We start from the raw sequence: 57671 nt of genomic DNA, 5'->3' as shown, positions 1-57671 counted from the left end.
ATCCTGATGTGCTGGATCGAGAAAAGGCTGCGCGCGATTTTGCCCGGCTCGATTGAGCTTATCCTCAACCCACTGCTGACCACGCTCATTACCGGTAGCGTCGCGGTAGTGGCTCTCCAGCCGTTAGGCGGGTGGATCTCCGAAGCTATTGCCCACGGTGCGTCGCTGGCGATTGACCGTGGCGGCCTGTTAGTGGGGGCGGTGCTGTCAGGTACTTTCCTGCCGCTGGTACTGACCGGCCTGCATCAGGGGCTGGTACCGATCCACGTCGAGCTGGTGCAGGCGCACGGCTATAACCCGCTGCTGCCTATTCTGTCGATGGCGGGGGTAGGGCAGGTCGGCGCGGCGATTGCCGTACTGATGAAAACCCGCAATGCACGTCTGAAAAAAGTGATTAAAGGCGCTCTTCCGGTCGGACTGCTCGGTATTGGCGAACCGCTGATTTTTGGCGTCACGCTGCCGCTGGGTAAACCGTTTCTTGCTGCATGTCTGGGCGGTGCGGTAGGCGGGGCGCTGATCAGCTACTGGAAAGTCGCCACCGTGATCACCTTTGGACTCTCCGGTTTACCGCTGGCGTTAACCATCGTCACCGGAAAAGTCATGCTCTATCTGTTAGGCTATTTAGTAGCAGTGATCGCCGGGTTCCTGTTTACCTGGCTGTTAGGCTTCAACGACCCAGAGGAGTAAGGTTTGGCAAAGCACGCGCGTCGCATTGTCTTTTTTGACCTGGATGGAACGCTGCATCAGCAGGATATGTTTGGCACGTTTATGCGTTACCTGCTGCGGCGTCAGCCTTTGAATGCGCTGCTCGTATTACCGCTCTTACCGGTGATCGGTATCGCGCTGCTGGTGAAAGGTCGTGCAGCGCGATGGCCGATGAGCCTGCTGCTCTGGGGATGCACGTTTGGCCACAGCGAAGCGCGGCTCAAACAGCTTGAGCAGGATTTTGCCCACTGGTTTCGCGGTCATGTCGCCGCGTTTCCTGTCGTACAGGCGCGCCTCACCAGTTACCTCGATGCCAACGATGCCGACATCTGGCTGATTACAGGCTCCCCGCAGACGCTGGTGGAGCAGGTTTACTTTGATACCCCCTGGCTTCCCCGCGTCAACCTTATCGCCACGCAAATAGCGCGGGGTTACGGCGGCTGGGTGCTGACCATGCGCTGTCTGGGGCATGAAAAAGTGGTCCAGCTGGAGAAACGCATCGGTACGCCGCTGCGCCTGTACAGCGGCTACAGCGACAGCAAACAGGACAACCCGCTGCTCTATTTCTGCCAGCATCGCTGGCGCGTCACTCCCGCGGGAGAACTTCAGCAACTCGAATAGTCTTATCCATAAGGGGTGTGTATAATGCCGCCCGCTTTTCGAGTGGAGTATCAACCGTTGCCAAACCCTGAATACAGTCATGAATACTGGATGCGCCACGCGCTTACGCTCGCGCAGCGTGCCTGGGACGAAGGCGAAGTGCCCGTGGGCGCCGTGCTGGTTCACAACAATCAGGTGATTGGAGAAGGGTGGAACCGCCCGATTGGACGCCACGATCCGACCGCCCATGCCGAAATCATGGCGCTTCGCCAGGGCGGTCTGGTGCTGCAAAACTATCGTCTGCTTGATACCACTCTATATGTCACGCTTGAGCCGTGCGTAATGTGTTCCGGTGCGATGGTGCACAGCCGGATCGGTACCCTGGTCTTTGGCGCGCGGGATGAAAAAACCGGTGCGGCCGGTTCACTGATGGACGTGCTGGGTCATCCTGGAATGAACCACCAGGTGAAGACTATCGGTGGGGTACTTGCACCAGCGTGTTCGGCGCTATTAAGCGATTTCTTTCGAATGCGCCGTCAGCAGAAAAAGCAACAAAAGGCAGAATTGAAGCGCTCGGACGATTAAGCTCGTCCGGTGCCACGACCGGGTAACTTTCTGCCAGCTGTTTTGCCTCTGTTGCCTCTTTCTCTTTCTCCAGCAGATATCCGACCAGGCTAATCTGATATTTACGGATATTTTCCACGTAGGCGTACGCTTCATGGCCGCGCGCGTAGCCGTATGTCAGCTTGTTATACCAGGGCTTCTGGCTCAGCAGCGGCAGGCGCTGTTTTACGTCTGACCAGCTGTCGGGGTTACCTTTGGTTTTCGCCGTCAACGTGCGTGCATCCAGCATATGCGCGTAGCCCATATTGTAAGCCGCCAGCGCAAACCAGATCCGCTCTTCTTCCGGCACCGTTTCCGGTACTTTAGCCATCATATCCTGCAGGTAGCGCGCGCCGCCGCTGATGCTCTGCTCGGCATCGGTACGGTCATTCACGCCCAGGCTCAGCGCGGTATTTTTGGTTAACATCATCAAACCACGTACGCCAGTCGGAGACGTGGCCTGGGTATCCCAGTGGGATTCCTGATACGAAATAGCCGCCAGCAGTTTCCAGTCAATTTCCTGGGCGTATTTTTCGAACAGCGGCTGCAGGTCCGGCAGGACGCTGTCTACCGCGCGCAGGAAACTGCGGGTGTCAACGTAGTCAAAGTCATCACCATGGCCGAGGTACTTCTCTTCGAGACGCGCAAGGGTACCGTCTTCATTGATGGTGTTGAAGAAATCGAGCATCGCGGCAGAGAGGGTCTGGTCGTTGTCGAGCTGGGTAAACCAGGTGACCGGCTGTTCGTCCGTGACGTCCAGCGCCACGGCGATTTCAGGATGCACGCGCTGGAAAAGGCTGATCGCGACCGAATCGGCGATGGTGTACGGCACTTTCTGATCTTTAACCTGCTCCAGCAGCTCCGTCGTGCCGAGTTTCGCCTCCACCGTCCAGCTCAGGTCCGGGTATTTCTTCTCCTTGAGTTCGCGCAGATCGTCAATCACCACATGGCCTGGGGCAATCGTCAGCTGTCGATCGTTAATCGACGCCAGCGAGCGCGGACGCTGGCTCCCGACACGATAGACAAGCTGTTGCGAAACGGAGTAGTAGGTCGGGCCCGGCTGATAGTTCTTGCTGCGCTCGCTGTTATACACCAGCCCGGCGGCGAGGATGTCGGCATCGTCGTTGTCGAGGTCATCAAACAGCTGGTTGATATTCTGACGGACGGTGATTTTAAGCTTCACGCCAAGATAATCGGCGAACTGTTGCGCCAGTTCATAATCCAGACCAATGATTTTGCCGTTGATGTCGCTGTAAATCAGCGGAGAGTTGAGGGTACTGACGCGGAGTTCCCCCCGCTCCTGAATGGCGGCGATACGGTTTTCGGCTTTACCGAACCAGGGGATGGAAGGCCAGAGGGCCACTGCCAGCAGCAACGTCACAATGCCGATGAGCAGATAATTAATCTTTAATTTTTTCAATTAGTTAATTCTCTGCGACGCCGGTTGCCTCAGTCTGCTGTAGCCATGTTAACAATAAGGTTTGCCATTGAATGAGCGGCATTTTGCGTAAACTTGCGCCACTTGGCAACCAATTAGAGAGACAGGTCACAACTATTGTTAAAAGGCGACGTCGATTTTATTTCGACGCAAACGGTTTCGTCGGCGCTCAGGATTCTCTATAATGACGCCCGTTTTCCCCCCTTGCGCACACTGTAAGCGCCCCGGCGCTTCGAAGACGAGAGACTTATGATGGAAATTCTGCGTGGTTCGCCTGCACTGTCTGCCTTCCGTATTAACAAACTGCTGGCACGTTTTCAGGCGGCCGACCTTCCGGTAAGCAATATTTACGCTGAGTATGTCCATTTTGCTGACCTGAATGCCCCCCTGAATGCAGAGGAGCGCGTACAGCTGGAACGCCTGCTCAAGTATGGCCCAAGCCTGAGCAGCCATACGCCAACCGGCAAACTGATCCTTGCGACGCCTCGTCCGGGCACCATCTCCCCCTGGTCTTCCAAAGCCACCGACATCGCCCACAACTGTGGTCTGAGCCAGATTAACCGTCTGGAACGCGGCGTGGCGTACTATGTGGAAGCGTCAACCCTGAGCGACGCACAGTGGCAGGCGGTTGCGGCTGAACTGCACGATCGCATGATGGAGAGCGTGTTTGCCTCTCTCGATGACGCGCAGAAGCTCTTCTCCCACCATCAGCCTGCGCCGGTACAGAGCGTTGACCTGCTGGGGCAGGGCCGTCAGGCGCTGATTGACGCCAACCTGCGTCTCGGCCTGGCACTGGCAGAAGATGAAATCGACTACCTGCAGGATGCGTTTGTTAAGCTCAACCGCAACCCGAACGACATCGAACTCTACATGTTCGCGCAGGCGAACTCTGAGCACTGCCGCCATAAGATTTTCAATGCCGACTGGATCATCGACGGCGAACAGCAGCCGAAGTCGCTGTTCAAAATGATTAAAAACACCATGGAGAAAACTCCTGACCATGTGCTGTCTGCCTACAAAGACAACGCCGCGGTAATGGAAGGTTCTGAGGTGGGCCGCTTCTTCGCCGATCGCGAAGCAGGGCGCTATGACTTCCATCAGGAGCCTGCGCATATCCTGATGAAAGTGGAAACCCATAACCACCCGACGGCGATCTCCCCGTGGCCGGGTGCGGCGACCGGTTCCGGCGGTGAAATTCGTGATGAAGGGGCGACCGGTCGCGGTGCTAAACCAAAAGCGGGTCTGGTCGGTTTCTCCGTTTCCAACCTCCGTATTCCGGGCTTCGAGCAGCCGTGGGAAGAAGATTTCGGCAAGCCGGAGCGCATCGTTACCGCGCTGGATATCATGACCGACGGCCCTCTGGGCGGTGCGGCGTTTAACAACGAATTTGGTCGCCCGGCCCTGAACGGTTACTTCCGTACCTATGAAGAGAAAGTGGAGAGCCACAACGGCGAAGAGCTGCGTGGCTACCATAAACCGATCATGCTGGCGGGCGGGATCGGCAACATTCGTGCCGATCACGTGCAGAAAGGCGAGATCGTCGTTGGCGCGAAGCTGATCGTACTCGGTGGCCCGGCGATGAACATCGGCCTGGGTGGCGGTGCGGCGTCTTCGATGACCTCCGGTCAGTCTGACGCGGATCTCGACTTTGCCTCCGTTCAGCGCGACAACCCTGAAATGGAGCGCCGCTGTCAGGAAGTGATCGACCGCTGCTGGCAGCTGGGCGACGCGAACCCGATCCTCTTTATTCATGACGTTGGCGCGGGCGGTCTCTCTAACGCCATGCCGGAGCTGGTCAGCGACGGCGGTCGCGGCGGTCGTTTCAACCTGCGCGATATCCTGAGCGACGAACCGGGGATGAGCCCGCTGGAAATCTGGTGTAACGAATCTCAGGAACGTTATGTTCTGGCGGTTGCCGCAGATCAGCTGCCACTGTTTGACGAGCTGTGCCGCCGCGAGCGTGCGCCGTATGCCGTCATCGGTGAAGCAACCGAAGAGAAGCACCTGACACTGAGCGACACCCATTTCGACAACCAGCCAATCGATCTGCCGTTGGATGTGCTGCTCGGTAAAACACCGAAGATGACCCGCGACGTGCAGACGCGTAAAGCGGCAGGCAAAGCGCTGGATCGTCAGGGCATCACCGTGGCGGAAGCGGTTAATCGCGTCCTGCACCTGCCGGCTGTCGCTGAGAAAACCTTCCTGGTGACCATCGGTGACCGTACCGTGACCGGTATGGTCTCACGCGATCAGATGGTGGGGCCGTGGCAGATCCCGGTGGCGAACTGCGCCGTGACCACCGCGAGCCTCGACAGCTACTACGGTGAAGCGATGGCGCTGGGCGAACGTACGCCGGTAGCGCTGCTGGACTTCGCCGCCTCTGCCCGTCTGGCCGTTGGTGAAGCCCTGACTAACATTGCCGCGACCCAGATTGGCGATATCAAACGTATTAAACTGTCCGCAAACTGGATGGCCGCAGCCGGTCACCCGGGTGAAGACGCGGGCCTGTATGAAGCCGTAAAAGCGGTGGGTGAAGAGCTCTGTCCTGCGCTGGGGCTGACCATTCCGGTGGGTAAAGACTCCATGTCGATGAAGACCCGCTGGCAGGAAGGCAACGAGCAGCGCGAGATCACCTCTCCGCTGTCGCTCATCATCTCCGCGTTTGCGCGCGTGGAAGACGTGCGTCATACCGTGACGCCACAGCTCCAGACCGAAGACAACGCCCTGCTGCTGATTGACCTGGGTAAAGGGCATAACGCGCTGGGTGCCACCGCGCTGGCGCAGGTTTACCGTCAGCTGGGCGATAAACCTGCCGACGTGCGCGACGTGGCGCAGTTGAAAGGTTTCTATGATGCCATCCAGGCGCTGGTGGCACAGCGCAAGCTGCTGGCCTACCACGACCGTTCCGACGGCGGCCTGCTGGTCACCCTGGCCGAAATGGCCTTCACCGGTCACTGTGGCGTTGAAGCGAACATCGCAACGCTGGGCGAAGATCATCTGGCGGCGCTGTTCAACGAAGAGCTGGGTGCTGTGATTCAGGTGCGTGCGGCAGATCGCGACGCCGTCGAAGCCCTCCTTGCGCAGCATGGCCTGGCAGAGTGCGTGCACTATCTCGGTAAAGCCGTTCAGGGCGACCGCTTCGTCATTGAAGCAGACGGTCACGCCGTGTTCAGCGAGAGCCGCACCACGCTGCGTATGTGGTGGGCGGAAACCACCTGGCAGATGCAGCGCCTGCGTGATAACCCGGAATGTGCCGATCAGGAGCATAACGCGAAGGCCAACGATCAGGATCCAGGCCTGAACGTGAAGCTCTCCTTCGAAATCAACGAAGACATCGCTGCGCCGTACATTGCGACGGGGGCGCGTCCAAAAGTGGCCGTGCTGCGCGAACAGGGCGTTAACTCCCACGTTGAGATGGCCGCTGCCTTCCACCGTGCGGGCTTTGATGCTATCGACGTTCATATGAGCGACCTGCTGGCGGGCCGCACCGGCCTGGCAGATTTCCAGGCGCTGGTGGCGTGTGGCGGCTTCTCTTACGGCGACGTGCTGGGCGCGGGTGAGGGCTGGGCGAAGTCTATTCTCTTCAACAGCCGCGTGCGTGACGAGTTCGAAACCTTCTTCCACCGTCCGCAAACCCTGGCCCTGGGCGTGTGTAATGGCTGCCAGATGATGTCTAACCTGCGTGAGCTGATCCCGGGAAGTGAAGCCTGGCCGCGCTTTGTGCGTAACCAGTCTGACCGCTTCGAAGCGCGCTTCAGCCTGGTTGAAGTGACCCAGAGCCCGTCTCTGCTGCTGCAGGGGATGGTCGGTTCGCAGATGCCAATCGCCGTTTCCCACGGTGAAGGTCAGGTCGAAGTGCGTGATGCCGCGCATCTGGCCCAGCTTGAAAGCAAAGGCCTGGTGGCGCTGCGCTTTGTCGATAACTTCGGCAAGGTCACGGAAACCTACCCGGCTAACCCGAACGGTTCCGTCAACGGCATTACGGCGGTGACCAGCGAGAGCGGCCGTGCAACCATCATGATGCCGCACCCGGAGCGCGTGTTCCGTACCGTGAGCAACTCCTGGCACCCGGAAAACTGGGGCGAGGACAGCCCGTGGATGCGTATCTTCCGCAATGCGCGTAAACAGCTGGGTTAAGTTTTAGCGCACTCCCTGCAGGCCCGGTAAGCGTGAGCGCTACCGGGCTTTTTTATGCGTGTCGCAAAATTGCGACAAAGAAGGTTTGCGACTGTCTCTAAATGGAGACATGTAACTTGTTGATTTATATATAACAGGAAAGGTTCCTGTTAGGGTGTTGCTTAATGGCGACACTTAGCCTGGAAATTATTCAACCGATAACGAACGGGCTGGTCGGATAAAATTCATATATTTCAACGACTTAATTTTTTGTTTTGCATTCTGGCACGGGTGTTGCATAATATTAACCAGTGGCTCATTCACCTTCTTATGTCAGCCCCTTCGGGACGTGCTACATAAACTTCGAATGACGCACAAAAAGGTGCCTGCCGTCCAACTACTGATCATAGCGATGCTTTATCAGGCCAGGGCGAAACGTCGAGTTAGGCACCGCCTCATTCCATGACAAAGCCGGGTTTTTACCCGGCTTTGTTGTATCTGAAGGGCAGACTCAGTTACGCTCTGCGTAAACCCCCATTAAGAGAGTAATGCGTTGAAACGCTGGCCCGTTTTTCCCCGCTCACTGCGACAGCTCGTCATGATGGCCTTCCTGCTGATCCTGCTGCCGCTGCTAATCCTGGCCTGGCAGGCCTGGCAAAGTCTGAACGCGCTGAGTGCGCAGGCGGCATTGACCAACCGTACGACGCTTATCGACGCCCGACGCAGTGAGGCGATGACCAACGCCGCGCTGGAGATGGAGCGAAGCTACCGCCAGTATTGCGTACTTGACGATCGGACCCTGGAAAAGGTTTATCAGAGCCAGCGTAAACGCTACAGCGAAATGCTGGACGCGCACGCGGGGGTACTGCCTGACGACAAGCTGTATCAGGCGTTACGTCAGGATTTGAACGATCTTGCGCAGCTGCAGTGCCACAATAGCGGGCCGGATGCCTCCGCCGCCGCACGTCTTGAAGCCTTTGCCACCGCCAACACCGAGATGGTGCAGTCAACGCGCACGGTCATTTTCTCTCGCGGCCAGCAACTCCAGCAGGAGATTGCCGAGCGCGGCCAGTTTTTTGGCTGGCAGGCGCTGGTGCTATTCCTGGTAAGTCTTGGGCTGGTACTACTCTTTACCCGCATGATCATCGGCCCGGTAAAGGGCATCCAGCGCATGATCAACCGCCTCGGGGAGGGGAAATCGCTTGGGGATACGGTTGCCTTTAAAGGCCCGCGAGAGCTACGCTCCGTGGGCCAGCGCATTATCTGGCTTTCCGAGCGCCTGGCGTGGCTTGAATCACAGCGTCATCAGTTCCTGCGCCATATCTCTCATGAGCTTAAAACGCCGCTCGCCAGCATGCGTGAAGGGACAGAGCTGCTGGCGGACGAAGTGGCTGGGCCCCTCACTTCTGAACAGAAAGAAATTGTCGAGATCCTGGATAACAGCAGCCGCAATCTGCAAAAGCTGATTGAGCAGTTGCTGGATTACAACCGCAAGCTGGCGGATGGGGCGGTTGTACTGGAAGATGTGGAGATTGAGCCGCTGGTGGATATGGTGATCTCCGCCCATAGCTTGCCAGCAAGAGCTAAAATGATGCATACCGACGTAGAACTTAATGCGCCGGCGTGCCTGGCTGAACCCATGCTGCTGATGAGCGTTCTGGATAATCTTTACTCCAATGCGGTGCACTATGGTACTGAATCCGGTAACATTTATATCCGAAGCTATACGAATGGTTCACGGGTGTTTATTGACGTCGCAAATACCGGCACCCCGATCCCTGATGACGAAAAAACCATGATCTTCGAACCCTTTTTCCAGGGAAGTCATCAGCGGAAAGGCGCGGTGAAAGGCAGCGGTCTGGGCTTAAGCATCGCCCGGGACTGTATACGACGCATGCAGGGTGAGCTAAACATTGCCACTGACGCACGTTCCGATGTTTGCTTCCGTATCGAACTGCCCCTGAGCCGGAAAAATCAATAAAATGAATCTATGTCTGGTGAGTATGTCACACGTCTTTTTCCGCGCCATACGCGCGGTGTTTTCCCGCAACACGTTTCGCCTGGGCTTGCCCTGTTTAGTGCTGGCAGGCTGTGTTTCTCATGTGCCGCAAAGTGCGATTAGCGGTAAACAAGAAGATAAATGGCCAGATAACCAGCTGGCAGATTTTCTCTCAACCCGCTGCGACGATATCTGGAACCTGTCAGGCCACGACGTCGAAAGCAACCCGCTGTTCTGGCTGCGTGGTATAGATTGCGCCCAGCGTCTTGCGCCGGTCGAGGCCCGCTCGAAAGCGGCGATGCTGGATGACGACACCTGGCAGGACGCTTTCAAGCGCGGCATTTTACTGGCTGATGCCAAAATCACCCCCGTTGAACGCCGCGCCAACGTGACCCGACTGGACACCCTGGTGGTCAACCTGCCGGGACAGGTGCGCCCGGTATACCAGCTCTGGCGTGATGGACAGACATTACAACTTCAGCTCTCTGAAGAGCGCTCCCGCTACAGTAAGTTGCAGCAGTCCACCGACAGCGAGCTTGATACGTTGCGTCAGCAGCAGCAACATCTGCGTACGCAACTGGATACCACGACCCGTAAGCTGGAAAACCTGACCGATATCGAAAGACAGCTCTCGTCGCGTAAATATCAGCCGGGAAGTTCATCCGCTGTACCGGACAGCGATACGCCGAAACAAGAGGATGTGAAGCATGACGAGCCGTAAACCTGCCCATCTCTTACTGGTGGATGACGATCCCGGGCTGTTAAAGCTGCTGGGGATGCGTCTGGTGAGTGAAGGCTACAGCGTGGTGACCGCGGAAAGCGGGGTCGAGGGGCTAAAAATTCTCGGCCGCGAGAAAATTGATCTGGTGATAAGCGACCTGCGGATGGATGAAATGGACGGCATGCAGCTGTTCGCGGAGATCCAGAAGCAGCAACCGGGTATGCCCGTGATTATCCTGACGGCGCACGGCTCGATCCCGGATGCGGTTGCGGCGACCCAGCAGGGGGTATTCAGCTTCCTGACCAAGCCGGTGGACAAAGACGCGCTTTATAAGGCGATCGACAGCGCGCTGGAGCATGCCGCTCCGGCGGGGGATGAAGCGTGGCGGGAGTCTATCGTCACCCGCAGCCCGATTATGCTGCGTTTGCTCGAGCAGGCCCGGATGGTCGCACAGTCAGACGTCAGCGTGCTGATTAACGGTCAGAGCGGAACCGGGAAAGAGATCCTGGCGCAGGCAATCCATAACGCCAGCCCGCGCAGCAAAAATGCCTTTATTGCGATCAACTGTGGCGCGCTCCCGGAACAGCTGCTGGAATCTGAACTGTTTGGCCATGCCCGCGGCGCATTCACCGGCGCGGTCAGCAGCCGGGAAGGACTGTTTCAGGCAGCGGAGGGCGGCACACTTTTCCTCGACGAGATTGGTGACATGCCCGCACCGCTGCAGGTCAAACTGCTGCGCGTGTTGCAGGAGCGGAAAGTTCGCCCGCTGGGCAGCAACCGCGACATCGACATTAATGTGCGTATTATTTCCGCCACGCACCGGGATTTGCCGAAGGTAATGGCCCGCAACGAGTTTCGTGAAGATCTCTACTACCGTCTGAACGTGGTCAATCTGAAGATACCCGCACTGGCCGAGCGAGCGGAAGACATTCCGTTGCTGGCGAATCATCTTTTGCGTCAGGCGGCCGATCGTCACAAACCCTTCGTGCGCGCGTTTTCCACCGATGCGATGAAGCGGCTGATGGCCGCAAGCTGGCCGGGTAACGTGCGTCAGTTGGTCAACGTGATTGAGCAGTGCGTGGCGCTGACCTCGTCACCGGTGATCAGCGACGCGCTGGTGGAGCAGGCACTGGAAGGGGAAAACACGGCGCTGCCGACCTTTGCCGAAGCGCGGAATCAGTTCGAGTTGAACTATCTGCGCAAGCTATTGCAGATCACCAAAGGCAACGTGACCCACGCGGCGCGCATGGCCGGACGCAACCGCACTGAGTTTTATAAGCTGCTGTCACGCCATGAGCTGGAAGCAAACGATTTTAAAGAGTAATGCCGTATGGTACTGTGAGCAACCGATTACGAAGCAGCTTACAGGCAAGAGTTTAAGGACCCACCATGAAAAAGATTGATGCGATTATTAAACCTTTCAAACTGGATGATGTACGTGAAGCGCTGGCGGAAGTCGGCATCACCGGGATGACCGTGACGGAAGTGAAAGGTTTTGGTCGTCAGAAAGGCCACACCGAGCTTTACCGTGGCGCAGAGTACATGGTGGACTTTCTGCCGAAAGTGAAAATTGAAATCGTGGTGAGCGACGATATCGTGGACACCTGTGTGGATACCATTATCCGTACGGCGCAGACCGGCAAAATTGGCGACGGTAAAATCTTCGTCTTTGACGTGGCGCGCGTGATCCGTATCCGTACCGGCGAAGAAGACGACGCGGCGATTTAAAACGTTGCCAGGCCGGGTATCATCCGACGGAAAAAAAAGCCCCTCTAATGAGGGGCTTTTTGCATTACAGCACCTTGTGCGGCCCGAAACATTCGTAATGAATGTTGTCTTTATTTATCCCCAGCTCGATCAGCTGCTTCGCGGCATACTGCATAAACGCCACCGGCCCGCAGACGTAGAACTGCATATCCGGCGCGCTGAATGCCCCTTCCATCTGACGTAAATTCATCAGACCTTCGCTGTCAAAGCGAGCGGCCGCGCGGTCGGCTTCCGTTGGCTGGCGATACCAGGTGTGGGCGGTAAAGTGGGGCAGGCTCGCTGCCAGGGTTTTCACTTCATCAGCAAACGCATGCACGTCACCGTTCTCGGCGGCATGGAACCAGTTTACCTGGGCAGCGTGTTTTGACGCCGCCAGCGTATCCAGCATCGCCAGCATTGGCGTTTGTCCCACCCCAGCGGAGATCAGCGTGACCGGGGTAGTCGTCTCAACGGTCATAAAGAAGTCGCCCGCCGGCGCGGCCAGGTGGACCACGTCACCCACGTTAGCGTCGTTGTGCAGCCAGCTGGATACCTGTCCGCCGTCCTCGCGCTTCACCGCAATGCGATAGCTTTTGCCGTTGGGCTTGCGGGTGAGGGAATACTGGCGGATCTCCTGGTGCGGGAAACCTTCAGGCTTAAGCCATACGCCCAGATACTGCCCTGGCTGATAATCCGCCACCGGCTGACCGTCTACCGGTTCAAATTCGAAGCTGGTGATTAAAGCGCTGCGCGGCGTTTTCTCAACGATGCGGAACGCGCGGGTGCCTTCCCAGCCGCCTTTCTTACTCGCGTTTTCGTTGTAAATCTGTGCTTCACGGTTGATAAACACATTGGCCAGCACGCCGTAGGCTTTGCCCCATGCGTCCAGAACCTCCTGACCCGGGCTGAACATCTCGTCCAGCGTTGCCAGCAGGTGAGCGCCAACAATGTTGTACTGCTCGGGTTGGATCTGGAAGCTGGTATGTTTCTGCGCAATTTTTTCCACCGCAGGCAGCAGCGCCGCCAGGTTTTCAATGTTGCTGGCGTAGGCCGCAATGGCATTGAACAGGGCTTCGCGCTGATCGCCGTTACGCTGGTTGCTCATGTTGAAAATCTCTTTGAGCTCCGGGTTGTGCGTGAACATGCGATCGTAGAAATGGGCGGTCAGTTTGGGGCCGGTTTCGACCAGCAGGGGAATGGTGGCTTTAACGGTAGCGATGGTTTGAGCGTCGAGCATGAGCGTGTCCTTCTGATGTTACTTTAATGATGTATTTTAAATGCATCTTATAAAAAATACCCCTGCGTTGTAAATGGTTCTTTGCAAGATGAAAAATATGCATCACAAACCTGAAAAGAAATCCGCTGGAAATCGCGAGATCTTTATTCCTCAAACCCTTGCGTGGCGGGTAGGAAAACGTTTGCGTAAAATCGTTTGTCAAGACCTGTTATCACAGAACTAATCAGTTATACTGTTGCCCGTCGTCCAACAGGACTGCCTTTTCAGGCCAAAATTTACTTGTTAGCTGAGTCAGGAGATGCGGATGTTAAAGCGTGAAATGAACATTGCCGATTATGATGCCGAACTGTGGCAGGCTATGGAGCAGGAAAAAGTACGTCAGGAAGAGCACATCGAACTGATCGCCTCCGAAAACTACACCAGCCCGCGCGTGATGCAGGCGCAGGGTTCTCAGCTGACCAACAAATACGCTGAAGGTTACCCGGGCAAGCGCTACTACGGCGGTTGCGAGTACGTTGATATCGTAGAGCAACTGGCTATCGACCGCGCGAAAGCACTTTTTGGCGCTGACTACGCAAACGTTCAGCCGCACTCTGGCTCTCAGGCTAACTTCGCGGTCTACACCGCGCTGCTGCAGCCGGGCGACACCGTTCTGGGTATGAACCTGGCGCAGGGCGGCCACCTGACTCACGGCTCCCCGGTTAACTTCTCCGGCAAACTGTACAACATCATCCCTTACGGTATTGATGAGTCCGGTAAAATTGACTACGAAGACATGGCTAAGCAGGCCAAAGAGCACAAGCCGAAGATGATCATCGGTGGTTTCTCTGCTTATTCCGGTATCGTTGACTGGGCAAAAATGCGTGAAATCGCAGACAGCATCGGTGCTTATCTGTTCGTCGACATGGCGCACGTTGCGGGTCTGATTGCTGCGGGCGTTTACCCGAACCCGGTTCCACACGCTCATGTTGTGACCACCACCACCCACAAAACCCTGGCAGGTCCACGTGGTGGCCTGATCCTGGCGAAAGGCGGTGATGAAGAGCTGTACAAAAAACTGAACTCCGCTGTGTTCCCAAGCGCGCAGGGCGGCCCGCTGATGCACGTTATCGCGGCAAAAGCGGTCGCGCTGAAAGAAGCGATGGAGCCTGAGTTCAAGGTTTACCAGCAGCAGGTGGCGAAGAACGCCAAAGCGATGGTGGAAGTGTTCCTGAACCGTGGCTACAAAGTGGTATCCGGCGGTACTGAAAACCACCTGTTCCTGCTGGATCTGGTTGATAAAAACCTGACCGGTAAAGAAGCTGACGCTGCCCTGGGCCGCGCCAACATTACCGTGAACAAAAACAGCGTGCCAAACGATCCGAAGAGCCCGTTTGTGACCTCCGGTATCCGTATCGGTTCTCCGGCTGTGACTCGCCGCGGCTTCAAAGAAGCGGAAGTGAAAGAGCTGGCTGGCTGGATGTGTGACGTTCTGGACAACATCAATGACGAAGCGGTTATCGAGCGCGTCAAAGGTAAAGTGCTGGATATCTGCGCACGCTTCCCGGTATACGCATAATTCCTCTGCTTCGCAGAAATAAAAAAGGCCGCGCTTGCGGCCTTTTTTTATGGCTTAACGCCGATCGAGGGAGATGGCGCCCGGACCCACAATCGCCAGCAATATAAAGGCTCCCGCAATACTGACGTTCTTGTAGAAATTAATCATATTCGGTACGACCGCATCACCGGTCATATCCCAGTAATGGTGGCCAATAATCGCCGTGCCCAGCGTATAGAACACAAACAGCACGGCGAGAGGACGGGTGAAAAAGCCCAGCACAATCAGGATCGCGGCAGGCACTTCCATGACCACCGCAATAATGGCCGCCAGCATGGGCATCGGCGTGCCCAGCGAGGTCATGTATTGTACGGTCCCGCTAAACCCCGTCAGTTTTGGGTAACCAAAGATAATAAACAGTACGACAAGCGCGATGCGCCCAATCAGCAGCAGCAGATGACGTGACTGACCGAAATCGAGATAGCGAAGTGAGTTCATGGCAGAAATACCTCTGCAAGTGGAGTAATTTAAACGTAATACACATTTTCATTCCCTGCCATAAGCCAGACGACTGCACAAAATGTTATTTTTTCGTTAATTTATAGCAGGCTATCGACTTGCTTAATTTTTATATTCTCGCCAGACTATGGCCTCGATTTCGGGAGGGATTCATGGTCTTGCATTCCACGCGCTGGCTGGCGCTCAGCTATTTCACCTATTTCTTTAGCTACGGTATTTTTCTGCCTTTCTGGAGCGTCTGGCTCAAGGGGATCGGCCTGACCCCCGAAACCATTGGTGTCCTGCTGGGGGCCGGGCTGGTAGCGCGTTTTCTCGGTAGCCTGCTGATCGCCCCGCGCGTCAGCGATCCCTCCTTACTGATCAAGGCTGTGCGTATTCTGGCTCTGCTGACCCTGGTCTTTGTGGCCTGCTTCTGGATCAACCACCAGTTTGCCTGGCTGATGGTGGTGATGGTTGGCTTTAACCTGTTCTTCTCGCCGCTGGTGCCCCTGACGGACGCGCTGGCGAACACCTGGCAAAAGCAGATCACCATGGACTACGGTCGCGTACGCCTGTGGGGCTCCATTGCGTTTGTGATTGGCTCGGCGCTGGTGGGTAAACTGGTCAGCCTTTACGACTACCGTGCCATTCTTGCTCTGTTGAGCATCGGTATTGCCTCGATGCTGCTGGGCATGCTGCTGCGACCATCGGTAATGCCTCAGGGAGAAAGCCGCCATCAGGAGAGCGCAGGCTGGCCCGCGTGGCGGAGTCTGGTTGCACAAAGCTGGCGTTTTCTGGCGTGCGTCTGTCTGCTTCAGGGGGCTCACGCGGCGTACTATGGGTTCAGTGCCATCTACTGGCAAGGCGCAGGATATTCGGCCTCTGCCGTGGGCTATCTGTGGTCGCTGGGGGTGGTGGCCGAAGTTGTGATTTTCGCCCTGAGCAAAAAGCTGTTCCGCCGCTTTGGCGCCCGTGACCTGCTGCTGCTTTCCGCCGTGTGCGGCGTGGCGCGCTGGGGCATTATGGGCTGGACGACCGATCTGCCGTGGCTGATTGTGGCGCAAATTCTTCACTGCGGCACGTTTACCGTCTGTCATCTGGCGGCGATGCGCTATATCGCGGCGCGCGAAGGCGGGGACGTTATTCGTCTGCAGGCGGTGTATTCAGCGGTCGCAATGGGAGGCAGTATCGCGATCATGACGGTCTTTGCGGGGTTCCTCTATCAGCACCTGGGGCACGGTGTCTTCTGGGTCATGGCGCTGGTGGCCTTACCTGCTATGGTTATTCGCCCTAAAGTGACCCCTCGCGTAACGCTATGATTCCAGCATGGCGCGAATATGCTCTTGCTGCTGCGCGTTCAGTGTCTCAACGGCATGAATGAGCGGCGGTGAGAACAGCGGCAGGGCAGTCGGGTAGGGGGTGATAACCAGCGCAGCTTCGCGCGGCGCCCCCTCTTTCTGAAACGCCTGCAGCGTCAGGTAGCGAATGTTGAGCGGCAGCAGCGTCAGCTCGCGAAGCTGCTGTTCAATCCGATCCTCACTGGCTTTATCGTCACCCGTCAGCAGGATCACCTGCTTTTCGTGCAGATCGGTCTCCTGCATCAGCCAGGCACCGAAAATCACCGCAACAAGGCTCATCTCTTCATCGGAAAAACGCAGCCCAAACTCCGCTTCCAGCTCAAACAGCGCTTCTTTGGTGGTGCGTAACAGGCGAGGGTAGAGACGGTGGATCTCCTCCGGCAGGCTATTGTCGATGCCGATCTCAAACAGCGAACGGTCCAGCGCCTGTGCAAGATGGATATAGAGCTGATCGGTCAGGCCTTGCTCATCGCTGAAGTTCATCCCGGTCTGCGAGCGGAAACGGGCCACCATGCGCACGATGGCCCGGCGCAAACGTTGATCCTGCTGGTGTTTATCGAGCACCGGATCGGGCGTGCGGAGCATCATAAACAACAGCGCCAGAAACAGCTGTTCATCCCCGTGAGCCCCCTGTGGGACGCGCCGTTTCCAGTGCCGCACGATCTCCTGCGCCGTGAAATACTCCCCTCTCGACTGGGTCCAGCTGCGCTGAGAATGAGAAAACTGGGGCGTGTTTCCCAGCTGATGCTGAATAAGGCAGTATTGCAGATAGAGCTGTAAAAACTGCACGTCGCGGCATTCAAACTGGCGCTGGAGCTTGCGCGAACAGAAGTTGATCAGCGCCCGCAGGTTCGCGTCGTCGTAAAGCGGCCGTGCAATGCCGTGCTGTTTAAGCGCGGTTTTTAATGCAGGGGTAAACTGGTGCGAGACAAACTGCGGGCAAAGCCGCAGCGCCCGGCGCAACCAGTGCAGCAGGCATAAACGCTGATTAAGGGCTGTGCCTTCAAGCCGGTAACTGCCGTCCTGGTGCGTGACGATATCCAGCCGGTGATAGCGCTGGATTTCATCGCGCGTCTCGGCTATATCTTGCCGTGCCATCGCGTCGTCCACGCCGTTGGCAGCGATTATGCTCTGTGCGGTGACGGCAGCATCGGGCAGGTAAAGCATCAAAAGCACCTGGCAGCGGCGCTGCGAACTGGAAAGCACAGATGGAATTTCAAGCGTCGTCATCATCTGTCGGGTATCCAGTGTGAATGTTTGATAAGAATAGCTAAAGGATGGGCGCTGAAAAGCGCGCCGGCAGGCCTTTCACTCAGGATTGCTGGGGAACATCACAGAATTTTTGACGTGAGGAATTGATGCAAACAGTTAAACAATGCGCGATGACGTTATTTTTGGCGGCGATCGGCTTCACTGCCAGCGCACACCCTCACAGTTTTATTGGCCTTAAAACCGAGCTGGTCACCGACGGCACGCAGCTGAGCGGCCTGAAAATGCGCTGGACGATGGATGAGATCACCTCGGCTGACCTGCTCTATGATGCGGGTAACGCAAAACCCGGCGATGCGATCTGGAAAAAGCTGGCAGCAGAAGTGATGGCCAACGTGCTCGGCCAGCACTACTTCACCGAGTTCTGGCATAACGGGCAAAAGGTCAAATTTCTGAACCGTCCCACGGAATACGGTATGACGCGTGACGGGCATCAGGCGGTACTGACGTTTGTGCTTCCGCTGGCGCATCCCCAGCTGCTGGCCGGGCAAAAATATACCTTTTCGACCTTTGATCCCACCTACTACGTCGACATGAGTTACGCCAAAGAGAGCGACGTACAGCTGCCTGCCGCGCTGCAAAAAAACTGCAAACTCTCTGTTCACACCCCGAACCCCAGCGAAGAGACGCGTAACTTTGCGATTTCGCTCGACAAAGAAGATGCCCCGCCTGAGGACATGGCGCTGGGCAAACAGTTCGCGCAGGAGGTGACCTTACAATGTCAGTGATTGCTTCTCCTCTTCGAAAACCACGCCGCTGGCTACATCTTTGGCCGCTGGCCCTCTTTTTGCTGTTCGCGGTGTGCGGCGCGCTGTGGCTATGGCAGGCCTGGCCGCAGGTAATGATGAAAAGCATTGTCTGGCAGCGTGAGGTTAACCAGCAGATGAGCGGGTTACTGAAAGCGGTGGCAGAAAATCCAACGAAAGCGGGCGGATCCCTGCTGGCGTTCAGTTTTCTCTATGGCGTTCTGCACGCGCTGGGGCCGGGGCATGGCAAAATCGTCATCACCACCTGGCTTGCCACCCATCCGTCGAAGATTAAATCGAGCATCGGTCTGACGCTGGCCTCTTCGCTGCTGCAGGGAGGCGTGGCTATCGGGCTGGTGGTGGTGGTTCTTTCGCTGTTGCAGCTTCCCGCGCGCCAGCTGCACATGAGTAGTTTCTGGCTGGAGAAGGGGAGCTATGCGCTGGTGGGCGTGCTGGGGCTGATCCTCTGCTGGCGGGCGCTAAAAAAACTGCGCGCGCTGCTGAAAAAGCCGACGTACAAATCCTTTACACCGCATCATGTTCATGATGCCCACTGCGGCTGCGGTCATCAGCATCTGCCCACGCAGGAACAGTTGCAGAGCGGCGACGACTGGCGCGCGCGGTTGATGATTGTGCTCTCGATGGGCATGCGCCCGTGTTCGGGAGCCATCATGGTGTTGCTGTTCAGTAAAGTGATTGGCGTGTTCGGCTGGGGCATGTTGTCTGCGCTGGCCATGGCGGCCGGGACGTCATTGACGATTTCGTCGCTGGCTCTGCTGGTTCACAGCTTTCGTCAGCTGGCGTTAAAACTCAGCGGCAGTAAAACGCCGGTGCTGTGGCGACAGATAGGGTGGACAACGCTTGCGCTGGCGGGAGGCGTGATTCTGCTGGTGGCGGCGGTGACGATGTGGATGAGCGCCGTGCCGGTAGGAAGGGGATTGCGGCCTTTTTAAAAGGAGGCGGCCTGATGCCCTCTCCCTGTGGGAGAGGGCATTTTCGGCATTAACGCTTCAGCGCATCGCTCAGCTCATCACGCATGTTTGCCAGCATGGCTTTAACAACGCGTGGGTTACCTGCAACGATGTTGCCGGTAGACATATAGTTATGGCCGCCGGTGAAATCACACACGATCGCGCCAGCTTCACGTGCGATCAGCTCGCCCGCTGCAAAATCCCATGGCTTCAGTGAGAGTTCGAAGTAACCGTCAACGCGGCCGGTTGCCACATAGGCCAGATCCAGCGCGGCAGAACCGGTGCGACGGAAGTCCGCGCATTCGGTGAACAGTTTGCCGAGGATATTCATATAGGTTGTCGCGTGCTGTTTCGCCTTGAACGGGAAACCGGTCGCCAGGATGGTGCCATCCAGATCGCGGGCATTGCTGCAGCGCAGACGGTAGCCGTTCAGCTGTGCGCCCTGACCGCGGGTCGCGGTGAACAGTTCGTTACGCATTGGATCGTAAACAACGGCGACTTCAGTACGGCCTTTAATGCGTACGGCGATAGACACAGAGAAGTGTGGCAGGCGTTTAACGAAGTTGGTGGTGCCATCCAGTGGATCGATAACCCATTGAACATCCTGATCGGTACCTTCATGTTCACCGCTTTCTTCGGTGATGATGGTGTGCTGTGGGTAAGATTTGCGGATCGTTTCGATAATAATCGCTTCTGCGGCTTTATCGACGTTAGTCACGAAATCATTGCTGCCTTTCTGGCTGGTTTCTACGGAGTCTGGCGTTTCGTAGTGTTTGGCAATTACATTACCCGCCTTGCGCGCTGCGCGCACGGCGATGGTCAGCATCGGATGCATCGGTCTCTCTCACTGGATGTTAAAGAACAGGAAAATCGGCGCAGAGTATAGCAGCGGGATCGGATTATGTCTCCCGTTTATGATAATATGCCCGAATATTCTTCAGACACTGAATTCAGACATTAAAAATTATGCTGCAAAACATTCGAATCGTGCTGGTCGAAACATCGCACACCGGCAACATGGGCTCTGTTGCCCGCGCTATGAAAACCATGGGCTTAACCAATCTCTGGCTGGTTAACCCGCTGGTGAAACCTGACTCGCAGGCGATTGCTCTGGCGGCCGGTGCCAGCGATGTGATCGGCAATGCACAGATCGTGGAGACGCTGGATGAAGCCCTGGCCGGTTGCAGCCTGGTGGTGGGGACGAGCGCGCGTTCACGTACGCTGCCGTGGCCCATGCTCGATCCGCGCGAATGCGGCCTGAAAAGTGTCTCGGAAGCGGAACAGGCGCCGGTTGCGCTGGTGTTTGGCCGCGAGCGCGTTGGCCTGACCAACGACGAACTGCAGAAATGCCACTATCACGTCGCCATTGCGGCGAACCCGGAATACAGCTCGCTGAACCTGGCGATGGCGGTGCAGGTTATCGCTTACGAAGTGCGTATGGCCTGGCTGGCGACGCAGGAGAACGCGGCAGAACCAAAGGAAGAGACGGCCTATCCGCTGGTGGACGATCTGGAGCGCTTCTATGGGCATCTGGAGCAGACCCTGCTCTCTACCGGATTTATCCGTGAAGGCCACCCGGGTCAGGTGATGAACAAGCTGCGTCGTCTGTTTACCCGCGCCCGTCCGGAAAGCCAGGAGCTGAACATCCTGCGCGGCATTCTGGCGTCGATTGAGCAGAAGAATAAAGAGTAGTGCCGATTTCCCCCTCTCCCCGTGGGAGAGGGCTGGGGTGAGGGCATCAGGCCGCACCGATATTATGAAGGCACAGAAGGTTAAATACCTGACTAAAACAGTCAAGTAAATAGTTGACCATTTTAGTCAGGAATGTCAGACTTGGCCCTGCTATGCAATACCCCATTTTACTATAAAAAACCCCGGGCAGGGGCGAGTTTGAGGTTAAGTAAGACATGAGACTGACATCTAAAGGGCGTTATGCCGTAACCGCGATGCTGGACGTTGCGCTCAACTCCGAAGCGGGCCCGGTTCCGTTGGCTGATATTTCTGAACGACAAGGGATCTCCCTCTCTTATCTTGAACAGCTGTTCTCCAGACTGCGTAAAAATGGACTGGTTTCCAGCGTTCGTGGTCCGGGCGGCGGTTATCTGCTCGGTAAAGACGCGGGCAGTATTGCAGTCGGCGAAGTGATTAGCGCCGTAGACGAATCCGTTGACGCGACCCGTTGCCAGGGTAAAGGCGGCTGCCAGGGCGGCGATAAGTGCCTGACCCACGCGCTGTGGCGCGATCTGAGCGACCGTCTGACCGGCTTCCTGAACAACATCACCCTCGGTGAACTGGTGAATAACCAGGAAGTTCTGGACGTATCCGGTCGTCAGCATAGCCATGATTCCCAACGCAGCACTCGCGCGCAGGACGCTATCGACGTCAAATTACGCGCGTAATAAAACGATAAGTATTTCAGAATCAGGCCGGGGCAAAAACATGCCCCGTGTACTCGGTCGTACATCCAGCCGGTTGCCTGATTCCTTGCATTGAAGCGATGTACGGAGTTTATAGAGCAATGAAATTACCGATTTATCTCGACTACTCCGCAACCACGCCGGTGGACCCGCGTGTTGCCGAGAAAATGATGCAGTGTCTGACCCTGGACGGAAACTTTGGTAACCCAGCTTCCCGTTCACACCGTTTTGGCTGGCATGCTGAAGAGGCGGTTGATATCGCCCGTAATCAGATTGCTGACCTGGTGGGTGCCGACCCGCGTGAGATTGTTTTCACCTCCGGTGCGACCGAATCCGACAACCTGGCGATCAAAGGTGCAGCCAACTTTTATCAGAAAAAAGGCAAGCACATCATCACCAGCAAAACCGAACACAAAGCCGTGCTGGACACCTGCCGTCAGCTCGAGCGAGAAGGGTTTGAAGTTACTTACCTGGCGCCACAGAGCAACGGCATTATTGACCTGAAAGAGCTCGAAGCGGCCATGCGTGATGACACCATTCTGGTTTCCATCATGCACGTCAACAACGAAATCGGCGTGGTACAGGACATCGCAACCATCGGTGAAATGTGCCGCGCGCGCGGTATCATCTACCACGTTGACGCGACCCAGAGCGTGGGCAAACTGCCTATCGACCTGAGCCAGCTGAAAGTGGACCTGATGTCCTTCTCCGGCCACAAAATCTATGGCCCGAAAGGCATTGGCGCACTGTACGTTCGTCGTAAGCCACGTATCCGCATCGAAGCACAGATGCACGGCGGCGGTCACGAGCGCGGCATGCGTTCCGGTACCCTGCCTGTTCACCAGATCGTGGGCATGGGCGAAGCGTACCGCATTGCGAAAGAAGAGATGGAAACCGAGATGGCACGCCTGCGTACGCTGCGTAACCGTCTGTGGGACGGCGTGAAAGATATGGAAGAAGTGTATCTGAACGGCGATCTCGAGCAGGGCGCACCGAACATCCTCAACGTGAGCTTTAACTACGTTGAAGGCGAATCGCTGATCATGGCCCTGAAAGACCTGGCGGTTTCGTCCGGTTCTGCCTGTACGTCTGCAAGCCTGGAGCCATCCTACGTGCTGCGCGCGCTGGGTATGACTGACGAGCTGGCCCACAGCTCTATCCGTTTCTCTTTAGGTCGTTTCACTACCGAAGAAGAGATTGACTACACCATCAAGCTGGTTCGCAATTCCATCGGCCGTCTGCGCGACCTTTCTCCACTGTGGGAAATGTTTAAGCAGGGCGTGGATCTGAACAGCATTGAATGGTCACATCACTAATCGGTACATAAGGAGAATTCAATCATGGCATACAGCGAAAAAGTCATCGATCATTACGAAAACCCGCGCAACGTTGGCTCTTTTGACAACAGCGATGAATCTGTCGGCAGCGGCATGGTCGGTGCACCCGCGTGTGGCGACGTGATGAAGTTGCAGATTAAAGTCAACAATGAAGGTATCATTGAAGACGCGCGCTTCAAGACCTACGGCTGCGGTTCTGCTATTGCGTCCAGCTCCCTGGTGACCGAATGGGTGAAGGGCAAGTCTCTGGACGAAGCACAGGCAATCAAGAACACGGACATTGCTGAAGAGCTCGAACTGCCGCCGGTGAAAATTCACTGTTCCATTCTGGCAGAAGACGCGATCAAAGCCGCCATTGCGGATTACAAAAGCAAACGTGAAGCAAAATAATTGAGGTTTGAGTATGTCGATTACCCTTAGCGACAGCGCTGCCGCGCGAGTAAGCTCTTTTCTGGCGAACCGTGGTAAAGGCTTTGGCCTGCGACTGGGCGTACGTACCTCCGGCTGTTCTGGTATGGCTTACGTACTGGAGTTTGTTGACGAGCCGGCGTCTGATGACACCGTGTTTGAAGACAAGGGCGTGAAGGTGGTGGTCGATGGCAAAAGCCTGCAATTCCTCAACGGCACTCAGCTGGACTTTGTAAAAGAAGGCCTGAACGAAGGGTTCAAATTCACGAACCCGAACGTCAAAGACGAGTGTGGTTGCGGCGAAAGCTTCCACGTTTAATCGCGCGTTATCCGAAACCCCACCGTGGCGTTACCCGCCACGCGTGGGGTTTGTTCTAACAGGCTACCCCTGAGATTGTTATGGATTACTTCACTCTCTTCGGACTACCCGCTCAATACCCGATTGATCTCCAGGCGCTGACTACCCGTTTTCAGGACCTGCAGCGTCAGTACCATCCGGATAAATTCGCCAGTGGTACGCAAGCGGAGCAGCTGGCTGCGGTATCGCAATCTGCGACCATCAACCAGGCCTGGCAGACGCTGCGCCATCCGCTGGCGCGTGCAGAATATCTGCTTTCGCTCCACGGGTTTGATCTCGCGAGCGAGCAGCACACCGTGCGCGACACGGCGTTTCTGATGGAGCAGCTGGAGCTTCGCGAAGAGCTTGATGAGATTGAACAGGCCAAAGACGAAGCGCGTCTGGAACGCTTTATCACGCGCGTAAAGGGTATGTTCGATACCCGCCATCAGCAGATGGTGGAGCAACTGAACAACGAGACCTGGGACGTGGCGGCAGATACTGTGCGCAAACTCCGTTTTCTCGATAAACTGCGAAGCAGTGCTGAACAACTCGAAGAAAAGCTGCTCGATTTTTAATTTCGGAAGCAATTATGGCCTTATTACAAATTAGTGAGCCTGGCTTAAGTGCCGCACCGCACCAGCGTCGTCTGGCGGTCGGTATTGACCTGGGCACCACCAATTCACTTGTGGCGACCGTGCGTAGCGGCCAGGCGGAAACGCTGGCTGACGAGCAGGGCCGCCATCTGCTGCCTTCCGTGGTCCACTACCAGCAGCAGGGTCACGCGGTCGGCTATGACGCTCGCGCCAACGCGGCGCGCGATCCGGCCAACACCATCAGCTCAGTAAAGCGCATGATGGGCCGCTCGCTGGCCGATATTCAGACCCGTTACCCGCATCTGCCGTATCAGCTGCAGGCAAGTGAAAACGGCCTGCCGATGATTGCCACCGCGGCCGGTCTGCTGAACCCGATCCGTGTTTCTGCAGATATCCTCAAAGCGCTGGCGGCGCGCGCGACGGCGACCCTTGGCGGCGATCTGGACGGCGTGGTCATTACCGTTCCGGCCTACTTTGACGACGCACAGCGTCAGGGCACCAAAGACGCCGCGCGTCTGGCGGGCCTGCACGTGCTGCGCCTGCTGAACGAACCGACGGCGGCGGCGATTGCCTACGGCCTTGACTCCGGTCAGGAAGGGGTGATTGCGGTCTACGATCTCGGCGGCGGCACCTTTGACATCTCGATCCTGCGCTTAAGCCGCGGGGTGTTTGAAGTGCTGGCCACCGGCGGGGATTCCGCGCTGGGCGGCGATGACTTCGACCATCTGCTGGCGGATTACATCCGCGAGCAGGCGGGTATTGCCGATCGCAGCGATGCCCGCGTACAGCGTGAACTGCTGGATGCGGCCATTGACGCCAAAATCGCCCTCAGCGATGCGCAGTCAGCCAGCGTGAACGTGGCGGGCTGGCAGGGTGAAATCACCCGCGACCAGTTCAACGATCTGATCGCTCCGCTGGTTAAGCGTACCCTGCTGGCCTGTCGTCGCGCGCTGAAAGATGCCGGCGTTGAGGCTGACGAGGTGCTGGAAGTGGTCATGGTGGGCGGCTCCACCCGCGTGCCGCTGGTGCGTGAACGTGTAGGTGAGTTCTTTGGCCGCACGCCGCTGACCGCCATCGATCCGGACAAAGTGGTCGCTGTGGGCGCCGCGATTCAGGCCGATATACTGGTCGGCAACAAGCCGGACAGCGAAATGCTGCTGCTGGACGTCATCCCGCTGTCGCTGGGGCTAGAAACCATGGGCGGCCTGGTGGAGAAAGTCATTCCGCGTAACACCACCATTCCGGTGGCGCGCGCGCAGGAGTTCACCACCTTTAAGGACGGCCAGACCGCGATGTCCATCCACGTGATGCAGGGCGAGCGTGAGCTGGTACAGGACTGCCGCTCTCTGGCGCGCTTTGCGCTGCGGGGCATTCCGGCGCTGCCGGCGGGCGGGGCGCATATTCGCGTCACCTTCCAGGTGGATGCGGACGGCCTGCTGAGCGTCACGGCGATGGAGAAATCCACCGGCGTGGAATCGTCCATCCAGGTGAAGCCGTCCTACGGCCTGACCGATGGCGAAATCGCCTCCATGATTCAGGACTCAATGAGTTACGCCGAGCAGGATGTGAAGGCGCGTATGCTGGCGGAACAGAAAGTGGAAGCCGCACGCGTGCTGGAAAGCCTGAACGGCGCGCTCGCTGCCGATGCCGCGCTGTTAAGCGCCGCTGAGCGTCAGGTGATTGACGAGGCTGCCGCGCACTTAAGCGTGGTCGCCCAGGGCAATGACGCTGACGCAATAGAAGAAGCCATTAAAAACGTTGATAAACAAACCCAGGACTTTGCTGCTCGCCGCATGGACAAATCTGTCCGCGTCGCGCTGAAAGGCCAGTCCGTGGACGAGGTTTAATATGCCAAAGATTGTTATTTTGCCTCATGCGGACCTCTGTCCGGATGGCGCTGTTCTGGAAGCGAAGACCGGTGAAACCATTCTCGATGTTGCCCTGCGTGCAGGTATCGAAGTGGAACACGCCTGCGAGAAATCCTGTGCCTGCACGACGTGCCACTGCATCGTGCGTGAAGGTTTTGACTCTCTCGCCGAGAGCACCGAAGACGAAGACGATATGCTGGATAAAGCATGGGGTCTGGAGCCCGACAGCCGCTTAAGCTGCCAGGCCGCGGTGACCGATGAAGATCTGGTCGTGGAATTCCCACGCTATACCATCAACCACGCACGCGAGCACTAATATGGGACTGAAGTGGACTGACAGCCGTGAAATCGGCGAAGCGCTCTACGACGCGAACCCGGATCTCGATCCAAAGACCGTACGATTCACCGACATGCATCAGTGGATCTGCGATTTAGAGGATTTCGACGACGATCCCAACGCATCCAATGAAAAAATTCTGGAGGCGATTCTGTTAGTCTGGTTAGATGAAGCAGAATAAATAACATAACGGGCTGCCTTCAGGCGGCCCGTTTGCTAGTTGCTAATAAGGAAAAATAAAATGACCGAAGCGATGAAGATTACGCTCTCGAATCAGCCTGCCGACGCGCGCTGGGGCGAGAAAGCCACGTACAGCATCAACAACGACGGTATTACCCTGCACCTGACGGGCAACGATGATTTGGGCCTGATCCAGCGCGCCGCGCGTAAAATTGACGGCCTGGGCATTAAGCATGTCTCTCTGGCAGGCGAGGGCTGGGACACCGACCGCAGCTGGGCGTTCTGGGCTGGCTATAAAGGACCGAAAGGCACCCGCAAAATTGAGTGGGCCAACCTTGACGAAGCCGGTCAAAAAGAGCTGGAAAGCCGCCTGAACATCATCGACTGGGTGCGCGACACCATTAACGCACCGGCGGAAGAGCTGGGACCGGAACAGCTGGCGCAGCGCGCCGTTGACCTGCTGTGCGGCGTGGCCGGCGATAAAATGTCTTACCGCATCACCAAAGGTGAGGATCTGCGCGAGCAGAACTATATGGGGATCCACACCGTGGGCCGTGGTTCTGAGCGTCCTCCGGTGCTGCTGGCGCTGGACTACAACCCAACCGGCGATAAAGATGCGCCGGTCTTTGCCTGCCTGGTCGGGAAAGGTATCACCTTCGATACCGGCGGCTACAGTCTGAAGCAGAGCGCGTTCATGGACTCCATGAAGTCCGACATGGGCGGCGCGGCGACCATTACCGGCGCGCTGGCGTTTGCGATTACCCGTGGCCTGAAAAAACGCGTGAAGCTGTACCTGTGCTGCGCCGACAACATGGTGAGCGGTAACGCCTTTAAACTGGGCGATATCATTCGCTATCGCAACGGCAAAAACGTTGAGGTGATGAATACCGATGCGGAAGGCCGTCTGGTGCTGGCCGATGGCCTGATCGATGCCTCAGCCCAGAAGCCAGAGCTGATTATCGACATGGCGACCCTGACCGGTGCGGCGAAAACCGCCCTGGGTAACGACTACCATGCGCTGTTCAGCTTCGACGACAAGCTGGCTGCCCGCCTGCTGGCAAGTGCGGCGGCAGAGAACGAGCCGTTCTGGCGCCTGCCGCTGGCCGAGTTCCACCGCAGCCAGCTGCCGTCTAACTTTGCCGAACTGAACAACACCGCAAGCGCGGCGTACCCGGCAGGGGCAAGCACCGCAGCCGGTTTCCTGTCCCACTTCGTTGAGAACTACCGCGAAGGCTGGCTGCACATCGACTGCTCCGCGACGTACCGTAAAGCGGCGGTTGAGCAGTGGTCCGCAGGCGCGACCGGTCTCGGCGTGCGTACCGTGGCGAACCTGCTGACGGCTGAGTAATTGTTGCCCCTCACCCCAGCCCTCTCCCCAAGGGGAGAGGGTGTTCAAATTCCCTCTCCCCAAGGGGAGAGGGTTAGGGTGAGGGGGAAATTCGACATCTGGAATTGTTATGTCCGAAACCAAAAACGAATTAGAAACCCTGCTGGAGCAGGCGGCGACCGAACCCGCTCACCGTCCGGCATTCTTCCGCACGCTGCTGGAGTCCACCGTCTGGGTGCCGGGCACGGCCGCGGAAGGGGAGCAGGTTGTGGAAGACAGCGCGCTGGATCTCCTGCACTGGGAGAAAGACGACGGCTCTTCGGTGATCCCGTTCTTTACCTCGCTGGAAGCGCTGCAGAAAGCGGTAGAAGACGAACAGGCATTCGTGGTGATGCCGGTGCGCACCTTGTTTGAAATGACCCTGGGCCAGACGCTGTTCCTCAACGCGAAGCTGCCGACCGGAAAAGAGTTCACCCCGCGTGAAATTAGTCACCTGATCGGTGAAGAGGGTAACCCGCTCAGCACCCAGGAAGTGCTGGAAGGGGGCGAAACGCTGCTGCTGTCTGAAGTGGCCGAGCCGCCTGCGCAGATGATCGATTCCCTGACCACGCTGTTCAAAACCCTGAAGCCGGTACGACGCGCATTCCTTTGCTCGATCAAAGAGCGTGCAGACGAAAAGCCGGTGCTGCTGATCGGTATTGAAGCAGATGGTGATTTCGACGAGATCGTTCAGGCGGCGGGAAGCGTGGCCACCGACACGCTGCCGGGGGATGAACCGATTGATATCTGCCAGGTGAAGAACGGTGAGAAGGGCATTAGCCACTTTATTACCGAGCACATCACGCCGTTCTACGAACGTCGCTGGGGCGGCTTCCTGCGCGATCTCAAAACCAACCGCATTATCTGATGACAGCGGGGTGAACCATCACCCCGTTGCTTCCAGCAGCAGTAAATCCATCAGCAGTACCAGATTCGACTCAAACGACGTCACGCCTGCTGCTTCGGCGGCGAAATGTACCGCCTCGTCATAGAGGGCAAAGTGCACATCCGCCATCCCCGCCAGCGTATTGGCCGAGGCGCGGGTAAACGCGACGATCGTCATACCGACGTTTTTGGCGATCCGCGCTTTATCCAGCACCTGTTCCGTTTCGCCGCTGCGCGAGACGGCAATAAACACCTCATAGCGGGCGGCATTGCTGAGAAAGATGTTCCGGCTGTCGCCCGGGCCGGAGATAAACGCCGTTTTGCCCAGCACCTGCAATTTCTTGGTCAGGTACTCCGCAAACAGATAGGAAAACCCGGCGCCATAGAGAAAGAAGCTCTCTTTCTGGCGCAGCAGGTCGGCAAACTGCTGGCGCTTATCGTGCGTCACCCACTGAAAGGTGTGCTGATAGTTGGCGATAAACTGATTAAAAAGCGCTGGCAGTTCAGGGCGCGATTGCCCCTGAGCGGCAATATGCGGGGTGTCGGAGAGTAGCTGTTTGCAATGCCAGATAAACTCGCTAAATCCGCTGAACCCCAGCTTCTGACACAGCCGCATAATGGTGGCGGTAGAGACGAACGTCGCCTGCGCCAGCTCGCGAACCGTAATCTTGCCCACCAGCAGCGGGTGCTCTGTCAGGTGGGCGAGGACCCGATACTCCGCGCGGGTAAGCGATTCCCCGCGTGTTAACAGCGTGGCCAGGCGGTTATCCATTATTTCGCCGGTTCAACCGGCAGGTCGTCACGCGCACCCCATTCGCTCCAGGCACCGTCGTAGAGCGTGACGTCGTTAACGCCGAGCGTGGCGAGCGCCAGAATGACCACGCAGGCCGTGACGCCGGAGCCACAGCTGGCGATAATCGGACGGTGTAAATCCACGCCCTGACGCGCAAAGATGGCACGCAGCTCGTCGGTGGTTTTCAGCTCGCCCTCAAACACCAGATCGCCCCATGGCACGTTCAGCGCACCGGGAATATGTCCGCGCCTAAGCCCCGGACGCGGTTCATCCGCCTCGGCATTGAAACGTGGCGCAGGGCGGGCATCAACGATTTGGGCCGTTTTTTCGTGGCTTACAACCAGCACATCGGTCAGGCGTTTCACTACGTGTGCGTCGAACGTGGCATCGAACTCGCCTTCCGGCAGCGTCACGTCGCCCTGCTGAAGCGGCAGTTCGTCACGCTTCCAGCCCGCGAGGCCGCCTGCCAGAATCGAGACTTTTTCCACGCCGAAGTTTTTCAACATCCACCACGCGCGCGGGGCTGAGAAGAGGTTACCTTCATCATAAACAACGAGGTGTTTGTCTTTGCTGACGCCCAGCTCGCGCATCGCCACGGAAAACGCTTCCGGACGCGGCAGCATGTGCGGCAGGGGAGAGGTGTGATCGGAGAGGGCTTCAATATCAAAAAACACCGCGCCTGGCAGATGTCCGGCGCGGTATTCACCGGGAACGTCACGATGCTCTTGTCCCGGAGGGGCCATACGCGCGTCAATAATCTGCACTTCCGGATCGTCGCCGTGCTCAATCAGCCAGTCGGCAGCGACAAAATATGAGGTGGACATGGGTTGCCTCCATTCTTTTCCGTAAAAAAGGATTGTCGGTGTTTTTTCTGACACCGACAAGCAAACCACGTTCAACTCGCGAGCAAGCCCCTATTTTTTCACCGGTTCGCCGTCCTGCCAGGCTTTTTGCAGCGCTGGCCAGTAGTCGCGGTTAGCCTCGATCATCTCATCCAGTATCGCCTTCGCGTGTTCCATGGTCGGCACGGTGCGGTTGAGAGTGAAGGCCTGAAGGGCTTTCTCATAACTCCCTTCAATCGTCGCTTCCACCAGCAGCTGTTCAGAGGCGAGCTGCTGCTGCAAAAGGGTCTGATGGAACAGCGGCACCTGACCGATGCGGACAGGCTCTGGCCCTTCGGAGGTGATATAAGCAGGCACTTCCACCACGGCATCGTAAGGCAGGTTGGTAATCGCGCCGCGGTTTTCCACCATCACCAGATGGCGGCTGTGCAGGTTAAAGGCCAGCGAGCAGGCGACGTCGACGATAAATTCACCGTGCACGCCCACGTGGAAGGCATCCGGCAGGATCCCGGTGCGCTTGTACTCTTCGGCGGCAGCGAACAGCTTTTTCTCGCGCCCGTCCATCACTTCATTGGCGCGGGTATAGTCCGGGTTCTGATGCGCCACAATCTGGTTCGGCATCAGGTAATACTGCAGATACGGGTTCGGCAGGTACTCCGGGAAGTTATCCATGATCGGCTTAATGTTGCGCCAGGTTTTCACCCATGACGGATCCGAATGCTGCGGATCGGTTTTGGCCGCATCTTCCGTCAACAGGCCAAACTTCGCGATATGCTTACGCAGCTCCGGCAGCTTGTCCTCGCCATCCACCCGCACGCGGGTAAACCAGCCGAAGTGGTTCAGACCAAAGTAGTCGACCTCCAGCTTGCGGCGATCGACACCCAGAATCGCCCCCATGTTACGCATCGCCGCCACCGGCATATCGCAAATGTTCAGCACGCGTGCGTTTGGGCGCAGGCGTCTCACCCCTTCAGCGACGATCGCCGCCGGGTTGGAGTAGTTCACGATCCACGCCTTCTCGTGCGCGTAGCGTTCTACCCGATCGATAAGCTCTACCATCGGCAGAATGGTGCGCAGACCATACGCCAGCCCGCCGGGTCCGCAGGTTTCCTGGCCAACCACGCCGTGGCGCAGCGGGATCTTCTCGTCCTGCTCGCGCATCTTGTACTGGCCGACACGCATCTGGGCGAAGATAAAATGCGCGCCGCTGAAGGCCACTTCCGGGTCACCGGTGACGGTGAATTTAATGCTCTGGCTGTGGTCACGAATGACCTTCTCGACGACCGGCGCAATGGTGTTCTGACGTGTCTCGTCGATGTCGTAGAGGCGGATTTCAGCCAGCGGGAAATCCTGCAGGCGCACCATCAGGCTTTTCACAATACCCGGCGTGTAGGTGCTGCCGCCGCCGGCAATCGACAGAATGAATGGGGGTGTAAACATCTTTAGCTCCTTTCAGAGAAACGTCTCAACGGCTTCTCGCATTTTTTTGACATGCAGCCCGTAGACCACCTGAACGTTGTTACCTTGTTTGATAATCCCTTTCGCGCCGGTCGCCTTCAGGCGCGGTTCGTCGATGAGGGTGACGTCCTTCACCGTGACGCGTAAGCGGGTATAGCAGTTATCCACCACGTCAATATTTTCCCGACCGCCGAGACCCACCACGATGGATTCGCCCAGCCCGTCGTTGTTACCCTTCGCCTGATACTCCTGCTTGCTGTAGAGGCGCGTCTCCTTATCGTCATCCTCACGGCCCGGCGTCTTCATGTTGAAGCGCAGGATCAGGAAGCGGAACACCGCGAAGTAGAGGATGAACATGATCAGCCCGACCAGGAGGTACACCGGCCAGTTGGATTTCTCCGTGCCCAGCGGCAGGTTGTAGAGGATGAAATCAATGATCCCGTTAGCGCCGATGGCGTGAACGCCCAGCAGCGAGAACAGCATCATGCCGATGCCGGTCAGGACCGCGTGCACCACGAACAGCAGCGGGGCGACAAACAGGAAGGAGAACTCAATGGGTTCGGTCACGCCGACCAGCAGAGAGGTGAGCGCTGCCGGGATCAGAATGGCTTTCGCAATGGCTTTACGCTCCGGCTTTGCGGTCATGTACATCGCCAGCGCGGCGGCAGGCAGGCCGAACATCTTGCTGATGCCGCGGGCGTCCCACACCACCGTGCTGCTGAGCTGTTTCACCTCCGGGCAGGCCATCTCGGCAAAATAGATATTGCGCGCGCCCTGGTAAACCGTGCCGCACACCTCCTGCGTGCCGCCTAGCTCGGTATACAGGAACGGGGTATAGACCAGATGATGCAGGCCGGTAGGCACCAGAATACGTTCCAGGAACCCGTAGATGGCCACGCCCAAAGGCCCGGAGCCCTTGATGGCCAGCGCCATCGCGCTAATCCCGTGCTGGGCAAACGGCCACACTTCACTCATTACCACGCCGAGCAGCATGGCGACCGGGAGCATCACAATGGCAACAAAGCAGTGGCCGGAGTAGATTGCCATCGCGCCGTTAAACTGTACGCCGGAGTATTTGTTGTACAGATAGCCGGAAAGCGCACCGGTCAGGATCCCGGCAAAAACCCCCATCTCCAGCACCTGCACGCCCAGCACCATCGTCTGCCCGGCGGCTTTCATCTGATCCGCCGCGGCCAGCGCACCCTGGAGTTGCAGCGTGACGTTCATGGCGTTGATAAACACCACAAAGGTCACCAGGCCAATCAGCGCGGCATAGCCTTTATCGCGCGTCGCGAGGCCAATCGGGATACCGACGGCAAACACCAGCGCCAGGTTGACCAGCACCGACACGGCCGATTTCGAGATAAGCTGACCAAGATGCTGAATATAAGGATGACCAAGAAACGGCAGATACTCCGCGAGATTACCGTTACCCAGCACGTTACCAAAGGCGATAAACAGACCGACGATCGGTAAGATCAGTACCGGTCCGTACAATGATTTTCCAAAATTTTGTAGGGCGTTCACGGCTCGTTTCATGGCTTTCTCTCTTATTGAACCGCGCACTCGGGGTGCGTCTTGAGCTTAAAACTAGCAGGCTCCCGGCGAGCTTATCCAGCTATCTTGTTGTTTTAAAAACAAATGACGTGAAACGTTACATGTAACGTTTCACCCTGTGATCGGCGTAGCACCAGCGGGTTGCCGGTTTGACTCACTCTGCGAGGCGCTTTCCAGATTCTAAAATTGGACTTTTTGAATTAATGAAACTTGCGGATAATACTTATCCGGACGACGACCAACGGGCCCCGTGGGCCAGGGACAAAGGATGAAACCGTTTCGCTTAGCCGCGATCTCTCTCGCGCTGCTTACCACATTTACGCTTGTCGGCTGTGATAACAGCGACGATAACACTCAATCTGCGGCTCCCGCCGCTTCCACCCCATCAACACCGAAAGCTGCGGAAAAGCCCGACGCTGACAAGCTGGCAAAACTGGCGGCGCAGAGTCAGGGCAAAGCGTTAACCCTGCTGGATGCCTCAGAAGTGCAGCTGGACGGCGCGGCCACGCTGGTGCTGACATTCTCGGTTCCGCTGAATCCCGATCAGGATTTCGCGAAAACGGTGCATGTCGTGGACAAGAAAAGCGGCAAAGTTGACGGGGCGTGGGAACTTGCGCCTAACCTGAAAGAGCTTCGTCTGCGCCATCTGGAGCCCAACCGCAACCTGGTCGTCACCGTTGAACGTGGCCTGCAGGGGCTGAATAAGGCGACGTTCGGCACTGATTATGAAAAAGCCCTGACCACCCGGGACGTCGAGCCTACCGTCGGCTTTGCCAGCCGCGGCTCGCTGCTGCCGGGCAAAGTGGTCGAAGGTCTGCCGGTGATGGCGCTCAACGTTAACAACGTGGACGTCAATTTCTATCGCGTGAAGCCTGAATCGCTGGCCTCCTTTGTCAGCCAGTGGGAATACCGCAACGCGCTGACCAACTGGGAATCCGACAACCTGCTGAAGATGGCGGAGCTGGTGTACACCGGTCGCTTCGATCTTAATCCGGCGCGCAATACGCGTGAAAAATTGCTGCTGCCGCTAAAGGATATTAAACCGCTCCAGCAGTCTGGCGTGTATATCGCGGTCATGAACCAGGCCGGGCATTACAACTACAGCAACGCCGCAACGCTCTTTACCTTAAGTGATATTGGGCTGTCCGCTCACCGTTATCATAACCGCCTGGATATCTTTACCCAGAGCCTGGAGAACGGCGCGGCGCAATCCGGCGTGACCGTGACCCTGCTGAACGACAAAGGGCAGACCCTTGCCGAAGCGAACAGCGACGGCGATGGTCACGCTAAACTTGAAACCGACAAAGAAGCCGCGCTGATCCTGGCCAGCAAAGACGGTCAGACCACGCTGCTTGACCTCAAGCTACCGGCCCTTGACCTGGCGGAGTTCGACATTGCAGGGAGCCCTGGCTACAGCAAGCAATTCTTTATGTTTGGCCCGCGCGATCTCTACCGTCCGGGCGAAACAGTGATCCTGAACGGTCTGCTGCGCGACAGCGACGGTAAGCCACTGCCCGATCAGCCGGTGAAGCTTGACGTGCTGCGTCCGGACGGACAGGTGGCGCGTAGCGTCGTCGTGCAGCCTGAAAACGGTCTCTATCGCTTTAACTACCCGCTGGACAGCGGGGCGCAGACCGGCATGTGGCATATCCGCGCCAATACGGGCGATAACCTGCAGCGTCTGTGGGACTTCCACGTCGAAGATTTTATGCCTGAGCGGATGGCACTTAACCTGACGGGGCAAAAAGCGCCGGTTTCACCGCAGGATAACGTCGACTTTTCTGTGGTGGGCTATTACCTCTATGGTGCCCCGGCCAACGGTAACGCTCTGCAGGGACAACTTTTCCTGCGTCCACTGCGCGACGCGGTTCCGGCACTGCCGGGCTTCCAGTTTGGTGATATCGCCGAGGAAAACCTGAGCCGCAGTCTGGATGAAGTTCAGCTTACGCTGGATGAACAGGGGCGTGGCGAGGTCTCTACGGAGAGCCAGTGGAAAGAGGTGCACTCTCCTTTACAGCTGATCCTGCAGGCCAGCCTGCTGGAGTCAGGTGGTCGTCCGGTGACGCGTCGTGCTGAGCAGGCTATCTGGCCTGCTGCGGAATTGCCGGGCATCCGTCCTCAGTTCGCCAGCAAGGCGGTTTATGACTACCGCACCGATACCACCGTCAACCAGCCGATTGTCGACGAGAACGGCAACGCCAGTTTCGATATTGTCTATGCCGATGCCAGTGGGGCAAAAAAGGCGGTTTCCGGGTTACAGGTGCGTCTGATCCGCGAACGTCGGGATTATTACTGGAACTGGTCCGAAAGCGAGGGCTGGCAGTCGCAGTTTGATCAAAAAGATCTGATCGAAGGCGAGCAGGAGTTGACCCTCAAGGCTGATGAAACCGGCAAAGTCACTTTCCCGGTTGAGTGGGGTTCCTATCGTCTGGAGGTTAAAGCACCGGACGACATGGTCAGCAGCGTGCGCTTCTGGGCGGGCTACAGCTGGCAGGATAATAGCGACGGCACCGGGGCTGCGCGCCCTGACCGCGTCACCCTGAAGCTGGATAAACCGGGTTATCAGCCTGGCGATACTATCAACCTGCACATTGCTGCACCGGCCGCCGGCAAGGGCTATGCCATGATCGAATCCAGCGAAGGGCCGCTGTGGTGGAAAGAGATCGACGTTCCGGCAAACGGGCTGGATCTCGCTATCCCGGTCGATAAAGCCTGGAAACGTCACGATCTTTATCTCAGCACGCTGGTGGTACGCCCTGGTGATAAATCCAAATCCGCCACGCCGAAACGTGCGGTCGGCCTGCTGCATCTGCCGATGGGCGACGAAAATCGCCGCCTGAATATTGCGCTGGATAACCCGCAGAAAATGCGTCCAAACCAGACGCTCTCTGTGAAGGTGAAAGCCAGCGTGAAAGAGGGCGCGGTGCCGCAGAAAGTGAACGTGCTGGTCTCGGCGGTGGACAGCGGCGTGCTAAACATTACCGACTACGTCACGCCAGATCCGTGGCAGGCTTTCTTTGGTCAGAAGCGCTACGGCGCGGATATCTACGATATCTATGGTCAGGTCATTGAAGGCCAGGGCCGCCTCGCCGCGCTGCGTTTTGGTGGCGACGGGGATGAGCTGAAGCGCGGCGGCAAACCGCCGGTGAACCACGTCACCATTATAGCCCAGCAGGCGCAGCCGGTAACGCTGGATGCCAACGGGGAAGGCACCGTTACGCTGCCGATTGGCGACTTCAACGGCGAGCTGCGTCTGATGGCGCAGGCCTGGACAGAAGACGATTTCGGCAGCAGCGAAAGCAAAGTGATTGTTGCCGCGCCAGTGATTACTGAACTGAATACGCCGCGCTTCCTGGCAAGCGGCGATACTTCACGCTTAACACTGGACCTCACCAACCTGACCGATCAGCCGCAAACGCTGAACGTGGCGTTAACCGCGACCGGCAAACTGACGCTGGAAGGGGCGCAGCCGCAGCCGGTGCGACTGCCACCAGGTGCGCGGACAACTCTGTTTATTCCGGTGCGCGCGCTGGACGGCTACGGAGACGGTGAAGTGACTGCGCAGATGACCGGCCTGCAGCTTCCGGGCGAGACCTTTGCCCCGCAGCAGAAGAGCTGGAAAATCGGTGTCCGTCCGGCGTTCCCGGCGCAGACGGTGAATACCGGGGCCATGCTGAATCCGGGTGAGTCCTGGACAGCACCGGGGCAGCATATCAACGGCTTCTCTCCTGCAACGCTGCAGGGGCAACTGCTGCTGAGCGGTAAACCACCGCTCAATCTGGCGCGCTATATCCGCGAGTTGCAGGCTTATCCTTATGGTTGCCTTGAGCAAACCACCAGCGGCCTGTTCCCGTCGCTCTATACCAACGCGGCACAGCTGAAGGCGCTTGGCATCAAAGGTGATACGGACGACAAACGCCGTACCGCCATTGATATCGGCATCTCCCGTCTGCTGCAGATGCAGCGTGATGACGGTGGTTTCGCGCTGTGGGATAAAAACGGTCCGGAAGAGTACTGGCTGACCGCCTATGTCACTGACTTCCTGGTGCGCGCAGGCGAGCAGGGTTACAGCGTGCCGGCCGACGCGGTCAATAACGCGAATAGCCGTTTGCTGCGCTATCTGCAGGACCCGGGCATGATGTCCATTCGCTACAGTGACGATACGCAGGCCAGCAAGTTCGCTGTGCAGGCCTATGCCTCGTTGGTGCTGGCGCGTCAGCAAAAAGCACCGCTGGGTGCGCTGCGTGAAATCTGGGATCGTCACGATCAGGCGGCTTCCGGTCTGCCGCTGATGCAGCTCGGTATGGCGCTTAAGCTGATGGGCGATGCCCCACGCAGCCAGCAGGCGCTGGATCTGGCGCTCAAAACGCCGCGTAACGACAGTAAAACCTGGATGGCCGATTACGGCAGCACGCTTCGCGATAACGCGCTGATGCTCTCCCTTCTCGAGGAGTACAAGCTGTTGCCGGATGCGCAAAATACGCTGTTGAATGCGTTGTCTGAAGAGGCCTTCAGCCAGCGCTGGTTGTCAACGCAGGAGAGCAACGCGCTGTTCCTGGCCGGACGTTCGCTGCAAACCTTGTCCGGTGCGTGGCAGGCTCAAACCTCGCTGTCTGATACCGCATCAGGTGGGGATCAGGCGCAGGTGCAAAACCTCACCGGTGACCAGCTTGGTGCATTGCAGGTCACTAATACCGGCACAACCCCGCTGTGGGTTCGCCTGGACAGCACAGGTTATCCTGAAGATGCGCCGCAGCCGAGCTCGAACGTGCTGCAGGTTGAACGTCATATTCTGGCAACCGACGGCAGCACGAAATCGCTCTCCTCACTGAAGAGTGGTGAGCTGGTGCTGGTCTGGCTGGAGGTGAAAGCCAGCCAGAACGTGCCGGACGCGCTGGTGGTGGATCTTCTCCCTGCTGGTCTGGAGCTGGAAAACCAGAACCTGGCAAGCAGCAGTGCCAGCCTGCAGGACAGCGGCAGTGAAGTGCAGAACCTGCTGAGCCAGATGCAGCAGGCGGACATTCAGCATATGGAATTCCGCGACGACCGCTTTGTCGCAGCAGTGCCGGTGAACGAAGGTCAGCCGGTCACGCTGGTTTATCTGGCGCGCGCGGTGACGCCGGGCACCTATCAGGTGCCGGTTCCGATGGTGGAGTCTATGTACGTGCCGCAGTGGCGAGCCACGGGGGCGGCCAGTGGCCCGCTGATTGTTGTTCCGTAATATGCTGATGGCTCGTCTGATACGCTCCCGCTGGCTGTGGCTGGCGGGAGCGCTTCTCATTTTATGGGGGCTGATTCTGTCTGCTGACCGCCTGTGGCCGTTGCCTCTGAAAGAGGTTAACCCCGCCCGGGTCGTGGTGGATGAGAAGGGCACCCCACTCTGGCGTTTTGCCGATAGCGACGGCATCTGGCGCTATCCGGTGACGATCGAAGAGGTCTCCCCCCGTTATCTTGAGGCGCTGATCCAGTACGAAGATCGCTGGTTCTGGGATCATCCTGGCGTCAACCCGCTCTCTGTTCTGCGCGCCGCCTGGCAGGATTTAACTTCCGGAAAGGTTGTCTCTGGCGGCAGTACGCTCACCATGCAGGTGGCACGGTTGCTGGATCCGCATCCGCGGACTCTGGGGGGCAAAATTCGTCAGCTCTGGCGGGCGTTGCAGCTGGAGTGGCATCTTTCCAAGCGCGATATTCTCACGCTCTATCTTAACCGTGCGCCGTTTGGCGGCACGCTGCAGGGCGTGGGGGCGGCAAGCTGGACCTATCTGGGAAAACCCCCGTCACAGCTCAGCTACTCCGACGCGGCGCTGCTCGCGGTGCTGCCTCAGGCACCAAGCCGTTTACGCCCGGACCGCTGGCCTGAACGGGCTGAAGCGGCGCGCAATAAGGTGCTCGACCGCATGGCGACGCAGGGCGTCTGGTCCGCAAAGCAGGTCCAGGAATCCCGTGAAGAGTCGATATGGCTGGCGCCCCGGCAGATGCCGCAGCTGGCACCGCTCTTTGCACGCATGATGCTCAGTAAAAGCCACGACACGAAAATTGTCACCACGCTGGATGCCGGTTTGCAACGGCAGCTGGAAGAGCTGGCGATGAACTGGAAATCCCGCCTGCCGGCCCGCAGCTCGCTGGCGATGATCGTCGTGGATCATACCGATATGAAAGTGCGCGGCTGGGTCGGGTCGGTGGATATTAACGATGACACGCGTTTTAGCCACGTGGATATGGTCAATGCGATCCGATCTCCGGGATCGGTGTTAAAACCCTTTATCTACGGCATGGCGCTGGATGAGGGATTGATCCATCCCGCCTCGTTGCTACAAGACGTGCCAAGAAAAACCGGCGATTATCGCCCGGGGAATTTTGACAGCGGATTCCACGGGCCGGTCAGCATGAGCGAAGCGCTGGTGCGCTCCCTCAACCTGCCCGCTGTGCAGGTGCTGGAAGCCTACGGGCCTAAACGGTTTACCGGCATGCTCAGTAACGCAGGCTTGCCGCTGATCCTGCCCGCGGGGGCGCAGCCGAATCTGTCCCTGATCCTCGGCGGGGCAGGCGCGCGGCTGGCCGATATCGCCGCGGCCTACAGCGCCTTTGCCCGCCACGGTAAGGCGGGAAGGCTGCGGCTACAGCCTGGCGATCCGCTCATTGAGCGTCCGCTGCTGTCTCCGGGCTCGGCGTGGATTATTCGCCGTATTCTGGCCAACGAGGCGCAGCCGCTACCGGATAACGCGCTGCCGCAGGTTGCGCCGCTGGCCTGGAAAACGGGCACCAGCTACGGCTACCGCGATGCCTGGGCCATCGGTCTGAATGCCCGCTACGTGATAGGCATCTGGACCGGAAGACCGGACGGTACGCCCGTGGCGGGACAGTTTGGTTTTGCCAGCGCCGTGCCGCTGTTAAACCAGGTGAATAACCTGCTTCAGTCACGTTCAACGATCGACGAAGCCCGCCTCCCGCGCGATCCGCGTCCGGCAAGCGTCGGGCGGGGCGTGATTTGCTGGCCTGGCGGTCAGTCGTTGCCGGAAGGCAGTGAAAACTGTCGACGTCGTCTCTCGACCTGGCTGCTGGAGGGGAGTGAGCCGCCCACGCTGCTGTTGCCGGAGCAGGAAGGCATTCGCGGGATTCGTTTCCCGGTCTGGCTGGATAAAACGGGCAAACGTGTGGCGGCAGATTGCCCGGATGCAACAGAGAAAGACCTTGACGTCTGGCCGCTGCCGCTGGAGCCCTGGCTGCCTGCAAACGAGCGTCGTGCGGTACGCGTCCCACCCTCATCACCAGACTGTCCGCCGCTCTCGCAGGACGCGCCTGCGCCACTCATTCTGACCGGCATACGTGAAGGCGCCGTGATTAAACGCCTGCCGGGAGAATCCCGCGTTTCGCTGCCGCTTCAGGTGACCGGCATTAGCGGCGAGCGCTGGTGGTTTTTGAACGGTGAACCGCTGAATGTGAAAGGGAAAGTTTACACATTACAACTAGATAAAGCGGGCGATTATCAGTTACTCGTTATGGATGAGACCGGGCAGGTTGTGACAGTGAATTTCGCGTTACAGTGACAAAAAAACAGCTTTCAGCGGTGAGCTGTTGCTGAAACTCGTCTTATTTTAAAAAAATGTTACCTGAATCCATAGGCAATGGCGGCATTGCTCATTATAATCCGCGCCACACCATACTCAGGTATGCAAAACAACAGAACATTGACAGAGGTTATCATGGCTATTGAACGTACTTTTTCCATCATCAAACCAAACGCGGTGGCAAAAAACGTTATTGGCAGCATCTTCGCTCGCTTTGAATCAGCAGGGTTCAAAATTGTTGGCACCAAAATGCTGCACCTGACCGTTGAACAGGCTCGTGGTTTCTACGCTGAGCACGAAGGTCGCCCATTCTTTGACGGCCTGGTTGAGTTCATGACCTCTGGCCCAATCGTGGTTTCCGTACTGGAAGGCGAAAATGCAGTACAGCGTCACCGCGACCTGCTGGGTGCCACCAACCCGGACAACGCGCTGGCAGGTACCCTGCGCGCTGACTACGCTGACAGCTTCACCGAGAACGGTACTCACGGTTCTGACTCCGTTGAATCTGCTGCGCGCGAAATCGCTTTCTTCTTCGCTGAAGGCGAAGTGTGTCCACGTACCCGTTAATTTAACGGTTTCGTTTACACATTATTTTCGTAAATGCCACGTCCAGACGTGGCATCCCTGCGTCAGAGTTTGTACAATGCAACGCCCCGGACGAGCAGACCGCTTTCCGGGGCGTTTCTATTCAACCCTCCATGGGCCATAACGTGTAACAACGAGGCCGGTAAATATTATGTCTGAATTAGTGAATACCTCCGAAGTCGCCATTCCTGCGGTTCCCAATAAAAATGGAAAAATCAACCTGCTGGATCTGAACCGTCAGCAGATGCGCGAGTTCTTCAAAGAGATGGGCGAAAAGCCGTTTCGTGCCGATCAGGTCATGAAGTGGATGTACCATTACTGCAGCGACAATTTTGATGACATGACTGACATCAACAAGGCTCTGCGTAATAAGCTCAAAGAAGTGGCTGAAATTCGCGCGCCGGAAGTGGTGGAAGAGCAGCGCTCCGCCGATGGCACCATCAAATGGGCGATTGCGGTTGGCGATCAGCGCGTTGAAACCGTCTACATCCCGGAAGAAGACCGTGCCACACTGTGCGTCTCCTCTCAGGTGGGCTGTGCGCTGGAGTGCAAATTCTGCTCAACTGCGCAGCAAGGCTTTAACCGTAACCTGCGCGTATCAGAAATTATCGGCCAGGTCTGGCGTGCCGCGAAAATCGTCGGTGCGGCAAAAGTGACCGGTACGCGTCCCATCACCAACGTGGTAATGATGGGGATGGGTGAGCCGCTGCTGAACCTGACTAACGTGGTGCCGGCAATGGAAATCATGCTGGATGACTTCGGTTTTGGTCTGTCCAAGCGCCGCGTGACGCTCTCTACCTCAGGCGTTGTGCCTGCGCTGGACAAGCTCGGCGACATGATTGACGTTGCGCTGGCGATCTCCCTGCACGCGCCAAACGATGAAATTCGTGACGAAATTGTGCCGATCAACAAAAAGTACAATATCGAAACCTTCCTCGCTGCCGTGCGTCGCTATCTGGAAAAATCCAACGCCAATCAGGGCCGCGTGACCATCGAGTACGTGATGCTTGACCACGTCAACGACGGTACCGAGCATGCGCACCAGCTGGCGGAGCTGCTGAAAGATACGCCATGCAAAATCAACCTGATCCCCTGGAACCCGTTCCCGGGCGCGCCGTATGGCCGTAGCTCGAACAGCCGTATCGACCGCTTCTCCAAGGTGCTGATGGAGTATGGTTTCACCACCATCGTGCGTAAAACCCGTGGTGATGACATTGATGCCGCATGCGGACAGCTGGCAGGTGATGTGATTGACCGTACCAAACGTACCCTGCGTAAACGCATGCAGGGTGAGGCCATCGCGGTTAAAGCTGTTTGATTAATATGCACTCACGGCGCATTATTTGCGCCGTGAAGCATAATCTTACTGAATAATCAGTCAGATTCGTGATGACTGAATAATAATTACGGTGCGTTTCATCCGACTTTCGGGCAGTATGTAACGACGTAACAACAGTTTAGCCGTTCGGGCAGTCTGTACTGTCATCTCCCGGCTGACAGTCTTATACTGTCTGTTCAAGGTTAACTGACCAGAAGTTTCGCGGTGCGGGTGGCATTGTGACTCACCGGCACCTGAACCCTTATTTTTCACGTACCAGTAGTTGTAGCGAATGAATACTGAAGCCACTCACGACCAACATGAAGCACTCTCCACTGGCGTTCGTCTTCGCAACGCCCGTGAACAACTCGGACTCAGCCAGCAAGCCGTTGCGGAACGCTTGTGCCTGAAGGTTTCCACGGTTCGCGATATTGAAGAAGATAAGGCGCCTGCCGATCTGGCTTCAACCTTCCTGCGCGGTTATATCCGCTCTTACGCAAAACTGGTGCACATCCCCGAAAACGAATTACTGCCCATGATGGAGAAGCAGGCACCGGTCCGTGCAGCAAAAGTTGCGCCGATGCAGACCTTCTCCCTGGGGAAACGTCGTAAAAAACGTGATGGCTGGCTGATGAGCTTTACCTGGCTGGTGCTGTTTGTGGTGGTCGGTCTGACCGGTGCCTGGTGGTGGCAAAACCATAAGGCACAGCAGGAAGAGATTACCACGATGGCCGATCAATCCTCGGCCGAACTCAACCAGGCCGGAACGGATAACGCCCAGAACGTGCCGCTGAATACCAACGGCGCGGCCTCCTCCAGCGAGCCACAGACGGCCGCGACAGAGACCCCGGCAACAGACGCGCCGGCGACCGGTACAGCACCGGCTCCGGGGGCAACGGCTAGCACCGCTGCGCCTCAGGCTCAGGATCAAAACACGGTGGTCTCTCCTTCCCAGGCGAATGTGGATACTGCGGCAAACGCGCCAGCGGCCACGCAGCCTGCAGACAATACCGCAGCGTCTCTGCCAACCAACCCGGCAGGTACTGCAACTCCTGAAGCCGATCCCAACGCACTGGTGATGAACTTCAACGCCGACTGCTGGCTGGAAGTGACTGACGCGACAGGTAAAAAGTTGTTCAGCGGCCTGCAGCGTAAAGATGGCACGTTAAACCTAACCGGCCAGGCGCCTTATAAACTTAAAATCGGCGCTCCGGCAGCGGTACAGATCCAGTATCAAGGAAAACCTGTCGACCTGAGCCGCTTTATCAGAACTAACCAGGTTGCACGTCTTACCGTTAATGCCGAACAATCAGCAGCACAGTAACAGACGGGCAACGCGGGAGATTTTTCATGCATAACCAGGCTCCGATTCAACGTAGAAAATCGAAACGGATTTACGTTGGGAATGTGCCAGTCGGCGATGGGGCACCTATCGCCGTTCAGTCGATGACCAATACGCGCACCACCGATGTGGAAGCCACGGTCAATCAAATCAAAGCATTAGAGCGAGTAGGCGCGGACATCGTTCGCGTCTCCGTCCCGACCATGGATGCCGCCGAAGCATTCAAGCTGATCAAACAGCAGGTCAGCGTTCCTCTGGTCGCGGATATCCACTTCGACTACCGTATCGCACTGAAAGTGGCCGAATACGGCGTCGACTGCCTGCGCATTAACCCGGGCAACATCGGTAACGAAGAGCGTATCCGCATGGTTGTGGACTGCGCCCGTGACAAAAATATTCCTATCCGTATCGGCGTCAACGCCGGTTCCCTGGAAAAAGATCTGCAGGAAAAATACGGTGAGCCTACGCCGCAGGCGTTGCTTGAATCCGCAATGCGTCACGTTGATCATCTGGATCGTCTTAACTTTGATCAGTTCAAAGTCAGCGTGAAAGCGTCCGATGTTTTCCTTGCGGTGGAATCTTACCGTCTGCTGGCAAAACAGATCGATCAGCCTCTGCACCTCGGGATCACCGAAGCGGGTGGCCTGCGTAGCGGTTCTGTAAAATCCGCGATCGGTCTGGGGCTGCTGCTCTCCGAAGGGATCGGCGATACCCTGCGCGTGTCGCTGGCGGCCGATCCGGTTGAAGAGATCAAAGTCGGTTTCGATATCCTGAAATCACTGCGTATCCGCTCGCGCGGGATCAACTTCATTGCCTGCCCAACCTGCTCACGTCAGGAGTTTGATGTGATCGGTACGGTGAATGCCCTGGAGCAACGTCTGGAAGATATTATCACCCCGATGGACGTCTCGATTATCGGCTGCGTGGTGAACGGTCCGGGTGAAGCACTGGTGTCAACCCTGGGCGTTACCGGCGGTAACAAGAAAAGTGGTCTCTATGAAGATGGCGTTCGTAAAGATCGTCTGGATAATAGTGACATGATCGACCAGCTTGAAGCCCGTATCCGTGCCAAAGCCGCCATGATGGACGAGACACAGCGTATCAGCGTTCAGCAGGTTGAAAAATAACGTGATGGGAAGCCGCGAGCTTCCCATGTATGATTGAACCCATTCTTTGGGTTTTTTTTGTATATAGAAAGAGAATAAACGTGGCAAAAAACATTCAAGCCATCCGCGGCATGAACGATTATCTGCCTGGCGAAACCGCCATCTGGCAGCGCATTGAAGGCACGCTGAAGCAGGTGCTCGGCAGCTACGGTTACAGCGAAATCCGTTTGCCGATTGTAGAGCAGACCCCGTTATTCAAACGCGCGATCGGTGAAGTGACCGACGTGGTTGAAAAAGAGATGTACACCTTTGAGGACCGCAACGGCGACAGCCTGACCCTGCGTCCGGAAGGTACGGCGGGCTGCGTACGCGCCGGCATCGAACATGGTCTTCTGTACAATCAGGAGCAGCGCCTGTGGTATATCGGCCCGATGTTCCGCCACGAACGTCCTCAGAAAGGTCGTTATCGCCAGTTCAACCAGCTGGGTGTGGAAGTCTTTGGTCTGCAGGGGCCAGACATCGACGCCGAGTTGATTATGCTGACCGCCCGCTGGTGGCGTGCGCTGGGCATCTCTGAGCACGTTTCTCTTGAACTGAACTCTATCGGTTCGCTGGAAGCGCGCGCTAACTACCGTGACGCGCTGGTGGCGTTCCTGGAGCAGCATAAAGATAAGCTGGACGAAGACTGCAAACGTCGTATGTACAGCAACCCGCTGCGCGTACTGGATTCAAAAAATGCAGATGTCCAGGCGCTGCTGAACGATGCGCCTGCGCTGGGTGACTACCTGGACGATGAATCTCGCGAACACTTCGCAGGTCTGTGCAAGCTGCTTGAAGCGGCGGGCATTGCCTACACCGTGAACCAGCGTCTGGTGCGCGGTCTGGACTACTATAACCGCACCGTGTTTGAGTGGGTTACCACCAGCCTCGGCTCGCAGGGCACCGTGTGTGCAGGCGGTCGTTATGACGGTCTGGTAGAGCAGCTTGGCGGTCGCGCCGCGCCTGCGGTTGGCTTCGCGATGGGCCTTGAGCGACTTGTTTTGCTGGTTCAGGCAGTTAATCCGGAATTTAAAGCAGATTCCGTTGTCGATATATACCTGGTAGCCTCAGGCGCGGAAACGCAGTCTGCGGCGATGCAGCTTGCCGAACGCGTGCGCGATGCGCTGCCGACGGTGAAGCTGATGACCAACCATGGCGGCGGCAACTTCAAAAAACAGTTTGCTCGTGCCGATAAGTGGGGCGCAAGTATTGCACTGGTGCTGGGTGAGTCCGAAGTGGCTAACGGCGAAGTAGTGGTGAAAGACCTGCGCTCTGGTGAGCAGACAACGGTAACGCAGGACGGCGTTGCGGCGCACTTGCGCACTCTATTGGGCTAAGGAGAAGGACTGCGTGGAAATTTACGAGAACGAACACGATCAGGTCGACGCGATCAAACGCTTCTTTGCTGAAAACGGCAAAGCACTGGTGGTTGGCGTTATTTTAGGTGTGGGTGCCTTGATTGGCTGGCGCTACTGGAACAATCATCAGGCGGATTCCGCGCGCGGCGCGTCTCTGACCTATGAAAATACCGTGAGTGCCATTCGTGCCGATCAGCCGCAAACGCTGGCGGCGGCAGAAAAATTTGCCGCTGACAACAAAAACACCTACGGTGCACTGGCTGCGCTGGAAGTGGCTCAGCAGTACGTTGATAAAAACGAACTGGATAAAGCCGCTGCTCAGCTGACTCAGGGCCTCGCTGCGGCCAGCGATGAAAACCTGAAAGCGGTGATCAACCTGCGCCTGGCACGTATTCAGGTTCAGCAGAAAAAAGCTGACGATGCGCTGAAAACGCTCGATACCATCAAAGGCGAAGGTTTTGCTGCCATCGTTGCCGATCTGCGCGGTGAAGCACTGCTGAGCAAAGGTGACAAAGCGGGTGCGCGTAAAGCGTGGCAAGCTGGCGTGGATAGCAAAGCATCACCTGCGCTGAGCGAAATGATGCAGATGAAAATAAATAATTTGTCCGTCTGAGAGGGACCCGATGCAATTGCGTAAATTACTTCTGCCAGGACTGCTTTCTGTTACGTTATTGAGTGGTTGTTCACTGTTCAGTGGCGAAGAAGACGTTGTGAAAATGTCCCCACTGCCGACGGTTGAAAACCAGTTTACTCCCTCCACCGCATGGAGCACCTCCGTGGGCGATGGGATTGGTGACTTCTATTCCAACCTGCATCCGGCTTTTGCCGACAGCGTAATCTATGCGGCTGACCGCAAAGGTACCGTGAAAGCGGTGAACGCCGATGATGGAAAAGAAGTGTGGTCTGTTAACCTGGCGGAAAAAGACGGCTGGTTCTCCCGTAAACCTGCACTGCTGTCTGGCGGCCTGACCGTTGCCGGTGGCCACGTTTACGTGGGCAGCGAAAAAGCACAGGTTTATGCCCTGAACAGTAGCGACGGCTCCATCGCCTGGCAAACGACCGTGGCGGGTGAGTCCCTGTCTCGTCCGGTGGTGAGCGACGGCCTGGTGCTGATTCATACCAGCAACGGCCAGCTGCAGGCGCTGAACGAAGCGGACGGTCTGGTGAAATGGACCGTTAACCTGGATATGCCTGCGCTCTCCCTGCGCGGTGAATCCGCACCGGCTACCGCATTTGGTGCTGCCATTGTGGGCGGTGACAACGGTCGTGTGAGCGCCGTGCTGATGCAGCAGGGCCAGATGATCTGGCAGCAGCGTATCTCCCAGGCCACTGGCTCAACGGAAATTGACCGTCTGAGCGACGTAGACACCACGCCCGTTATCGTTAACGGTGTGGTGTACGCTCTGGCCTATAACGGCAACCTGACCGCGCTGGATCTGCGCAGCGGCCAGATCATGTGGAAACGTGAGCTGGGCTCGGTGAATGATTTCATCGTTGACGGTAACCGCATCTATATGGTTGACCAGAACGATCGCCTGCTGGCGCTGAGCACCGAAGGCGGCGTGACGCTGTGGACGCAAAGCGATCTGCTGCACCGTCTGCTGACTGCGCCGGCACTGTACAACGGTAGCCTGGTGGTCGGTGACAGCGAAGGGTATATGCACTGGATCGATCCAGATAATGGCCGCTTTGTTGCGCAGCAAAAAGTCGACAGCTCTGGTTTCCTGACCGACCCGGTTGTGGCTGACGGCAAACTGCTGATTCAGGCAAAAGACGGCACGCTGTACGCGATCACGCGTTAATTACCCGGCGGTTGTAGTATACTAAACGGCTCCTGTTCACTCAGGAGCCGTTTTGACATTTTTAAAAACGCTGCGAAAGCGACGTTATTTTGAATTTTATGAGGCTTCAAACATGGTACCTGTGGTCGCGCTTGTCGGGCGCCCTAACGTTGGAAAATCCACTCTTTTTAACCGTTTAACACGCACCCGTGATGCGCTGGTTGCGGATTTCCCGGGGCTGACGCGTGACCGTAAGTACGGTCGTGCAGAAGTAGAAGGACGCGAGTTCATCTGTATTGATACCGGTGGTATTGACGGTACGGAAGATGGCGTAGAAACCCGCATGGCGGAACAGTCGCTGCTGGCGATTGAAGAAGCCGACGTGGTGTTGTTCATGGTGGACGCGCGCGCTGGCCTGATGCCGGCGGACTCCGCTATCGCCAAACACCTGCGTTCGCGTGAAAAACCGACCTTCCTGGTGGCGAACAAAACTGACGGTATCGATGCCGATCAGGCTATCGCTGACTTCTGGTCACTGGGTCTGGGTGAGATCTACCCGATTGCCGCATCGCATGGCCGCGGCGTAACCAGCCTGCTGGAAACCGTTCTGCTGCCGTGGGTTGACGAAGTTAACCCGCCGGAAGAGGTGGACGAAGACGCGGAATACTGGGCGCAGTTTGAAGACGGCGAAGCGGGCGAAGAAGAAGAGCCTGAAGAGGACTTCAACCCGCAGGATCTGCCGATCAAGCTGGCCATCGTCGGTCGTCCAAACGTAGGTAAGTCTACACTTACTAACCGTATTCTGGGTGAAGAGCGCGTGGTCGTTTACGACATGCCGGGCACCACCCGTGACAGTATTTACATCCCGATGCAGCGCGATGAGCGTGAATATGTTCTCATCGACACCGCCGGGGTGCGTAAGCGCGGGAAAATCACCGATGTGGTGGAAAAATTCTCCGTTATCAAAACCCTGCAGGCCATTGAAGATGCCAACGTGGTGCTGCTGGTCATTGATGCGCGCGAAGGTATCTCCGATCAGGACCTTTCTCTGCTCGGCTTTATCCTCAATAGTGGGCGCTCACTGGTCATCGTGGTCAACAAATGGGATGGCCTGAGCAATGAAGTGCGTGAGCAGGTGAAAGAGACCCTCGACTTCCGTCTGGGCTTTATCGACTTTGCCCGCGTACACTTCATCTCTGCGCTGCACGGCAGCGGTGTGGGTAATCTGTTCGAGTCCGTGCGTGAAGCCTACGATAGCTCCACCCGTCGTCAGAGTACCGCCATGCTGACCCGTATCATGAATATGGCTGCTGAAGACCATCAGCCGCCACTGGTGCGCGGCCGTCGCGTGAAGCTGAAATATGCTCACGCCGGTGGTTATAACCCGCCAATCGTGGTGATTCACGGCAACCAGGTGAAAGACCTGCCGGATTCCTACAAGCGCTATCTGATGAACTACTTCCGTAAATCGCTGGACGTAATGGGCACGCCTATCCGTATCCAGTTCAAGGAAGGGGAAAACCCGTTCGCCAACAAGCGCAACACCCTGACGCCAAACCAGATGCGTAAGCGTAAGCGTTTGATTAAGCACATTAAGAAAAGCAAATAAACTTTGCTGAACTTACGAAAGCCCGCGTTTATCGCGGGCTTTTTTTTGCCCAATCATACCGCCGGTTTTCTCTGTGTGATGTCAATCACTATTCACTTTTAACCATGTTTAAATCTAAGAAAGTAGACAATCGTCGAATTTTCATCTTAAAGTCCAGGGTCTGGTACTAGACAAAACTAGCGCCTGGTTATCAAATGGTTAACCAACTTTTCGCCACAGGTAAAAAATCGGCCAGATACGTAACTGGCCGGCGTACCTGCTGGTGTTTACAAGCACGACGACATACCTTTCGGGAGAATTATGCAATCCTCTGTTAATCAAAAAGAGAGCCGAACGTTCTTCGGCCATCCGTATCCCCTCGGCTCGCTGTTTTTCACCGAGATGTGGGAACGTTTCTCGTTTTACGGCATTCGTCCGTTACTGATCCTGTTTATGGCCGCCACCGTCTATGATGGCGGGATGGGGCTGGCGCGTGAAAACGCCTCGGCGATAGTCGGGATCTTTGCCGGTACCATGTACCTGGCCGCGCTGCCGGGTGGGTGGCTGGCCGATAACTGGCTCGGCCAGCAGAGAGCCGTCTGGTACGGTTCCATTCTGATTGCGCTCGGTCACCTGTCGATTGCGCTGTCGGCCATCATGGGCGATAACCTGTTCTTTATCGGCCTGATGTTCATCGTTCTCGGTTCCGGCTTGTTCAAAACCTGTATTTCGGTGATGGTCGGTACCCTGTATAAAAAAGGCGACGCGCGTCGTGACGGCGGCTTCTCGCTGTTCTATATGGGCATCAATATGGGGTCGTTCATCGCGCCGCTGATTTCCGGCTGGCTGATCAAAACCCACGGCTGGCACTGGGGCTTTGGCATTGGCGGTATCGGGATGCTGGTCGCGCTGATTATCTTCCGCGTATTTGCCGTTCCGGCAATGAAACGCTATGACAGCGAAGTCGGGCTGGATTCCACCTGGAACAGCCCGGTCGTGAAACGTAACGGCGTAGGTGCCTGGCTGCTGGCCCTGGCGGTAGGTGTTGCGGTTCTCGTGACGCTGATTGCGCAAGGCGTGATTGTGATTAACCCGGTTGCGGTAGCCAGCGTGCTGGTTTACGTCATCGCGGCATCCGTTGCCCTCTATTTTATTTATCTGTTTGTTTTTGCAGGCCTGAACCGCAAAGAGCGCGCCAGGCTGCTGGTCTGCTTTATCCTGCTGATCTCGGCCGCGTTCTTCTGGTCCGCGTTTGAACAGAAGCCAACCTCGTTCAACCTGTTCGCCAACGACTACACTAACCGCATGATCGGTGATTTTGAAATTCCGGCGGTGTGGTTCCAGTCGATCAACGCCCTGTTTATTATTCTGCTGGCACCGGTGTTCAGCTGGGCATGGCCGAAGCTGGCGAGTATGAACATTCGCCCGGGCAGTATCACCAAGTTTGTCATCGGCATCCTGTGTGCCGCGGCGGGCTTTGGCCTGATGATGCTGGCGGCCGAAAACGTGCTGAGCAGCGGCGGGGCGGGCGTGTCGCCGTTCTGGCTGGTGGGCAGCATTCTGATGCTGACGCTGGGTGAGCTCTGCCTGAGCCCGATTGGTCTGGCGACCATGACGCTGCTGGCGCCTGAAAGAATGCGCGGCCAGATGATGGGGCTGTGGTTCTGCGCGAGTGCGCTGGGTAACCTGGCGGCGGGCCTGATTGGCGGCCACGTGAAGGCCGACCAGCTGGATATGCTCCCGGATCTCTTCGCGCGCTGCTCCATCGCGCTGCTGATTTGTGCCGCGGTACTGATCGTCCTCATTGTTCCGGTGCGCCGCATGCTGGAAAATGCGCAGACTAAACCGGCTGCTAACGCCTCATAACACCTCAGCGTGCCGGGGCTGGCGTTACGCCCCGGCATGCTTTTTCCCGAGGTGAAACTATGCAGTTAGGATTTGTTGGTCTTGGCGCGGTCGTGGAAACCGCATATCTCCCCGCGTTGCGTCACCTTTTTGGTCACCCGGTTCGCTGTTTTGGGTTTGATGTTCTCCCCACAAAGCACCCTGAAGGCGTCACGCGCTGCGCCTCGCTTGCGGAGCTTCTTGCCGCACCGCTTGATATTCTGTTTATCACCACCGCTTCGCTGCACCACCTCGAGGTGCTGGAGCAGGCCATTGCCTCGCCCGTTGCGCGGATTGTGATTGAAAAACCGATTGTCGCCACGCTTTCACAAATCGAAAAGCTCAACGCGCTGCTGGCACGCCCCGGCGTGGTGCCCCGCGTGCTGGCGCTCGACCACTGGATGGCGCGCCTCGAAACGGTGAAAAGGTCGCTGGTAAGCAGCGTCTCTGACATCGTCAAAATCGACGGTTATTTACAGGAGCCGAGTGGATATAACGCCGCAGGTGAACCCATCGCGCTTAACTTTGCCACCGGCGAGCCGGATACCCGCACGCTTCGCCACCCTGACGGCGTGATCCTGGATATTGGTACACATGTGCTGGCGATGCTGCGAGAAACCGTGCGCTATCTTGGCGGCAATGACGATATGACGCTGCGGATCGTCACGGCTAAAGACCGCCTGGGTCGCGCTATCGCAGAAGGCGACCTGACCACGGCGGAAGGCGAGGCGCATCTTCAGGGGCGTATCAGCGGCGTGCCGGTGGATATCTGGCTTAACAAATATGCGGGACCGGCGGGCGGGATAAAGGGGATACGCCTCTGCCTGCGCGACGGGCGCATCATCAGTCATGACCGGCGCGGCAGTGAAGATGTGCTGGAGGTGATCGATGGTGAGACGCGTCAATGCTGGACAATTCCCGGCACGATCTACGAACACTGCCTTGCAGAGCAGATCCTGGGTGCCAAAAGCCTGTTTGAGCGGGATCCGCACGAGGTGAGCCGCACGACGCGCCGCAGGATAGCGGAAGTGGAGCTGCTGCTGGCGTTACAGCAACAGCTGCGTGGCCCGCACTGACCGCGACGTGGTAAAATCACCTCAGACCTCAACGCTTTGAAGGAGTCACCATGACGATTACCTGCCCGGATTGCCAGGCACCGCTTGAGCCGCAGAATGGGGTAGCGCACTGCGCGAGCTGTAATAAAGATATTGCGCTCGAAGCCCGCTGCCCGGAGTGTCATCAGCCACTCCAGGTCTTAAAAGCCTGCGGGGCGGTGGACTATTTCTGCCAGAACGGCCACGGTCTTATCTCTAAAAAACGCGTGGAGTTTGTTCGGGCCGAAGGTTAATCACACACGCAGCCTTCGCCTTTCTTCCACAGCTCGACCAGCGACTCGGGCGCTTCCTGCTCCGGCACCAGCACGATGATATCGGTGTAGTGCGCCTGATTTTGCCCGGTCCAGATAATCTGGATGCGGAAATAGCGCTGGTCACCGCTGCCGGGTGACGAGGCCTGTCCCGGCGGCTGGCCGCGCGGAAAGGCCTGCTCAAGGATGCTCACCAGACGCTGGCGCTGGGCCTCGTTGAGGGACGAAAGCGCGATGGTACGCTGGCCGCTCAGCTTAGGAATAAAAGCGACGCCGCCTTCCCGGGCCAGCTCAACCACGGCGTCATCCGTCAGTTCCGGAACCTGCATTTACAGCACTCCCACCTGTTCCCAGGCTTGTTTTATGGCCGCCCCAACATCGCTACCGGAGCGTTTCTCTCCGTGCGCTATCGTCAGTTTTGCGAAGGCCTCAAAATCCGCATCCTGCGCCAGATTACGATCGCAAACTGTGTCGTACCAGGCATAACCCGCTTTTTCCCAGGCGTAGCCGCCGATCGCCGTCGCGGCCAGGTAAAACGCCCGGTTGGGGATGCCGGAGTTCAGGTGCACGCCGCCGTTATCCTCGCGCGTTTTGATGAAATCTTTCATGTGAGCGGGCTGCGGGTCTTTGCCGAGCAGCGGATCGTCGTAGGCGGTACCCGGTTCAGACATCGAGCGCAGCCCTTTGCCGTTGATACCTTTTGCCAGCAGACCTTCGCCAATCAGCCAGTCTGCTTTATCGGCGGTTTGCTTCAGATGGTACTGTTTAACCAGCGAACCAAACACGTCTGACAGCGACTCGTTCAGCGCACCCGACTGTTCAAAATAGATAAGCCCGGCTTCGGTCTCGGTGACGCCGTGGCTCAGCTCGTGCGCCACCACGTCAATGGCGATGGTAAAGCGGTTAAAGATTTCCCCGTCCCCATCGCCAAAGACCATCTGCTGGCCGTTCCAGAAGGCGTTCTGATATTCCCGGCCGTAATGCACGGTGCCGGTTAAAATAAGCCCTTTATTATCGAGCGAATCACGCTGATATTCTTTCCAGAAGAAATCATGGGTGATACCCAGATAATCGTAGGCTTCATCGACCGCCACATCGCCGTTCGAGGGCTGACCTTCATAACGCACCTGCGTACCCGGTAGCTCCTGGGTCTGCTTCGCATCGTAGATATCACGCTCCAGCTGTCCGGCTTTGCTTACGTGCGGCGCGGCAGGTTTGCCGGGCATGTGCGCCATCAGCGTCTGGACATGGGTCAGGGTCTGGCGGGCACAGCGCTGCTGCGGCTCTGAACCGCTTTCGATAATACGACGAAGAATATAGGGGGGAATGACACTGTAAAGATGGGACATGCTGCTCTCCTTAGTTCTGGCAAGGCCGAATAAAAGGGAATAGCAGCAGTATAGTTTCTAACCGGCGAAGAATTATCCGGTTTTTCGCTGACGCGGCTTTTTCGCCGGTTTAATTGATTTGACTTCGCTTTCGACCCAGCCGTCCGACAGGCGGGTGGTCAGCACATCACCGGCGCTCACCTGTTTGGTTTGCTTCAGCACTTTGCCGTCCGTCGCCGTCGTCACGCTGTAGCCGCGCGCCAGCGTGGAGAGGGGGCTGACCGCTTCAAGATGGGTCACCGCATTACCGAAACGTTCGCGGGTGGTGCTCAGACGCGCGCGAACAGTCTCCGCCAGACGATACTCCAGCTGTTGAATCCGCGTTTGCGCACGATAAATTTTTGGCTGCGGGTTCTGCTGATTAAGGCGCTGCGTCACGCGCTGCTGGCGCGAGACCGCACGCTTAAGCTGACTATCCAGCGCGAAGTTCATGCGCTGGCGCAGGCGTTCCAGTACGGTTTGCTGACGCGCCAGACGCAGCTGCGGGTGCTGCTGCTGAAGACGGTGATGAAGCTGGGTAAAGCGACGGGTATGGTTGGCGAGGAAGTAGTCCATCGCCATCTCCAGACGCTGCTGGCCGTTCTGAAGCTGACGCAGCAGCTCCAGCTGGTTGCGGCTCACCACTTCCGCCGCCGCGGATGGCGTAGGCGCACGTAAATCCGCGACAAAATCGGCGATCGTGACGTCGGTTTCGTGGCCGACTGCGCTCACTACAGGGATCTGGCTTGCAAAGATTGCCCGCGCCACGCGCTCGTCGTTAAAGCTCCACAGGTCTTCCAGCGAGCCGCCGCCGCGCCCGACGATTAAGACGTCGCACTCCTGACGGGCGTTCGCCAGTTCAATGGCGCGCACAATCTGGCCCGGCGCATCGTCACCCTGAACGGCGGTTGGGTAGATGATGACAGGCAGGGAAGGGTCGCGACGCTTGAGCACGTGCAAAATATCGTGCAGTGCCGCACCGGTTTTTGAGGTGATAACCCCCACGCAGTGGGCCGGTGAGGGCAGGGGCTTTTTGAACTGCTGGTCGAACAGACCCTCTGCCGTCAGTTTCGCTTTTAGCTGTTCATACTTCTGCTGCAGCAGACCTTCGCCCGCAGGCTGCATGCTCTCGACGATAATCTGATAATCACCGCGCGGTTCATACAGGGTGATATTGGCGCGTACCAGCACCTGCTGGCCGTGCTGAGGACGAAACGTGACGCGGCGGTTGCTGTTGCGGAACATCGCGCAGCGCACCTGGGCGGTATCGTCTTTTAGCGTAAAGTACCAGTGGCCGGAGGAGGGCTGCGTGAAGTTAGAGATTTCACCGCTGATCCAGACCTGCCCCATTTCCTGCTCAAGCAGCAAACGCACCGTCTGATTCAGGCGGCTGACAGTAAAAATTGAGGGGGATTGCGAGGATAACATGTGAGCGGGATCAAATTCTAAATCAGCAAGTTATTCAGTCGATAGTAACCTGCTGAGAGGGGAGTGCAAGGTTTTTTTATAAAAAAGTGTGGATGCAATCGGTTACGCTCTGTATAATGCCACGGCAATATTTAACCACCCAGGTCAGAGATATTGCCCATGCTACGTATCGCTAAAGAAGCACTGACGTTTGACGACGTCCTCCTCGTTCCCGCTCACTCCACCGTTCTGCCGAATACTGCCGATCTCAGCACGCAGTTGACGAAAACCATTCGCCTGAACATTCCTATGCTCTCTGCGGCAATGGACACCGTGACTGAAGCGCGCCTGGCTATTGCCCTGGCACAGGAAGGTGGCATCGGCTTTATTCACAAAAACATGTCTATCGAGCGTCAGGCGGAAGAAGTTCGCCGCGTGAAGAAGCATGAATCCGGTATCGTGTCTGACCCGCAGACCGTTCTGCCGACCACCACCCTGCACGAAGTGAAAGCCCTGACCGAACGTAACGGCTTCGCCGGTTACCCGGTTGTGACCGAAGCGAACGAGCTGGTGGGCATCATCACCGGCCGTGACGTGCGTTTCGTGACTGACCTGAACCAGCCTGTCAGCGTGTACATGACGCCGAAAGAGCGTCTGGTTACCGTACGCGAAGGTGAAGCCCGTGAGGTGGTCTTCGCAAAAATGCACGAAAAACGCGTTGAGAAAGCGCTGGTGGTGGATGCGAACTTCCACCTGCGCGGCATGATCACCGTGAAAGACTTCCAGAAAGCAGAACGTAAACCTAACGCCTGTAAAGACGAGCATGGCCGTTTGCGCGTCGGGGCTGCGGTTGGCGCTGGTGCAGGTAACGAAGAGCGCGTTGACGCGCTGGTTGCCGCAGGCGTTGACGTGCTGCTGATTGACTCCTCGCACGGCCACTCCGAAGGCGTGCTGCAGCGTATTCGTGATACCCGTGCTAAATACCCTGATCTGCAGATCATCGGCGGTAACGTGGCAACGGGCGCAGGCGCTCGCGC

49 protein-coding genes (2 of these 49 only partly in view) are annotated in these 57671 nt (G+C 57.2%); 37 read left to right on the top strand and 12 right to left on the bottom strand.

The window, feature by feature from the left end; genetic code table 11:
* The 3 genes in view from EKN83_RS02840 to tadA are tightly spaced (at most 24 nt apart) and all read left to right on the top strand, a layout consistent with a single transcriptional unit that may run on beyond the window.
* A protein-coding gene (locus tag EKN83_RS02840) for a PTS transporter subunit EIIC (RefSeq protein ID WP_126800293.1) crosses the window boundary here: on the top strand, positions 1-687 show its 3' portion. 675 nt of this gene lie to the left of the window's left edge; 687 of the gene's 1362 nt are visible here — the last part of the coding sequence; its start codon lies off the left edge, out of view; it ends in the stop codon at positions 685-687.
* 3 nt (positions 688-690) lie between these two features.
* Complete coding sequence (gene yfhb / locus EKN83_RS02835) at positions 691-1326, top strand: phosphatidylglycerophosphatase C (RefSeq protein WP_045284604.1); 636 nt, start codon at positions 691-693, stop codon at positions 1324-1326.
* Positions 1327-1350: 24 nt separating this feature from the next.
* Positions 1351-1890 (top strand): tRNA adenosine(34) deaminase TadA, encoded by a 540-nt coding sequence (gene tadA / locus EKN83_RS02830; RefSeq protein ID WP_032672482.1) that lies wholly within the window; start codon positions 1351-1353, stop codon positions 1888-1890.
* Here the strand turns inward: tadA and mltF are convergent.
* A complete protein-coding gene (mltF, locus tag EKN83_RS02825) occupies positions 1778-3328 on the bottom strand; it encodes a membrane-bound lytic murein transglycosylase MltF (protein ID WP_025757655.1) in 1551 nt (516 codons plus the stop codon). The genes tadA and mltF overlap by 113 nt on opposite strands.
* Before the next feature lie 267 nt (positions 3329-3595).
* On the opposite strand from mltF, the gene purL reads away from it, so the two are divergent.
* The 5 genes from purL (at position 3596) to glnB (ending at position 11910) form a co-directional block, all read left to right on the top strand.
* Positions 3596-7483, top strand: a complete 3888-nt coding sequence (gene purL / locus EKN83_RS02815) for a phosphoribosylformylglycinamidine synthase (protein ID WP_126800292.1) — start codon at positions 3596-3598, stop codon at positions 7481-7483.
* Positions 7484-8015: 532 nt separating this feature from the next.
* Complete coding sequence (gene qseE / locus EKN83_RS02810) at positions 8016-9443, top strand: two component system sensor histidine kinase QseE/GlrK (RefSeq protein WP_126800291.1); 1428 nt, start codon at positions 8016-8018, stop codon at positions 9441-9443.
* Between the two features lies 1 nt (position 9444).
* Complete coding sequence (gene qseG, locus EKN83_RS02805) at positions 9445-10182, top strand: two-component system QseEF-associated lipoprotein QseG (protein WP_025757659.1); 738 nt, start codon at positions 9445-9447, stop codon at positions 10180-10182.
* Positions 10169-11506, top strand: a complete 1338-nt coding sequence (gene glrR, locus EKN83_RS02800) for a two-component system response regulator GlrR (protein ID WP_047959249.1) — start codon at positions 10169-10171, stop codon at positions 11504-11506. The genes qseG and glrR overlap by 14 nt, the downstream gene beginning before the upstream one ends.
* Before the next feature lie 65 nt (positions 11507-11571).
* Positions 11572-11910 (top strand): nitrogen regulatory protein P-II, encoded by a 339-nt coding sequence (gene glnB / locus EKN83_RS02795; RefSeq protein WP_003860685.1) that lies wholly within the window; start codon positions 11572-11574, stop codon positions 11908-11910.
* Between the two features lie 64 nt (positions 11911-11974).
* On the opposite strand, the gene hmpA is transcribed toward glnB, so the two are convergent.
* Positions 11975-13165, bottom strand: coding sequence for an NO-inducible flavohemoprotein (hmpA, locus tag EKN83_RS02790; RefSeq protein WP_126800290.1), 1191 nt, complete (start codon positions 13163-13165; stop codon positions 11975-11977).
* Positions 13166-13469: 304 nt separating this feature from the next.
* Between hmpA and glyA the strand changes: the two genes are divergently transcribed.
* Positions 13470-14723 carry a serine hydroxymethyltransferase gene (glyA, locus tag EKN83_RS02785; protein ID WP_025757663.1) on the top strand — a complete coding sequence of 418 codons (1254 nt, stop codon included), beginning with the start codon at positions 13470-13472 and terminating at the stop codon, positions 14721-14723.
* Between the two features lie 54 nt (positions 14724-14777).
* Here the strand turns inward: glyA and EKN83_RS02780 are convergent, their stop codons facing one another.
* A complete protein-coding gene (locus EKN83_RS02780) occupies positions 14778-15200 on the bottom strand; it encodes a DoxX family protein (protein ID WP_023615984.1) in 423 nt (140 codons plus the stop codon).
* A 173-nt stretch (positions 15201-15373) separates the two neighbouring features.
* On the opposite strand from EKN83_RS02780, the gene EKN83_RS02775 reads away from it, so the two are divergent.
* A complete protein-coding gene (locus EKN83_RS02775) occupies positions 15374-16519 on the top strand; it encodes a 3-phenylpropionate MFS transporter (RefSeq protein WP_045284599.1) in 1146 nt (381 codons plus the stop codon).
* On the opposite strand, the gene csiE is transcribed toward EKN83_RS02775, so the two are convergent.
* The gene (csiE, locus tag EKN83_RS02770) at positions 16514-17791 is read right to left on the bottom strand and encodes a stationary phase inducible protein CsiE (RefSeq protein WP_094918375.1); all 1278 of its coding nucleotides are present in this window, start codon (positions 17789-17791) and stop codon (positions 16514-16516) included. The two genes, EKN83_RS02775 and csiE, sit on opposite strands and share 6 nt — an antisense overlap.
* Before the next feature lie 125 nt (positions 17792-17916).
* Here csiE and EKN83_RS02765 point away from each other — a divergent pair, with 125 nt between their 5' ends.
* Positions 17917-18555 (top strand): DUF1007 family protein, encoded by a 639-nt coding sequence (locus tag EKN83_RS02765; RefSeq protein WP_126800289.1) that lies wholly within the window; start codon positions 17917-17919, stop codon positions 18553-18555.
* The gene (locus EKN83_RS02760) at positions 18546-19526 is read left to right on the top strand and encodes a nickel/cobalt transporter (RefSeq protein ID WP_126800288.1); all 981 of its coding nucleotides are present in this window, start codon (positions 18546-18548) and stop codon (positions 19524-19526) included. The genes EKN83_RS02765 and EKN83_RS02760 overlap by 10 nt, the downstream gene beginning before the upstream one ends.
* 49 nt (positions 19527-19575) lie before the next feature.
* On the opposite strand, the gene suhB is transcribed toward EKN83_RS02760, so the two are convergent.
* Positions 19576-20379 carry an inositol-1-monophosphatase gene (gene suhB, locus EKN83_RS02755; RefSeq protein WP_003860668.1) on the bottom strand — a complete coding sequence of 268 codons (804 nt, stop codon included), beginning with the start codon at positions 20377-20379 and terminating at the stop codon, positions 19576-19578.
* A 131-nt stretch (positions 20380-20510) separates the two neighbouring features.
* Between suhB and trmJ the strand changes: the two genes are divergently transcribed.
* From trmJ to sseB, 11 genes are all read left to right on the top strand, one after another.
* Positions 20511-21236 (top strand): tRNA (cytosine(32)/uridine(32)-2'-O)-methyltransferase TrmJ, encoded by a 726-nt coding sequence (gene trmJ, locus EKN83_RS02750; RefSeq protein WP_045284595.1) that lies wholly within the window; start codon positions 20511-20513, stop codon positions 21234-21236.
* A 215-nt stretch (positions 21237-21451) separates the two neighbouring features.
* Positions 21452-21943 carry a Fe-S cluster assembly transcriptional regulator IscR gene (gene iscR / locus EKN83_RS02745; protein WP_008502158.1) on the top strand — a complete coding sequence of 164 codons (492 nt, stop codon included), beginning with the start codon at positions 21452-21454 and terminating at the stop codon, positions 21941-21943.
* 119 nt (positions 21944-22062) lie between these two features.
* Positions 22063-23277 carry a cysteine desulfurase gene (iscS, locus tag EKN83_RS02740; protein ID WP_003860663.1) on the top strand — a complete coding sequence of 405 codons (1215 nt, stop codon included), beginning with the start codon at positions 22063-22065 and terminating at the stop codon, positions 23275-23277.
* A 24-nt stretch (positions 23278-23301) separates the two neighbouring features.
* Positions 23302-23688: a Fe-S cluster assembly scaffold IscU gene (iscU, locus tag EKN83_RS02735; protein WP_003860661.1), complete on the top strand. Its 387-nt coding sequence runs from the start codon at positions 23302-23304 to the stop codon at positions 23686-23688.
* Between the two features lie 13 nt (positions 23689-23701).
* Positions 23702-24025 carry an iron-sulfur cluster assembly protein IscA gene (iscA, locus tag EKN83_RS02730; protein ID WP_003860659.1) on the top strand — a complete coding sequence of 108 codons (324 nt, stop codon included), beginning with the start codon at positions 23702-23704 and terminating at the stop codon, positions 24023-24025.
* A gap of 80 nt (positions 24026-24105) precedes the next feature.
* Entirely contained in the window at positions 24106-24621 is a 516-nt protein-coding gene (hscB, locus tag EKN83_RS02725) for a co-chaperone HscB (RefSeq protein ID WP_025757672.1), read from the top strand.
* Positions 24622-24635: 14 nt separating this feature from the next.
* A complete protein-coding gene (gene hscA / locus EKN83_RS02720; protein ID WP_025757674.1) occupies positions 24636-26486 on the top strand; it encodes a Fe-S protein assembly chaperone HscA in 1851 nt (616 codons plus the stop codon).
* Position 26487: 1 nt separating this feature from the next.
* A complete protein-coding gene (gene fdx, locus EKN83_RS02715; RefSeq protein WP_003860652.1) occupies positions 26488-26823 on the top strand; it encodes an ISC system 2Fe-2S type ferredoxin in 336 nt (111 codons plus the stop codon).
* Between the two features lies 1 nt (position 26824).
* The gene (gene iscX, locus EKN83_RS02710) at positions 26825-27025 is read left to right on the top strand and encodes a Fe-S cluster assembly protein IscX (protein WP_003860650.1); all 201 of its coding nucleotides are present in this window, start codon (positions 26825-26827) and stop codon (positions 27023-27025) included.
* Between the two features lie 60 nt (positions 27026-27085).
* Positions 27086-28372 carry an aminopeptidase PepB gene (pepB, locus tag EKN83_RS02705; RefSeq protein WP_045284592.1) on the top strand — a complete coding sequence of 429 codons (1287 nt, stop codon included), beginning with the start codon at positions 27086-27088 and terminating at the stop codon, positions 28370-28372.
* A 109-nt stretch (positions 28373-28481) separates the two neighbouring features.
* Positions 28482-29258: an enhanced serine sensitivity protein SseB gene (sseB, locus tag EKN83_RS02700; RefSeq protein WP_025757678.1), complete on the top strand. Its 777-nt coding sequence runs from the start codon at positions 28482-28484 to the stop codon at positions 29256-29258.
* 18 nt (positions 29259-29276) lie between these two features.
* Here the strand turns inward: sseB and EKN83_RS02695 are convergent, their stop codons facing one another.
* The 4 genes from EKN83_RS02695 to EKN83_RS02680 all read right to left on the bottom strand — a co-directional run bounded on the left by EKN83_RS02695 (position 29277) and on the right by EKN83_RS02680 (position 33907).
* On the bottom strand, positions 29277-30047 hold the full coding sequence (locus EKN83_RS02695; RefSeq protein ID WP_025757680.1) for a MurR/RpiR family transcriptional regulator: 771 nt from the start codon (positions 30045-30047) through the stop codon (positions 29277-29279).
* Positions 30047-30892, bottom strand: coding sequence for a 3-mercaptopyruvate sulfurtransferase (gene sseA, locus EKN83_RS02690; protein WP_126800287.1), 846 nt, complete (start codon positions 30890-30892; stop codon positions 30047-30049). Before sseA ends, EKN83_RS02695 begins: the two co-directional genes overlap by 1 nt.
* 90 nt (positions 30893-30982) lie before the next feature.
* Positions 30983-32350 (bottom strand): 6-phospho-alpha-glucosidase, encoded by a 1368-nt coding sequence (locus tag EKN83_RS02685; RefSeq protein ID WP_126800286.1) that lies wholly within the window; start codon positions 32348-32350, stop codon positions 30983-30985.
* Positions 32351-32362: 12 nt separating this feature from the next.
* The gene (locus tag EKN83_RS02680; protein ID WP_126800285.1) at positions 32363-33907 is read right to left on the bottom strand and encodes a PTS transporter subunit EIIC; all 1545 of its coding nucleotides are present in this window, start codon (positions 33905-33907) and stop codon (positions 32363-32365) included.
* Positions 33908-34193: 286 nt separating this feature from the next.
* Between EKN83_RS02680 and EKN83_RS02675 the strand changes: the two genes are divergently transcribed.
* From EKN83_RS02675 to EKN83_RS02615, 13 genes are all read left to right on the top strand, one after another.
* Entirely contained in the window at positions 34194-39146 is a 4953-nt protein-coding gene (locus EKN83_RS02675) for an alpha-2-macroglobulin family protein (protein ID WP_126800284.1), read from the top strand.
* A gap of 1 nt (position 39147) precedes the next feature.
* A complete protein-coding gene (pbpC, locus tag EKN83_RS02670) occupies positions 39148-41472 on the top strand; it encodes a peptidoglycan glycosyltransferase PbpC (protein ID WP_126800303.1) in 2325 nt (774 codons plus the stop codon).
* A gap of 156 nt (positions 41473-41628) precedes the next feature.
* Positions 41629-42060 (top strand): nucleoside-diphosphate kinase, encoded by a 432-nt coding sequence (ndk, locus tag EKN83_RS02665; protein ID WP_003860625.1) that lies wholly within the window; start codon positions 41629-41631, stop codon positions 42058-42060.
* A 169-nt stretch (positions 42061-42229) separates the two neighbouring features.
* Positions 42230-43396: a bifunctional tRNA (adenosine(37)-C2)-methyltransferase TrmG/ribosomal RNA large subunit methyltransferase RlmN gene (locus EKN83_RS02660; protein WP_025757686.1), complete on the top strand. Its 1167-nt coding sequence runs from the start codon at positions 42230-42232 to the stop codon at positions 43394-43396.
* A gap of 292 nt (positions 43397-43688) precedes the next feature.
* Positions 43689-44720 carry a cytoskeleton protein RodZ gene (gene rodZ, locus EKN83_RS02655; protein WP_025757687.1) on the top strand — a complete coding sequence of 344 codons (1032 nt, stop codon included), beginning with the start codon at positions 43689-43691 and terminating at the stop codon, positions 44718-44720.
* A gap of 26 nt (positions 44721-44746) precedes the next feature.
* Entirely contained in the window at positions 44747-45865 is a 1119-nt protein-coding gene (ispG, locus tag EKN83_RS02650) for a flavodoxin-dependent (E)-4-hydroxy-3-methylbut-2-enyl-diphosphate synthase (RefSeq protein WP_025757688.1), read from the top strand.
* An 80-nt stretch (positions 45866-45945) separates the two neighbouring features.
* Positions 45946-47220 (top strand): histidine--tRNA ligase, encoded by a 1275-nt coding sequence (hisS, locus tag EKN83_RS02645; RefSeq protein ID WP_025757689.1) that lies wholly within the window; start codon positions 45946-45948, stop codon positions 47218-47220.
* Positions 47221-47233: 13 nt separating this feature from the next.
* Positions 47234-47854 (top strand): YfgM family protein, encoded by a 621-nt coding sequence (locus EKN83_RS02640; protein ID WP_025757691.1) that lies wholly within the window; start codon positions 47234-47236, stop codon positions 47852-47854.
* A 10-nt stretch (positions 47855-47864) separates the two neighbouring features.
* The gene (bamB, locus tag EKN83_RS02635) at positions 47865-49043 is read left to right on the top strand and encodes an outer membrane protein assembly factor BamB (RefSeq protein ID WP_025757693.1); all 1179 of its coding nucleotides are present in this window, start codon (positions 47865-47867) and stop codon (positions 49041-49043) included.
* A gap of 112 nt (positions 49044-49155) precedes the next feature.
* The gene (der, locus tag EKN83_RS02630; protein WP_126800283.1) at positions 49156-50631 is read left to right on the top strand and encodes a ribosome biogenesis GTPase Der; all 1476 of its coding nucleotides are present in this window, start codon (positions 49156-49158) and stop codon (positions 50629-50631) included.
* Positions 50632-50931: 300 nt separating this feature from the next.
* Positions 50932-52476, top strand: coding sequence for a peptide MFS transporter (locus tag EKN83_RS02625; RefSeq protein ID WP_025757694.1), 1545 nt, complete (start codon positions 50932-50934; stop codon positions 52474-52476).
* Between the two features lie 59 nt (positions 52477-52535).
* Positions 52536-53570 carry a Gfo/Idh/MocA family oxidoreductase gene (locus EKN83_RS02620; RefSeq protein ID WP_126800282.1) on the top strand — a complete coding sequence of 345 codons (1035 nt, stop codon included), beginning with the start codon at positions 52536-52538 and terminating at the stop codon, positions 53568-53570.
* A gap of 50 nt (positions 53571-53620) precedes the next feature.
* Entirely contained in the window at positions 53621-53842 is a 222-nt protein-coding gene (locus EKN83_RS02615) for a zinc ribbon domain-containing protein (RefSeq protein WP_045284583.1), read from the top strand.
* On the opposite strand, the gene EKN83_RS02610 is transcribed toward EKN83_RS02615, so the two are convergent.
* From EKN83_RS02610 to xseA, 3 genes are all read right to left on the bottom strand, one after another.
* Entirely contained in the window at positions 53839-54189 is a 351-nt protein-coding gene (locus tag EKN83_RS02610; RefSeq protein WP_025757698.1) for a protealysin inhibitor emfourin, read from the bottom strand. The two genes, EKN83_RS02615 and EKN83_RS02610, sit on opposite strands and share 4 nt — an antisense overlap.
* Complete coding sequence (locus EKN83_RS02605) at positions 54190-55209, bottom strand: M4 family metallopeptidase (protein ID WP_025757699.1); 1020 nt, start codon at positions 55207-55209, stop codon at positions 54190-54192. It abuts the gene before it with no gap.
* A 72-nt stretch (positions 55210-55281) separates the two neighbouring features.
* On the bottom strand, positions 55282-56655 hold the full coding sequence (gene xseA / locus EKN83_RS02600; RefSeq protein WP_126800281.1) for an exodeoxyribonuclease VII large subunit: 1374 nt from the start codon (positions 56653-56655) through the stop codon (positions 55282-55284).
* 159 nt (positions 56656-56814) lie between these two features.
* On the opposite strand from xseA, the gene guaB reads away from it, so the two are divergent.
* Positions 56815-57671, top strand: the 5' portion of a protein-coding gene (guaB, locus tag EKN83_RS02595; RefSeq protein WP_126800280.1) for an IMP dehydrogenase. It continues 610 nt past the right edge of the window; the window shows 857 of its 1467 coding nt (coding positions 1-857); the start codon lies at positions 56815-56817; the stop codon falls past the right edge of the window.

Origin of the sequence: Enterobacter sp. WCHEn090032 (genome assembly GCF_003986875.1) — a bacterium.
Classification (GTDB): domain Bacteria; phylum Pseudomonadota; class Gammaproteobacteria; order Enterobacterales; family Enterobacteriaceae; genus Enterobacter; species Enterobacter sichuanensis.
Note: the sequence above shows the minus strand (reverse complement) of the source record. Positions and strands in the feature narration are given on the sequence as shown.

Bases quoted from the DNA above. Each gene is read 5' to 3' on its own strand.
- hscB (WP_025757672.1), top strand. From the start codon at position 24,106: ATGGATTACTTCACTCTCTTCGGACTACCCGCTCAATACCCGATTGAT.
- EKN83_RS02620 (WP_126800282.1), top strand. From the start codon at position 52,536: ATGCAGTTAGGATTTGTTGGTCTTGGCGCGGTCGTGGAAACCGCATAT.
- sseA (WP_126800287.1), bottom strand. From the start codon at position 30,892: ATGTCCACCTCATATTTTGTCGCTGCCGACTGGCTGATTGAGCACGGC.
- EKN83_RS02695 (WP_025757680.1), bottom strand. From the start codon at position 30,047: ATGGATAACCGCCTGGCCACGCTGTTAACACGCGGGGAATCGCTTACC.
- EKN83_RS02675 (WP_126800284.1), top strand. From the start codon at position 34,194: ATGAAACCGTTTCGCTTAGCCGCGATCTCTCTCGCGCTGCTTACCACA.
- EKN83_RS02685 (WP_126800286.1), bottom strand. From the start codon at position 32,350: ATGTTTACACCCCCATTCATTCTGTCGATTGCCGGCGGCGGCAGCACC.
- ndk (WP_003860625.1), top strand. From the start codon at position 41,629: ATGGCTATTGAACGTACTTTTTCCATCATCAAACCAAACGCGGTGGCA.
- suhB (WP_003860668.1), bottom strand. From the start codon at position 20,379: ATGCATCCGATGCTGACCATCGCCGTGCGCGCAGCGCGCAAGGCGGGT.
- iscX (WP_003860650.1), top strand. From the start codon at position 26,825: ATGGGACTGAAGTGGACTGACAGCCGTGAAATCGGCGAAGCGCTCTAC.
- trmJ (WP_045284595.1), top strand. From the start codon at position 20,511: ATGCTGCAAAACATTCGAATCGTGCTGGTCGAAACATCGCACACCGGC.
- ispG (WP_025757688.1), top strand. From the start codon at position 44,747: ATGCATAACCAGGCTCCGATTCAACGTAGAAAATCGAAACGGATTTAC.
- sseB (WP_025757678.1), top strand. From the start codon at position 28,482: ATGTCCGAAACCAAAAACGAATTAGAAACCCTGCTGGAGCAGGCGGCG.
- pepB (WP_045284592.1), top strand. From the start codon at position 27,086: ATGACCGAAGCGATGAAGATTACGCTCTCGAATCAGCCTGCCGACGCG.
- xseA (WP_126800281.1), bottom strand. From the start codon at position 56,655: ATGTTATCCTCGCAATCCCCCTCAATTTTTACTGTCAGCCGCCTGAAT.
- EKN83_RS02775 (WP_045284599.1), top strand. From the start codon at position 15,374: ATGGTCTTGCATTCCACGCGCTGGCTGGCGCTCAGCTATTTCACCTAT.
- hscA (WP_025757674.1), top strand. From the start codon at position 24,636: ATGGCCTTATTACAAATTAGTGAGCCTGGCTTAAGTGCCGCACCGCAC.
- rodZ (WP_025757687.1), top strand. From the start codon at position 43,689: ATGAATACTGAAGCCACTCACGACCAACATGAAGCACTCTCCACTGGC.
- glrR (WP_047959249.1), top strand. From the start codon at position 10,169: ATGACGAGCCGTAAACCTGCCCATCTCTTACTGGTGGATGACGATCCC.
- qseG (WP_025757659.1), top strand. From the start codon at position 9,445: ATGAATCTATGTCTGGTGAGTATGTCACACGTCTTTTTCCGCGCCATA.
- iscU (WP_003860661.1), top strand. From the start codon at position 23,302: ATGGCATACAGCGAAAAAGTCATCGATCATTACGAAAACCCGCGCAAC.
- glyA (WP_025757663.1), top strand. From the start codon at position 13,470: ATGTTAAAGCGTGAAATGAACATTGCCGATTATGATGCCGAACTGTGG.
- EKN83_RS02610 (WP_025757698.1), bottom strand. From the start codon at position 54,189: ATGCAGGTTCCGGAACTGACGGATGACGCCGTGGTTGAGCTGGCCCGG.
- csiE (WP_094918375.1), bottom strand. From the start codon at position 17,791: ATGATGACGACGCTTGAAATTCCATCTGTGCTTTCCAGTTCGCAGCGC.
- EKN83_RS02765 (WP_126800289.1), top strand. From the start codon at position 17,917: ATGCAAACAGTTAAACAATGCGCGATGACGTTATTTTTGGCGGCGATC.
- EKN83_RS02660 (WP_025757686.1), top strand. From the start codon at position 42,230: ATGTCTGAATTAGTGAATACCTCCGAAGTCGCCATTCCTGCGGTTCCC.
- hmpA (WP_126800290.1), bottom strand. From the start codon at position 13,165: ATGCTCGACGCTCAAACCATCGCTACCGTTAAAGCCACCATTCCCCTG.
- der (WP_126800283.1), top strand. From the start codon at position 49,156: ATGGTACCTGTGGTCGCGCTTGTCGGGCGCCCTAACGTTGGAAAATCC.
- tadA (WP_032672482.1), top strand. From the start codon at position 1,351: ATGCCGCCCGCTTTTCGAGTGGAGTATCAACCGTTGCCAAACCCTGAA.
- purL (WP_126800292.1), top strand. From the start codon at position 3,596: ATGATGGAAATTCTGCGTGGTTCGCCTGCACTGTCTGCCTTCCGTATT.
- iscA (WP_003860659.1), top strand. From the start codon at position 23,702: ATGTCGATTACCCTTAGCGACAGCGCTGCCGCGCGAGTAAGCTCTTTT.
- EKN83_RS02780 (WP_023615984.1), bottom strand. From the start codon at position 15,200: ATGAACTCACTTCGCTATCTCGATTTCGGTCAGTCACGTCATCTGCTG.
- EKN83_RS02625 (WP_025757694.1), top strand. From the start codon at position 50,932: ATGCAATCCTCTGTTAATCAAAAAGAGAGCCGAACGTTCTTCGGCCAT.
- fdx (WP_003860652.1), top strand. From the start codon at position 26,488: ATGCCAAAGATTGTTATTTTGCCTCATGCGGACCTCTGTCCGGATGGC.
- EKN83_RS02760 (WP_126800288.1), top strand. From the start codon at position 18,546: ATGTCAGTGATTGCTTCTCCTCTTCGAAAACCACGCCGCTGGCTACAT.
- EKN83_RS02615 (WP_045284583.1), top strand. From the start codon at position 53,621: ATGACGATTACCTGCCCGGATTGCCAGGCACCGCTTGAGCCGCAGAAT.
- bamB (WP_025757693.1), top strand. From the start codon at position 47,865: ATGCAATTGCGTAAATTACTTCTGCCAGGACTGCTTTCTGTTACGTTA.
- iscS (WP_003860663.1), top strand. From the start codon at position 22,063: ATGAAATTACCGATTTATCTCGACTACTCCGCAACCACGCCGGTGGAC.
- pbpC (WP_126800303.1), top strand. From the start codon at position 39,148: ATGCTGATGGCTCGTCTGATACGCTCCCGCTGGCTGTGGCTGGCGGGA.
- EKN83_RS02680 (WP_126800285.1), bottom strand. From the start codon at position 33,907: ATGAAACGAGCCGTGAACGCCCTACAAAATTTTGGAAAATCATTGTAC.
- glnB (WP_003860685.1), top strand. From the start codon at position 11,572: ATGAAAAAGATTGATGCGATTATTAAACCTTTCAAACTGGATGATGTA.
- iscR (WP_008502158.1), top strand. From the start codon at position 21,452: ATGAGACTGACATCTAAAGGGCGTTATGCCGTAACCGCGATGCTGGAC.
- EKN83_RS02605 (WP_025757699.1), bottom strand. From the start codon at position 55,209: ATGTCCCATCTTTACAGTGTCATTCCCCCCTATATTCTTCGTCGTATT.